Raw genomic sequence first — 57,671 nt, forward strand, 5'->3', positions numbered from 1 at the left:
CTGCCTGCCCGCCCGCAATGTCAAACGAGAAGGTCGATCCCGCACCGGTGCATTGATCTGCAAACACCTTGCCAACCGGGGACGCCGGATCGTGAAACGGCAGATAATGGATTTTCTCGACCTTGGGATGCGCCTTCAGGAACTCGGCCACCACCTTGGCATTACTGTTTGCCCGCTCCATGCGGATTTGTAGCGTCTCAAGCGAGCGCCCGAGCATCCAGCACGAATGCGGGTCGAGCTGGGTGCCGATCGCTCCGCGTAATGCCTTCACCTGCTTCATGACATCCTTGCGACCGAGCGCTGCTCCGGCAATGAGGTCGGAGTGCCCGCCAACGTATTTTGTCAGTGAATAGAGCGAGATATCGGCACCGTGCTCGATAGGCCGCTGGAACACCGGACCGAGGAGTGTGTTGTCGCACGCGATGATTGGCCTGTGCCCCTGCTTCTGGCCGATCACGTCTGCAACGCGGCTGATCATGGGGATATCGACAATACTGTTTGTCGGGTTGGCGGGGGTCTCGATGAGGATGACGGACACCCTGCCTTTCGCCATCGCAGCCTCTGCGGCGGATATCACCGAGGCCTCGCTGACACCATCGGCGAAACCCACCGCCGAAACGCCGAAATTGTGGAAGGTCTTTGCCAGCAGCGTCTCAGTGCCGCCGTACAAAGGCTGGGAATGGAGTACGGTGTCGCCAGGCCGGACGAAGGCGAAAAGCGTCGTCGAAATGGCGGACATGCCGGACGAGAAGAGCGCACAACTCTCGGTGCGTTCGTAAACGGCAAGGCGGTCCTCGACGATCTCGCTATTGGGATGGTTGAAACGCGAATAGACGAGGCCTGCACCTCTGCCTGCGGGCGGCTCCTTGCGGCCGGAGACATAGTCGAAGAAGTCGCGACCGTCTTCCGCCGACTTGAAGACGAAGGTTGAGGTCAGAAACACAGGCGGCTTCACCGCTCCTTCCGACAATTCCGGATCGTAGCCGTAATTGAGCATCTGGGTTTCAGGATGGAGAGCGTGGTTGCCGATATGGGTTTTAGACGGATGCGGTGCGGTCATTTGCGGAAGGTCCTCCTCAACAGACGTTGAACTGTCCGCAGCTTACATCCAATCAAGCCAAAATACCTTGCATTCTGAAGCGTGGATATGTCTGATGAAGCAATATATTGCGGAGAATTGTGCTTTATGTCGCAAAAAATTGCAGATCCAATCGACCGGCGGATCGTAAAGGAGCTGTCTGCCGACGCAAGGATCACCAACAACGAACTTGCCGAGCGAGTCGGCTTGTCGGCATCTGCATGTCTGCGGAGGCTGCGACGGCTGGAAGAGACGGGGGTGATCAAAGGTTATTCCGCGATCGTCGATCCGGCAATCGAGGGATGGACGATGACCGCGCTTGCATCCATCCGCCTCAGTCGCCAGCACGATGACGAAATCCAGATGTTCGAGGCGGCCGTTCTGGACTGGGACGAGGTTCTGGAATGTCACCTCGTCACGGGTTCGAGGGACTACATGCTCAAGGTCATGTGCGGTGGGCTCGAGGACTACGAGCGCTTCATCAAAGAGAAGATCGCGAAGCTGAAATGCGTCGACACCATCGAGACCAGCTTTGTCATGAACACGATCAAGGCGCGGCGCATCTAAGCTTTGCTAGAAGCTCCGCGCCCGGTGCGTTCAAGCTCCGAGAACCGGAGCTTGAACCGTTTGGGGGTGCGATCGGACGACTTACTCGGCCGTCGCCTGGATATCGACCTTGTCGAGAAGAAGCATCGGGTTTTCAGACGCTGCAACCAGATCAAAAAGACCAAGGCCATTTGGTCCAGTGGAGCGGGCGGTAACCGTAAGAGTACCTGGGTTGTTGATGAAGCGAAGCAACGCGTCCACCGCACTCTTGAGTTTGGGCTGTTCAGCTGCGATCTGCTGCAACCCCGCGCTTGCCACGAGTGTCAGAACACCGCGCACTTGATCCTCGGTCATGTCGTTTTGCAGAGCGTAAAGCTTGATAGCCTTGGCCATCATACCTTCGTCCTTGATCGTCAGCTTTACCTCGCGGCCCGCGAGCCCCAGGAGGGCGGCCTGAGTACGATTGGTATCGAAGGAGAAGAACTCCTCGGTGAACCCGCTCGCCAGACCGGAAAAATTGACGCTGCCAATATCCTTGCCGCGCATGGAGATTTCCCGGATCACCAGGTTCTTGTTCGGTTCATCCCAGCCGGCGGCAAGGGCATAAGACAGGGCGAGTGCCTCGAAACCCAGTTTGCGGGCTTCGACAAAAACTTCCTCGGTCGAATCTTCCGGGATCGGAAGAGAAAGGTCATCCTGCCTGATCACGATATCCGTGGGTATGCCGTTGAAGGGCTTTGTCAGACCCATCTCGAAATTCCTGAGCGTGAACTTGATGCGCTCAGGCACGCCCTCCGTCTTTTCACCAGTCTCGTCGTCTGTCTGTTCCGGGGCGGCGACATCAACGTTGATGCCTCCGACGCGGACGGTGCCCAGTTCCGGTATCAGGTGATTAAACGGGAAAGTCTCGATCTGCTTGTCGTCAAGCCCGACGATTTTGGAGAGACTCTCGATTGTGGAACTCCAGTCAAAGCCCTTGAGGCTTGCCTCGGCGACTTCGATCGTGTCGACGCCATTTCCGATCGACATGCCACTCAGGCCGAAGTCGAGCTTACGGCTGTCCATCTGCATATCGATACGATCAATGCCGACCTTGACCCTTTTGCCAGCAGCCCCTTCGCTTTCATCAGGCGCGTCGGCCTTGAACCCGAGCAACTGCATGTTGCTCTTGCCAATCATATCGAGAATGGACAGGGCCTTGGCGAAAATTGCCTGGCGTTCCTGAGGTGAAAGCTCGTCGGTATTTTTGGTCGCCGAAAGCGCGTTCATCGTTTCCAGAAGCGGCTCGGCCGGCATGCGGGCGCTGAAGCCGTCGCTGCGTATTTCATCGTAAGTGAAATGACCGTCTCCGTCTGAGAACGAGATTTTGCTGACGGAGAGCGGGCCATAGAGAAGCTTTGCGTCCTTATCTTCGGGACCCGCTTTTTCCGTGTAGAGCCTTGCGAGGTAAGCGGCATCGAAGTCCTGCCCGGCTATGGCGCCGGTCGATACGACCAAGTGCTTCTTTTTCATCGCGCCAGTGCTGTCCGGTAGATCCATCTGAATGTCGTAGCTGGCATTGTCGATGGAATATCGGGCGATCCGGCCTTTGGCGATGTCCGAGAAGGCTACGTTCTTATAAACAGTCTTCTGCTCGGTGGTGGCGATGGACTGCGTGAATGTCATCTCAGGCGTGGAAATACGCTCTGCTGCAAAGCGCTCTATGCGCTTAGGCAGAGAGTTGGCATTTCCGTCTCCGGATACTTCAGCCGCATCCGGTTTTATGAACGCGGCATTCTCGACACGCGCATGCGCCATCGAGATCTTGCCGGTTGGCACGTCAACATTGATGTCGTTCAGCTCCAGTGCGCCATCCAGGAAAGGAAATTTTGGACGTCCATCGATAGCTGCAATCCGGATGTTCTTGCCATCGGCAAGTGGCAAGGCCAGTTCGCGAATATGAATCTGCCCGAGGAAATCAACCTCAACGGAACGGGCAGTTGCGCCAGTGCGGGCAACGAGTTCGCTGACCTTTGCTTCGTAGAAGGCCTTACCCCCGATGACGCCTGCAGCAGCAACAGCAATAATCGCAACCGCCGCCCATAAAGCTTTGGTCCGGCCCTTGCCGGTTTGGGTATTTACCTGTTCCACGAAATTGGTCCTCTCCGACGCGATTTGAAACTGCACGCCTTTTAAGCACGCGAAAGTTGCTCCGCAAGTGGGCGCTAGCGGGACAGTTGGAGAACTTGTCCCAAAACGCAAAACGCCGGGTCCGCTCCTGACCAACATCAAACGGGACAGCCTGGCATTTTGCAGATCATAAATGTCAAGAATGCTGGACAGCGCCAACGCGGTGCCGGTTCGACCGTCTCAGCTACCGCCACTCACTGGACAATATAGTAGACATAGTCCACCATATTGTTTCCGACGTATGAAGCGTCGGCCAAAGCGAACAAAGTTACAAAAAAACAAGGGGAACTTATGTCGCATCCAACCACGTCAGCCGACGTGGTGCTGTCCGTTCGCAATCTCACGGTGGATCTTCCGCCGGGAATGGAGCGCACCCACGCGGTCAAGAATATCTCTTTCGACCTCCACGCAGGTGAAATCCTGTGCATTATCGGTGAATCCGGGTCCGGCAAATCCGTCACTGCCAGCACGATCATGGGGCTGTTGTCGCCCGTGATAAAAGTCAGCTCCGGCGAAATCCATTTCAAGGGAATGGACATACTTGCGGCCAGGGAAGATAAAATCCGGCCGCTGCGTGGTCAGGCGGTCTCAATCATTTTCCAGGATCCGCTCTCCGCGCTCAATCCGTTGATGACAATCGGGGATCAGATTGCCGAAGTGCTTGAAGCGCATGGCTATGGAACGCCTGAAACCCGCAAGACCAAGGTTCTGGATCTACTTGAAGAAGTCGGTCTTCCCGACCCGCCTCTGATGCGGCTGCAATATCCATTCCGTCTGTCTGGCGGACAACGCCAGCGGGTCATGATCGCCATGGCACTGGCACTCGATCCGGATGTCCTGATTGCCGATGAGCCAACAACCGCTCTCGACGTTACCACCCAGGCGCAGATCCTTGAGCTCATCCGCAAGATACAGAAGCGCAAGAACATGAGCGTCATGTTCATCACCCATGATTTCGGCGTCGTTGCCGAAATTGCCGATCGCGTCGTGGTGATGGAGAAGGGATATCTTGTGGAGCAGGGAAGGGCGGACCAGGTTCTGGTCAATCCCGTTCACCCCTATACCCAGCGACTTGTCGCTGCGGTTCCGCGGATGCGAAGCACTGAGCGTTCAGTCAGCGAAGAAGCCCCCGTCGTTCTCAAGGTGGAAAATCTTGAGAAGGAGTATCGCAGCTCCGGCTCGTTTTTCCGCAAGGCCCGTATCGTCAAGGCGGTCAATGGTGTCAGCTTCAAGCTTCACAAGGGCCAGACCCTTGGTATCGTTGGCGAAAGCGGGTCGGGCAAGTCCTCGCTCGGGCGTGTCCTGCTGAAATTGCTGGAGGCGGATGGCGGTTCAATATGCTTCGATGGCCGTGACATAGCAGCGATGGACGAAACGACGTTTCGATCGTTGCGACCCTATATCCAGATGATTTTTCAGGATCCTTTCGCGTCGCTTAATCCCCGCCATACGATCGGCAGGATCTTGACGGTCGGCCCCGTTGCCCACGGAATGGCTGTGCATGAGGCGAGAATAAAGGCTCTCGGAATTCTGAAGCTCGTGGGGCTGGATGAACAGGCCTATGACCGTTACCCGCACGAATTCTCCGGCGGCCAACGCCAGCGCATCGGCATTGCCCGTGCACTGATGTTTGATCCGGTCGTCCTTGTGGCCGACGAAGCCGTGTCTGCTCTCGACGTTTCCATACAGGCGCAGGTTCTGGAGCTTCTGGCGCGGGTGCAGGCTGAAATGAAGGTGGCGATGATCTTCATCACCCATGACTTGAGAGTCGCAAGCCAGATTTGCGACGATGTGCTTGTCATGCACAAGGGAACGGTTGTCGAACAGGGGCCGCCGACAAAAATCTTCCGGTCGCCGGCCCATCCCTATACCCGGAAACTCGTTGCTGCGATCCCCGGTGCGGATTGGGAACCTGCGGCAACTGCCGTCGGCACATAACATCGAAGTCTGACGAGCCGGACACCTCGTCAGACTTTGCATCGCGCGACATCGAAGACTGATTGCACCGCCGGATTATCATGGATCAGGCGGCGCGAGAGGTTTTCCTTTTAAAGGTCTGATTTAAATAATAAAAATATGATTTCAGGAATAAAAAGTAGTTGCGTTTGTCTACTAATTATCCTTTCATTCAGTCACGAAACTGACATACGACATGGCCGAAAACCTGCACTGCGGCACGCCGGGAAAGCGTGTGCGCCAATGTCGATCTTTGACCATTCGAACGGAAACTCCATGTCCAAACCAACTGAAAACCCGCCGACATCGCCAACTGATATCAATCTCGACGTGCTTGAAGACACGCTGAGCTTTTACATCCGCACGATCAACCTTGCCGTATCGCGCGATCTCGATGCCCGGCTGGACGGGCTGGATGTGGCGAAGGGAACTGGAAAGATCACGACCCTGCTGCTCGTCGATGACTACCCCGGTATCCGTCCTTCAGTGATAGCTCATCTGACGATGCGGGACCGGTCTGCAATGGGCAGGATCATCGACCAGATGGTGTCGCACGATCTGATACGCCGGGAAGTGTCGCAGGAGGACAGCCGCGCCCAGGAGCTTTACATCACCGAAGCCGGAGCGGCGCTTGCAACGAAAATCCGGGAGATCGTTCCGCAGCAATCGCGCGATTTCTTCAGCTTCATCCCGGAAGACGAGCAGAAGCAGGTTATCGACATTTTGCGTCGCGCCTACCGCCATATTGTGGGGCTAGCATGATGGAACGAACGACAAAACGCGTTGCTCTCATATCCGGTGCAAGCCGGGGTATAGGCGACCATATCGCTGCTACTCTTCTTGGCGAAGGCTGGTCGGTATCGCTTGGTATGCGCAGCCCGTCGCTGCCGCAATGGGCTGTGGGTCACGAGGGACAGGTCCATCTTGCCCATTATGACGCAAATGATGCGAGTGCGGAGAAGCGCTGGACCGATGATGCGCTTCAGCATTTCGGTCGTATCGATGCTGTCGTGGCCAATGCCGGCATCATGATACCGAAGACAGTGATCGAAGCAGACGACGAAGACATCGACGCCATGCTTGCGGTCAACGTCAAGGCACCGAGAAGGCTGGTTAAAGCCGCCTGGGAGGCGTTGAGCGAGAGCGGTCGTGGCCGGGTCATCATCCTCGCTTCCCTCTCCGGCAAGCGGGTGAAGTCCGCATCTGCCGGTAGCTATTCTCTCTCCAAATTCGCGGCGGTCGCGCTTGCGCATGCCATCCGACAGGCGGGCTTCGAAAGCGGCGTGCGCGCGACAGCCGTATGCCCCGGTTTCGTTGCGACCGATATGGCGACCGCCTTATCCGAACGGCCGGCGGATCAAATGACCCAGCCCGCCGATCTTGCCCGCATCATTGCCATGCTGCTGTCCTTACCGAATGAGGCTTCCGTCGCTGAATTCGCCATCAATTGCCAGCTTGAGGAGTTTTTCTGACATGCCCGGTCCTTATGTCGTTCCCGTCCATGGCGATGCGGAATTGCCGAAAGAAGTCGATGTCGTCGTCATTGGCGGCGGCATTATCGGCACCTCCACCGCGCTTGAACTCGTCGATCAGGGGCTGCGTGTTGCGCTTTGCGAAAAGGGCGGTATCGGCCACGAGCAGTCGAGCCGCAACTGGGGCTGGGTGCGCATTTCCCGCCGTGACCCACGCGAGGTGCCATTGATGGCAGAATCGCTGCGCATCTGGGCGGATCTCAATCGTCGTACAGGGCGAGAGACTGGTTTCAAGCGTTCCGGCATCGTCTTTACATGCGCAAACGAAAAGGAATTTTCCGAGCACGAACGCTGGAACCGCAATCTGGAAGGCTACCAGATTGAAAGCCGCATGCTGAGTGCAAAGGAATTCAAGGCGAAATATCCTCATTCCAACATGGATGTCGCCGGTGCCCTCTATACCGCCGGTGATTGCCGGGCCGAGCCGCAGCGCGCCGCCCCGGCCATCGCCGAAGCTGCCCGCGACCGCGGCGCCTTCATCCTGACAGAATGCGCCGTGCGTGGTCTGCAGCTTTCCGGCGGCAAGGTGTCGGGTGTCGTGACAGAGCGCGGTGAAATTGCCTGCAAGGCGGCGGTCATGGCGGGTGGCGCGTGGTCCAGCCTGTTTCTCGGCAACAACGGTCTCGATCTGCCGCAGCTCAAGGTCATGAATTCCGTGCTGCGCACAAAGCCGCTGGAAGGCGGCCCGGAAGAGGCAATCTGGTCGAACGGTTTTGCGATCCGCAAGCGTCTCGACGGCGGATATACGATCGCTAACGGCTTCCAGAACATCGTCGACATCGTGCCCGCATCTTTCCGTTATGCACTGAAATTCCTGCCGGCTCTGCGGCATGAGTGGCGCTCGCTCGACCTGCGCCTGACTGGCCGCTTTTACGATGAATGGCGCATTCCGCGCCGCTGGGCGCTCGATGAGGCTTCACCCTTCGAATATAACCGCGTGCTCGATCCCGTTCCGGCCATGGACATGACGGACGGCGCCTTTGCCAAGCTGAAGAAGGCCTTCCCGGTCTTCGAAAAGGCCGAAATTTCGCAGCGCTGGGCGGGCATGATCGATGTGACGCCTGACGCTATTCCGGTCATCGACAATATCGACGCCATTCCGGGCTTTCATGTTGCAACCGGCTTTTCCGGCCATGGCTTCGGCATCGGCCCGGCGGCTGGAAAACTCATGGCTGATATCGTCACAGGCCGCAATCCGATTGTCGATCGTCGCGATTTCCGTTTCAGCCGCTTCAGCGACGGTTCGAAGATCGAACTGGTCAGCGGCTTTTGAAATGAGAAGCCCGGCGGTCAGGTGCCGCCGATCCTTTTGACGCATGAGGCAGGCAACTGCTGATGGGAGTAGTACCGCCCAAAGAGGCGGAAGCAAAAATAATCGTCGTGTTCAACCATCGGATCAAGGGGAACTAAAAAATGTCCGACCAGAACAAGCCGCTTATCAATACCACCCGCCGCCAGGCACTCGGCCTTTTGGCGCTCGGCGCATCCGGCGTCGTCCTTTCCGGTCTTCCGGGTTTTTCCCGCGCCATGGCGCAGGACAAGGCCGCCAAAGGCCAGCTCACGGTCGGCTTCTCGCAGGAGCCTACCGTGTTCAATCCACATATGCCACATATTGAGGTAGACGAAGGCATCCATTTCAGCATCTTCGACCCGCTGTTTTATGTCGACGAGAAAGGTGCCTTCGTGGCAGCTCTCGCCGCCGAAGTGCCGACGGTCGAAAACGGCGGCATTTCCGCCGATGGTCTCAACTGGAAGGTCAAGCTGCGTGACGACGTCAAATGGCACGACGGCAAGCCGTTCACCGCTGAAGACGTGAAGTTCACGCTTGAACTTCTGGTCGATCCCAACTTCCGTTCATGGCGCAAGACCGGGCACGAATTCGTACGGGATTTGACCGTGGTTTCGCCAACGGAAATCACCTGGAAGATGGAAAAACCATTCGCGCCCTATCCCTCGATCCTTGCTTCCACATTTATTACGCCGAAGCACCTCCTAGGTGCGGAAGCTGACCGCAATACCGCCGCCTATAACAACGCGCCGGTCGGAACGGGCGCATTCAAATGGAAGGAGCGGGTTGCGGGTGACTACATTCTGCTCGACGCCAATACCGAGTATTTTGGTGATGGCCCGCATATAGAGCGTCTGGTCTACAAATACGTACCCGACCTGAATGTGATGTACACCCAGTTCAAGACCGGCGACATAGACGTGGTGGGCCTGCAATGGATCACACCCGACCATTATGACGAGGCCAAGGATCTCGCCGGCAAGGTGGTCAACGTCGTGCCGGGCTCGACGATTGAATCCCTCTCGTTCAACATGGAACGTCCACAGTTCAAGGAGCCGGCGGTAAGAGAGGCGCTTTATGCGGCGATCGACAAACAATCGATCATCGAGGCACTTTATTACGGTTTGCCCACACCCACCGAAAGCTACGTTCCGCAGCAGTCTTTCTATTACAATCCAGATCTTCCCAAGCATGAATATTCCATCGAGAAAGCTAAAAAGCTGCTCGACGATGCGGGCTGGGCGCCCGGGGCGGACGGCATTCGCGCCAAGGATGGCGTGAAGCTCGCCTTCACCTGCTCCACGACAGCGGGCAATCACATCCGCGAACAGGTTCAGCAATACATGCAGCAATCCTTCAAGGATATCGGCGTGGAGATGACCATTTCGAACCTGCCGCCAGCTGTCATGTGGGGTGACTACTGGATGCTGTCGAAGTTCGATTCGGTTATCGTCGGGCTCGACTTCCTGACCGGCCCGGATCCCGATACCTCCGACTTCTTCCGCTCGACGTCGAGTGCTGCAAAAGGCGGCTCGGGCCAGAATACCTGGCAGTTCGTCAACAAGGACGTCGATGATCTTCTGGCCAAGGGCGGCAGTCTCTTCGTGCCGGAGGAACGCAAGGCCGTCTACCTGAAGATTCAGGAGATCATGCGCAAGGAGCTGCCGCTGTTGCCGCTGTTCCAGTACGCAACGGTGCGTGGTCACAAGCAGGGCGTCGAAAACGTGAAGCCAAACGTCAATAACCGTATCGATACCTGGAACGTTGCGACCTGGCGTCTGGCGTAAAGCCTGCCGCAGACAGGGCTTTATGCCCGATCCATGTGAAGTGCCGGCTTTGAAGCAGCCGGCACTCTGACGGCTATTCGTGGATGGTTGCTAGCCAGTTCCACGATGCGACCTGGAGTCTCATCATGCTGACCTTTCTTCTCCATCGGATATGGCAGAGCCTCGTACTTCTGCTGCTTGTCTCGATCATCGGTTTTGCCATCCTCAACCTCGCGCCTGGCGGGCCATTGTCGCAATTTGCCCTGACGCCCGGCATGACGCGGGAGGCGCTTGATCGCATCGCCCACCAGATGGGTCTCGATCGACCCTTGCCGGTGCAATATCTCGAATGGGCCTGGCGCCTGCTGCAAGGCGATTGGGGGAAATCCTATCGCGACCAACGTCCGGTTCTCGATATCATCTCCGGCCATTTGTTTGCGACCCTGCTGTTGATGGTCTCATCAACCGTCGTATCCATCCTTGTCGGCACCTGGATCGGTATCAAGGGGGCGACCAAACGTTACACGCTGTTCGATTACACCGCCACGGTCGGGGCCATGGTCGCGCTTTCAATTCCCACCTTCTGGTTCGGGCTGGTGGCCATCTATGTTTTCGCGCTCAGGCTAAAATGGCTGCCGGCGGGCAACATGTATACGATCGGCGATCAGTCTTTTTATGACTATGCAATTCACCTGATCATGCCGAGTCTGGTACTTGCCCTCGTCAACATCGCCGTCTGGAGCCGCTACATGCGGACTGCGACGCTTGATGTCATCAATCAGGATTTCGTCCGTACCGCCCGCGCCAAGGGGCTGACCCCGCGCCGGGTTCTGATGAAACACGTCGTCGGCAACGCACTTCTGCCAATGATCACCCTTGCCGGTCTGCAGCTTCCGACGATTCTCGGCGGCGCCCTCGTAACGGAGACGGTCTTTACCTGGCCCGGCATGGGCCGCCTGTTCCTCGATAGCCTTGGTTATCACGACTACCCCGTCGTGATGGGGCTTCTGATGTTTTCCGCAATCCTCGTGCTCATCGGAAGTCTGCTCGCTGACCTCATGGTTGCTCTCGTCGATCCCCGCATCCGGCTCGGATAGAGCCGGATCGACGAAACGCCGCACTCAATCGAAGGAAAGACCATGTCCGCTGCAACCCTCCATCCCTCGCAGGCCGCACCGCGGTTTCACTGGTGGCAGAACCGCACGCTGCGCCGTTTCGCCCGCCACAAGCTTGCTGTGCTCGGCCTCATCATGATCACCGTCATGATTTTCGCCTGCGTGGTTGGGCCCTATCTCTTGCCTTACGACGAATTGTTCATCGATCTGCGCGCCCGTTTTGCCCCGCCGATGACCGGTTACCATATTTTTGGCACCGATCCGCTCGGACGCGACATAGCCGCGCGCCTTTTCAATGCCGGCCGCATTTCACTGCTGGTCGGGTTTTTCGCCATGGTGCTGTCGACACTGATCGGCACCATCATCGGTGTCGTTGCCGGTTATTATGGCGGGCGCATCGGCGCGATACTGATGCGTTTCGTCGATGCCTTTCTGTCTTTCCCGAGTATTTTCCTGCTTCTCGCTCTGGCTGCTTTCGTCAAGCCGAGCCCGTTCATGATCACGGTTATCATTGCCGTCACAAGCTGGATGGAAATTGCCCGTCTGGTTGAAGCGGAAGTGCGGTCTCTGCGCGAACGCGACTTCGTCATGGCAGCCCGTATGCTGGGCCTGCCCAATGGCTGGATCATGTTCCGGGAACTGCTGCCGAATGCTGTCGGCCCCATCATCGTTGCCGCGACCCTGACGGTCGCGCGTGCCATCCTTCTGGAAGCCTATATCAGCTTTCTCGGTTATGGCATTCAGCCGCCGCTGCCGAGCTGGGGCAATATGCTGAACGGAGCCCAGCAATATCTCGACAAGGCGCCCTGGCTCGCCATCGTGCCGGGCGTCGCCATCACGCTTGCCGTCACCAGCTTCAATTTCATCGGTGATGGGCTTCGTGATGCGCTCGATGCGCGCAGCGACCTGAACTGAAGGTTTCGGTAGATGGTTTCGTTCTCACCCTTTGACGTGACACTGTGGTATGCGACCGCAGCTTCAGCACCGCATACGGAGCCTCTTTCGGGTCGCGTGCAGGCCGATGTCTGCATCGTCGGCGCGGGTTATACCGGTCTGACGACCGCATTGGAGCTGGCGAAAACCGGCATCAATGTCGTGCTTCTGGAGCGGCAGGAAATCGGCTTCGGCGGTTCGGGCCGTAATGCCGGACATTGCACCCCGACCTTTACCCATTATAGCCTGCCCGAGCTGCGCAGGATGCTGGGTGAGCCCTGGGCGGAACGGCTGATCGAACGGCAGACGCGGGCGAATGACCGCGTCTCGAGCATGATCCGCGACTATCAGATCGACTGCGAATGGGTACAGAACGGTTATGTGATGGGCGCACCGCATAAGGGCGCCATGGATGAGATCAGGCGCAAGGTCGAGACCTATAATGCTGTGGGCGCGAAAACCCGGCTGCTCGACCGTGACGAGGTGGAAGCGGTCACCGGCAGTCCGCGTTTCGACGGCGGCTGGCTGCACGAAGAGGCAGGTCACCTCAATCCGCTCGGTTACGCCCGCGGTCTCGGCCGTGCTGTCATCCAGGAGCGCGGAAAGATATTTACCGGCTCGGCGGTGACGGGTTGCGAACGCGACATAACCGGAGGCTGGAAGGTCAAGACCGATCGCGGAGAAGTGGTCGCGTCGAAAGTGATCTTTACCACTGGCGCCTATACGGTGGGTGGTTGGCCCAAGCTGGATCGAACCTTCAAGATTCAACGCGTGTTCGTTGCCGCTACGCAAATTTTGTCCGAAGAGACACGCCGGACCGTCCTGCCGCAGAACACGACCATTCATGATGGTCGCGGCGATATCTACGTCTACAAATACAATGCCGAAGGCCGGATCGTCGCATCGATGTTTCCCATGGGACGCCGCGGCCGCGACAGGGCCTATACGAGACAGGTCATGAGCGAACGGCTCAAATGGCTGCATCCAAAGCTCCGGGAAGAGATCCGCTGGGAGTATTTCTGGTTCGGCGAACTCGATATGCAATATCGCACCGTACCGCGGTTTTATGGTCTCGCGCCGGGCGTTGTGGCTTTGACCGGTCTTTCGGGCCGTGGTGTGCCAACCGGCTCGATGCTCGGTTCCATTCTTTCGGAATGGGCGCTTGGTAAGCCGGAGAACGAGCTTGCCCTGAAGCTGGAACCACTGAAGGCAGCTCCCTTCTTTATGGGTTTCGCACCCGCAATGGCGCTGCGTTACTACCGGCTGCGCGACAACATATCCACGAAACTAGCTGGGGCGGAACTGCCGCCCCATGCCTGAACCGGCGCGGCCCCAAGGTCCGTGCCAACATTGACAAAGCAAGGAGAATTCCCGTGACCATGCCGATTTTCAACATTTCCGATGACGTGGATCTTGTTCCGGCCATGCCCGCCGAAGGCCGTGAAGGCGGTTCGTATCGTCGCCAGATATGGCAGGACCAGGTCGAAAATGGCACGATCGTCGCAGTCTGGAAGGCCGAGCCCGGCATCTACAACTATCCGGGTCGTGACCTCGAGGAAACTTTTGTCGTCGTTGAGGGTGAGGCAATGTATTCGCAGGCCGAAGCCGAACCTGTGAAGATCGGTCCCGGATCGATTATCAGCATCGCCAAGGGCGTGCCAAGCCGCCTCGAAATCCTGTCGCCGTTCCGCAAGCTCGCAACTGTCATCCCGAAGCCGTGAGGTTTGGGGGAGGGGTGCCTGCAGACTTAAGGCGGGCTGTGTCCTGTATTCGCGGCACGAGGATTTAGGTCTCGCCGATCTGTCTTTCGTTACAGCAATCCGGTGCAACGCTGATGGCCCGACAATCAAAGATCTAAAGAAACAGGGCTCCGAGGAGACGCAGAGCCCTGTTTGCGTTCAATGGTTTGGGAAGCAGCTGGTGCAAAACAGGCCACTCGTTTGAAACATCCTTGTGACCGTCATCCCTTTTCCCAGCGCCAGCCGGTGCGGAAAAGCGGTGCCAGGGCCAGGGCGTTGATCCCTTGCTTATGGGGGCGTGCATCGGACATACTTACACACGAACCACAAAGGGCCAAGGGCAAGACGAGCCAGCGACGTTAGTGCCGGCTCGCGGAGCCATGCGGGAAGATTTTACCTCATGAATACGCGATTTCTCGAAACTTTCCTCTGGGCTGCACGACTGAACAGCTTTTCGGCGGCCGCGGAACGGTTGAATACCACCCAGGCGTCGGTGTCCAACCGAATTGCCGCCCTCGAAAGGGAGCTTGGCGTCGTGCTTTTCACGCGCGATGTGCGCTGCGTCAACTTGACACCTGCTGGTCGTCTGGCACTGCAGCATGCCGAAAAGATCGTCAATCTGACCGGTGAGTTCCGACAGATCGTGAGTAGCCGGGAGGCGCTGAGAGGCACCGTGCGCATCGGTGCTGCCGACACGATCGTCTATGCCTGGTTACCGCTGCTCATTCGCCGCATGAACGAACGTTACCCCGGCGTCAGCTTGGATCTGACCATCGACACCAGCCTGAAACTATCCCAGCGCATTCAAAACGGTGAGGTGGATGTCGGTTTCATCATGGGGCCGATCATGGCTGCAAATATCTACAATTCACCGCTCTGTACGTTCGAGTCCTGTTGGGTTGGCGCGGTTGAATTGCCGCTGCCGGAAACGGGCGTTACACTCGAAGATATCGCGCATTTTCCGTTACTTACCTTCTCGACAGGCTCCCAGCCACATCAGGCGTTGCGCGCGTTGCTCGATTCTCACGGGTTGTCCGACAGCCGCATCTATAATTCCAATTCGCTGTCGATCATGACCCGCCTTGTGGCCGCGGCCGTTGGGGTTGGCGCTTTGCCGCGTGTGCTGGTGGACGGCATCATCAAATCCGGTGAGGCGCGTATTCTCGACATTAGTCCGTCAGTACCGCCCCTCACATTTCACACCGTTTATCAGGAGCGTGGCGACAACGCGATTGCCCGGGCCATTGCCGATATGGCGACGGAAATCGTCAGTGAAACCACCACGCAATGGATGACGGCTGCCGCCTAAATTTTGCGCTGCAGCGCAAAATGATTAATCTATAAGCTTACCTTATGGGTTTCGATAGAGTTTTTCCGTTTGTAATGAAAACAGTTCCCGTTCTTAATTCTCATCGCAACATGAGAGGAGAGCAACGTGAAAGTCTCACTTGTTCAAATGAATACCCAGAATGACAAGGCAGAAAACCTTAAGGTTGCTGCCGATCTTATTGAGAAGGCAGTCAAGGCGGATAATCCTGACCTTGTTGTTCTTCCGGAATACTTCGCATTTCTTGGAGATAATCCCCAGGAGATGCATGAGAGCGGGGAGGAATTCCCTGACGGCGAGATTTACACGCTGCTCTCGGGGCTGGCCAAGAAGCACGCGATCACGCTGCATGCCGGCTCCATCGTCGAGAAGGAAGGCAATCGCTTTTACAATTCGACGCTCGTTTTCGGGCCGGATGGCAAACAGATCGCGCGTTACCGCAAGATGCACCTGTTCGACGTCGATACGCCGAACGGCATCAGCTACCGCGAATCCGACTCCGTTGCCCGTGGCGAAGAAGTGGTGACCTACAAGGTTGGCGACAAGACGGTCGGTTGTGGCATCTGCTACGATATTCGCTTCCCTGAACTGTTTCGCGCCCTGCGGGACAAGGGTGCAGACGTCATCGTTCTGCCAGCGGCCTTCACCCTGATGACAGGCAAGGACCATTGGGAAGTTCTGGCGCGCGCCCGTGCCGTCGAAACCCAGACCTACTTTCTGGCCGTCGGCCAGATCGGCACCCATGCGGGTGGCAAGAAGGCATGCTGGGGGCATTCCATGGTCATCGATCCGTGGGGCCACATCGTCGCCCAATGCTCCGACAGCGTTGGAACGGCCGGTGCCGTCCTTGACTTCGACTATTCGGCCAAGGTGCGCGCCAACGTACCGGTGGCGAACCACCACGTTCTCTGATCGGAGAAAGACTCAATGTTTATCGCCAACCCCATGCCCGAACAGATCGGTGCCGACATCATCGAGCTTCTTGAGAAGGTCGAAGTCGCAACGATCGGTCACGTGCTTCACTCCGGCTTCGTCGATCCTGAAATCCGCGCCGTCCTTCCGGGCAAACGTGTGGCAGGCACTGCCGTCACGCTGCGCATCCCCAATGCGGATTCGACCATGCTCCACTATCTGTCGCAGTTCGTGCGTCCCGGGGATATCGTCCTCATCGACCGTTGCGGCGATACCCGTCACGCCTGCTGGGGCGGTGTCATCACCAACACCATGAAGATGGCCGGCGTTAAGGCCGGTGTCGTTGATGGCCCGGCGACCGACTTCTCGGAGTTCGCCAAGGTCGACATGCCGATGTGGTGCCGTGGTCCTTCGCCCATCACCACCAAGATCCTCGGCCTCGAAGGCGCGATCAACGTTCCGATCAGCGTCGGCGGCCAGGTGATCAATCCGGGCGATGCGATCCTGTGCGATGAAAGCGGTGTTGTCGCTCTTCATCCAAGCCAGGCTAGAGCCATGGCTGAACGCGCCATCGGCATGCAGGAAGCCGAACTCGTGCTTCTGGAGCGTCTGCGCAACGGTGAGAAATTGCCGGACATTTCTGGCGCCAACAAGCTCGTTCAGGCCAAGCTGAGCGCCTGACATCGTCTTATGGGTGGCGGATCAGTCCGCCACTCCAAATAACAATAGAGGAGAACAGGACAATGAAGAAAACAATACTTCTGAGTGGGATTCTCATGCTCGGCGCGGCCGCTCTTCCGGCGCACGCCCAGCAGACCGTGACGTTCCTCGGCTATAGCGGCCTTTTCCAGGAGCGTTACACCAAGGCCGTCATCGAACCTTTCATGGCGGCTAACCCTGATATCAAGATCGAATATTTCCCGCAGCAGGGCTCTGCTGCAATGCTCGGCTCGCTGCGCGCCCAGAAGGCTGCGCCGCAGTCCGATATCGCTCTGATGGATGTCTCCGTCGCCAAAACAGGTACGGACGAAGGTCTGTTTGACAAGATCGACGAAAGCGTAACCAAGAATGTCGCCGACCTCTATCCTAATGCCCGCTTCGAAGGCGTGGCCGGGGTTGGCGTAACGTTCGACAATCTCGTGCTCATCTACAATACCGATGCCATCAAGACGGCTCCCGACAGCTGGAACGCTCTGAAGGATAGCGCCCTCAAGGGCAAAGTCGCCATGCTGAGCGCCCCCGATATCGTCGGTATCGGTACCACCATCATCATGGACCATATGAATGGCGGCACTGATTTCATCAAGAACATCGATGCCGGCATCAATGCGATGGCTGAAGTTGCTCCGAATGTGCAGACCTGGGAGCCGAAGCCGGAAGTCTATCCGAACGTTGTCAACGGCCAGGTTTCGCTGGGCGTGGGCTGGAACGCCCGTAGCCAGGTGAATGCTGACGGCTCCAAAGGCAAGATGAAGGTGGTTCTTCCGAAGGAAGGCACGATCCTCCAGATCAACACGCTCAACCTCGTCAAGGGTGGTCCGTCGTCCGAGGCTGCGCGCAAGTTCGTTGATTATGCGCTGAGCCCGGAAGCCCAGGCTGCCTTTACAGCCGCCATGTATTATGCGCCGACCAATTCCAAGTCCTCTGTCTCTGCCGATGTGAGTGAGCGCACGGTCGTCAAGGCGATGGACAAGGTCATCCCGGTGGATTGGATTGGCCTCTCGAAGGTCCGTGACCAGATTACGCAGGACTGGCGCCGCAAGGTCATTCCCCTCAGCCGTTGAGACTTCTGCGCAGAGCGCAAAAAAAGAAAGGACTTCCGCGGCTCCCATGGCAGTCGCGGAAGCAGCATACCAAAACCCTCGGTTCATCTCCTCTGTCGGCGCTAGGGCGGAAGAGGTTGGAGCCGACGCGGACATGCATTCCGAGCGGCCCACAAGGCGTGCACCAGGGGAGGCACCGCGAAACGGCGCAGCGAATTTTCGCCGCGCTTGCGTAGATCAAGGGCCAAGGCATTTCCGATTCCCTGTGGGTCGGAGATGTCCTGGAGAAAGGCAAGAAGCCAGAATGGGAACTTCAGATACCATGCAGCCAGGATTCCTCTCGATTCGTTCACTGACCAAGCGCTACGAGACAATCGTCGCCGTGGATAATCTCAATCTCGAGATTCCCAAGGGCGAACTGGTTGCCTTCCTCGGTCCTTCCGGCTGCGGCAAGTCGACGTCGCTGCGCATGATTGCAGGCCTCTCTCCTGTCTCCTCGGGGTCTATCCTGATCGACGGCAAGGACGTGACGAAACTTGCGCCTTATAAGCGTGACATTGGCCTCGTTTTCCAGAGCTACGCGCTCTTCCCCCACATGACGGTCCTCAAGAATGTCATGTTCGGTCTTGAAATGCGCAAAGTGCCTGCTGCCGAGGCGGAACGCCGTGCCCGTGAGGCCATTGCCATGGTGCGTCTGGAAGGGCGCGAGGACCGTCGCCCTGCCCAGCTTTCCGGAGGCCAGCAGCAGCGCGTCGCACTGGCGCGCGCCCTCGTCATCCAGCCGTCCATTCTCTTGTTTGACGAACCTCTTTCCAATCTCGACGCAAAGCTGCGCGACGAGATGCGCGCCGAGATTCGCCGTATCCAGAAACAGCTTGGCATCACTTCCATCTTCGTCACGCATGATCAGGTTGAGGCGCTCAGCATGTGCGACAAGGTCGCTGTGCTCAATGGCGGGCACCTGGAACAGCTTGGCACGCCGCACGATCTCTATGAGCGCCCGGCCACTGCATTCGTCGCCTCTTTCGTCGGTCGCACCAACAGGCTGGTCGGCAACGCCGCCGGTGACCGCATCACGGTCGGCGATGCGGTGCTGCGAGCGCCCGGCGCGCACAGCGGTGAGATCGACCTGATGGTACGGCCGCATCGCATGGCCATGACCGTCGCTGGCGACGCCGTCCCCGATTTCGACGGAGCGCCCGTCAATCGCATCGCCGGCGAAGTCCGCGATGTCTATTATGCCGGCGACATCCTCCACTACGAAATCGCCGCTGGCGGGCAGACCCTGTCCGTGGAGCGCGCGACGTCCGGCGGTGAAACGCCGGTCGCAGCAGGCAGCGCGGTCAGTCTCGTCTGGCGCGTGGAGGATACTCTGGTCTTCGGAGCAAACCGATGACGGCGGCGGTCATGATCACGGCTCCCGGTGGCCGTACCTCTTCCATCGTGTTTCTCGCAACCCTTCTTCTTGGACCCATCATTGCGGTCAACGGTCTGGCCTTCGTGTTGCCCGTCTTCAACCTGCTGCTGCTTTCCTTCCGCGAAAGCCTCGGCGGCGGCGGTCTCGGGGAAGCCCATACGCTCGACAACTGGTCGTCGACACTGACCGACGGTTTTTATATCGAGCTGATTGGTCAGAGCATCCTGACCAGCCTTATGATCACCGTTCTCACGCTGCTCGCCTCCTATCCCATCGCCCTCTACCTTCACCGGGCGCAGGGTCGCTGGAAAACGCTTTTGCTGGTGCTGGTCATTTCGCCGCTGCTCACCTCGGCGGTGGTGCGCACTTATGGCTGGATCGCAATCCTGGCGGATGACGGCCTCATCAACAACATCCTCTTCGCACTGGGCGCGCAAGGCGGGGTGCGTCTGCTGTTCAACAAGATCGGCGTCGTCATCGGGCTTACCGAAATCCTGATGCCCTATATGATCCTGGCGCTCCTCGCTGGCTTCGGCAGGCTTGATCCTCGCGTCGAGGAAGCTGCGGAAACGCTCGGCGCATCGCCCTGGAAAGTGTTCTGGCGGATCATCGTGCCGCTCACCATGCCCGGCGTGGCCCTGGGTTGCCTGCTCTCCTTCGTGCTGGCCGTCAGTTCGTTCATCACTCCCAAGCTGCTCGGCGGTGGCCGCGTCTTCCTTCTGGCAACGGAAATCTATGATCAGGCCATCGTGACGCTCAACTGGCCACTCGCCGCTACGCTTTCGATGATCATCCTCGTGATTTTCGGTGCCGCCCTGGTGCTCTATTCCCGGCTTCTGCGGGCCATTCTGTAAAGGAGATCGAAGATGGAAGAACGTCCCGCTCCGCTGGCGCTGAAAATTGTCGCCTTCATCATGTTCCTTTTCCTCCTTGCGCCTGTGGTGCTCGTCGTGCCGATCTCGTTTTCGGCCGACAGCTACATGACCTTCCCACCCTCCGGCTGGAGCCTGCGCTGGTATGTGGATCTCATGCACAATTCAAAGATGATCGGCGCCCTGGGCACCAGCACGCTCCTTGCGGTCATCGTTACCGTTCTGTCCATGCTGATTGCGCTGCCCGCCTCCTATGCCATCGTGCGGATGCGGGTGATTGGCGCGGATACATTGCTCGCCTTCTTCACCGCGCCGCTTCTTCTGCCGACTATCGTTCTTGGCCTTGCGATCCTGATCGTCTTTGCCGGTGCGGGTCTGCTCGGTACATTCACGGGTCTGGTGATCGCGCATCTGATCATCGTGTTGCCCTATGCGCTGCGTGTACTCACCACGTCGCTTGCGGGCCTGCCGCTGATCTACGAGGAGGCCGCCTCCACGCTCGGGGCGTCACCTCTTACCGTCTTTCGCCGCGTCACCATGCCGATGATCGCGCCTGGCATCGTTGCAACGGCAGCGCTTTCCTTTCTCGTCTCGTTCGATGAAGCCGTGATTTCGCTGTTCCTCACCGGTCCGCGCATCACGACGCTTCCCGTTGCCATGTATCAGCATGTCGAAACCCAGGCTGATCCGCTTGTTGCCGCCATCTCCGTTCTTCTGATCGTGCTCACGCTTGCCGTCGTCCTGATCGTGGACCGCACGGTGGGCCTGACGAAGACTTTCGTGAAGTAAGGGGCCGGAAAAATGGCTTATCGACAGATCGCAGCCGGCACGACCTATCGTTTCGACGATCTGAAAACCCTGATGGCAAAGGCGACGCCGGAAAGGTCCGGTGACCAATTGGCCGGGATCGCGGCGGAAGGGCCGGTGGAGAGACTGGCGGCGCAGATGGCGCTGGCCGATCTGCCGCTTTCCACCTTTGTTGCACAGGAATTGATCGCCTCGGACGAGGACGAGATTTCGGCCCTGATAGCGCGCCAGCACGACGCACTGGCCTTCGCGCCGGTGTCTTCTCTGACGGTTGGTGAATTTCGCGAGTGGCTGCTCAATTCCAAGGTCGGGCACGCGGAACTTGAAGCGGTAAGCTGGGGTCTGACACCGGAAATGGTGGCGGCAGTCTCCAAGATCATGCGTCTGCAGGATCTCGTGACGGTATCGGCCAAACGGGAAGTCGTGACCCGTTTTCGCAACACTATTGGTCTTTCCGGCCGCCTTTCCACCCGCAACCAGCCAAATCATCCGACTGACAGTTCCCGTGGCATCGCCATCTCGGCCATTGACGGGTTGCTGCTGGGGAGCGGCGATGCGGTGATCGGTGTTAACCCGGCCACCAGCGCTGTGACGGACTATATCCGCGTCGTGCAGTTGCTCGACGATCTGCGGCAATGGCTGGACATTCCAACCCAGACCTGCTGCCTTGGCCATGTGACGACGGCTATCAAGGCGATGGAGCGCGCTGCACCCGTCGATCTGGTTTTTCAGTCGATTGCGGGTTCCCAGAAGGCCAATGCGGGCTTCGGCATTGATCTTGCCGTTCTGCGAGAGGCTCATGAGGCTGGTCAGTCGCTGAAGCGCGGAACTATCGGCAGCGACCTCATGTATTTCGAGACGGGGCAGGGGGCTGCCCTGTCGGCCGATGCGCATTTTGGTGTCGATCAGCAAACGATGGAGGCGCGTGCCTATGCCGTGGCGCGCGAATTCTCGCCGCTTCTGGTGAATACCGTCGTTGGCTTCATCGGTCCGGAATATCTCTATAATGGCAAGCAGATCATTCGCGCCGGGCTTGAAGATCATTTCTGCGGAAAGCTGCTTGGCCTGCCGATGGGTGTCGACGTCTGCTACACCAACCACGCCGATGCCGACCAGGAAGACATGGACGTGCTGCTGACCATGCTGTGCGCCGCTGATGTGAACTTCGTCATTACCGTGCCAGGCTCGGACGACGTCATGCTGAACTACCAGACGCTTTCCCATCACGATTCAATCTATGCCCGCGAAACGCTGAAGCGTCGGCCTGCGCCGGAGTTTGAGGAGTGGCTGGTGAATATGGGCGTCACGGATGCCGCCGGTCATATGATCGAGAACCCTGCGCTGATGAACCGCGGGCTTCGCGAACTTGATTTTCTTGGAAGGGACGCCGCCTGATGCGTGACCGCCGGCCCTCCCTCATCTCCAGCCCGCCGGAACGTCTCAAGGCCCTGCGTGTGGCAACCGATGCACGCGTGGCGCTCGGCCGCACGGGTGCAAGCCCGCCCACGCGCGCGGTACAGACATTTCTGTTGGATCATGCGCAGGCGCGCCAGACAGTGTGGCGTCCGCTGGACATTGAAAAAATGGAGCGTGACTTGCGCGCTTCGGGTGCGGATGTCGTGCATGTCGCAAGCCGCGCGCAGGACCGTGCGGATTACCTGCGCCGACCCGATCTCGGCCGTGCTCTTTCAGACGAGGGCCGTCTGGCGCTCGACGGGCAGGCCAAGGGAGCCGATGTCGCATTGGTAATCGCCGACGGGCTTTCCGCAACGGCTGTGGAGATGAATGCAGTGCCGGTGGCAACGGCGTTGCTTAATTCACTCGCAAGCAACGGATTGACGGTTGCGCCGCTCACACTTGCCACGCAGGCACGGGTTGCGCTGGCGGATGATGTGGGAGCCGTCCTCGGCGCAAAGGTGGCGGTGATCCTGATTGGCGAGCGGCCGGGCCTTTCGGCAGCCGACAGTCTTGGCGCCTATGTCACCTTCAGGCCGGAGACCGGGCTGCCGGACTCCCGACGCAACTGCATTTCCAATATTCGTGATGGTGGCGTGCCGCCCGTCGAAGCGGCGGGGAAGATCATGACCCTGATCAGCGCCATGTGCCAGCAGGAGACAAGTGGCGTGACGCTGGTTGAATTCGAAAAGCCGCTGACGGCTTTGTCCGACTAGAAACAAAGCAGATCTCATTCATAGCCACGATCCGGCAAGGTGCATCGGCTCGATCCGTTGCGCCTGTTGATTTCGCTTTCGAACCACGAAAATAAAGGCAAGCCCATGGTCCAGAGCCTCTCCACAGCATTCGACGTCGCCGTCATCGGTGCCGGGGTGGTCGGTTGCGCAGTTGCCCGTCGTTTCGCACTGGCTGGTGCGAAGGTCGTGATCATCGAGAAGGGGTCCGATATTCTTTCCGGGGCATCGAAGGCCAACAGCGCTATCCTCCACACCGGCTTCGATGCGCCTGAAGGCAGTCTGGAGCTGGAATTGGTGAAGGCAGGTCGGGCAAAATATCTGTCCATCCACAGGCAGATGGGCCTTAGCCTCGTTGAAACCGGCGCGTTGGTCTGTGCGTGGAATCCCGACGAGGCGCAAAGCCTGGAGGCGATCGCCGAGCAGGGGCGACGCAACGGCATTGCCGAGCTCGGTCTGCTTACGGCCCGGCAAGCCAGGGAATCCATGCCCGGCTTGTCCGACCGTCTTGTCGCAGCACTCGAAGTTCCGGGTGAACATGTCATCGATCCCTGGTCCGCGCCGCTGGGCTATCTTACGCAAGCGGTGGCGCTTGGCGCGCAGCTGGTGCGCAACGCCGAAGTCCTGTCCGGTGCGTTTGATGGCGCGTGGCAGATAGAGACGACGGCGGGTCCGATCCTTGCGGCGAGCGTTGTCAATGCGGCCGGATTGTTCGGCGATATCGTCGATGCGCGGCTGGGGCTTGTCCCAGACTTCACCATCAAGCCTCGCAAGGGACAATTCGTCGTTCTCGACAAGGCCGCCCGCCGGCACGTGCCGCGCATCGTCCTGCCCGTTCCCACCGAAATCACCAAGGGCATCGTTGTGTGTCCAACCGCCTTCGGCAACGTTCTCGTCGGCCCGACGGCGGAAGAACAGGATGACCGCGAGCGTGCGACGGTAGAAACGGCGGCGCTGGAAGCGCTGCTGACGCGCGGCAGGGAGATCGTTCCGGCACTCGCCTCCATTCCCGTGACCGCTATCTATGCCGGCTTGCGCCCGGCCTCCGAGAAGAAACATTACCGGATTTCCGCACGGCCAGACCTGCGCGCGATCACGCTTGGCGGCGTGCGATCCACCGGTCTCAGTGCGGCACTTGGTCTGGCGCAGCACGCTCTGGCGCTTCACGAAAGTTTCGGCACGCGCTTCATGCCCCCGCCCACAGTGCCTCATGTGACGATGCCGAACCTGAGCGAAACCTGCGAGCGGGACTGGCAGCGCGCTGATCATGGCGAAATCGTCTGCCATTGCGAGCTTGTCACCCGCCGTGAGATCGAGGCGACATTTTCCAGCGCGGTGCCGCCGGGTGATTTCGGAGGTCTGCGGCGGCGCACCCGCGCCGGCATGGGGCGCTGTCAGGGATTTTACTGCAACGCCCGGCTGGCCGCGATGACGGGCGACCGTCTGGCTGTACCGCTTGCGGTCCGTCCGGGAGACGATCGATGAACTCCCGGAAGCCTTTTCAGCAGACGCAAGAAAACGTTCCGGATGCAGATGTAATCGTGGTCGGCGGCGGCCCGGCGGGCGTGGCGGCAGCGCTGGAGCTAAAAGCACGCGGCGTCGCGCGTGTGACGATCCTCGAGCGTGAGCCAGCCCTTGGCGGCGCACCCCGTCATTGCACACATTCGCCTTTCGGCATGCGCGAATTCGGACGCGTTTATTTCGGCCCGGCCTATGCGCGACGTCTGCAGCGGCAGGCGCAGGATGCGGGCGTTGATGTCCTCACCGGTCATTCCGTGGTGGAACTCGGACAGGACGGTACCCTGCTGGTTACGTCTGCGTGCGGCGTGGAGACGTTGAAGGCCCGGCGCATTGTGCTGGCGACCGGCGCGCGGGAAAAACCACGCTCAGCGCGGCTCCTGCCGGGCGACCGGCCGGTGGGAGTGATCACCACCGGCACGCTGCAATCCTATGTCGCCTTTCACGGCATCATGCCCTTTCGCCGGCCGCTTATCCTTGGTTCGGAACTGGTTTCCTTTTCCGCGCTTCTCACTTGCCTGACGCATGGCGCGCGGCCGGTGGCGATGATCGAGCCTGAGCCGGAACCGCTGGCGCGGTCGCTTTTCCGGTGGTTTCCCCGATTGGTCGGAGTGCCCTTTCATTGCCGCGCAACACTCGTGGACATTCGTGGGAGCGGTCGTGTCGAGGAGGCCGACATCCGGCTGGCAGATGGCCGTATCCTCACCGTCAAGTGCGATGGTGTTCTCCTCACCGGGCGGTTCACGCCGGAGGCAACGCTTCTGAACGCATCCCCTGTTGATGTGGCGGGAGGCAGCGATGGCCCTACGATCGATCAGGACGGCCGGATGGCCAACCCGATGTTCTTCGCCACGGGGAACGTATTGCGGGCCGTGGAAACGGGTGGCTGGTCGTTTCGCGAAGGCCGCCGCGTGGGTGCTGCCGTTGCCGACGATCTCACCCGCGAACTCTGCAACGCAAAGGCAGTCCGTATCGCTTTCGCCGACCCGCTCAAACTCGCGGTACCCACCATGGTGCGATCGGGGGGACTTGACCGGCCGGCTTTTCTCGATTTTCAGCTGCGCTTCATCAGACGTGTTCAAGGCAGGCTTTCGCTTCATCTTGATGGAACCGAAGTGTGGAGCAAGTCCGGCCGGTGGCTGCCGGAACGCCGTGTGCTTGTGCCCATTCCCCGCGCCGCAGTTGAGGCGACCCAGATTGCCTTTCACTTTCAGGAGACGAATTGATGCGCATAGCGGCGATCGATCAGGGAACGACGTCGACCCGATGCCTTGTGATAAGCGACGATGGCACGGCGCAACTCGTCTCAAGCCTGCGTCATGCACAGTTCTATCCAAACCCCGGCCATGTGGAGCATGATCCGGAAGAGCTGTTGCGCAACATCCGCGCGGTACTGGCCGATGCCGGACCGGTAGATGCGATCGCGATCGCCAACCAGGGCGAGAGTTGCCTGGCGTGGGATGCCGAGAGTGGGGAAGCGCTGTCGCCGGTCATCGTCTGGCAGGATGCCCGCACCGCCGAAGCCTTGGCCGCTCTGCCCCAATCGGCTGCGGAACGATCGAAAGAGATTTGCGGATTGCCGCTCGATCCCTATTTTTCGGCGAGCAAACTGTCGTGGTTGCTAAGGCACAATCCGGCGGTGGCACGGGCGAGAGCCGAAGGGCGGTTGCGCCTGGGCACCACCGACGCATTCTTTCTGGATCGGCTTACAAGCTGTTTCCGCACCGACCTTGCAACGGCCTCGCGGACGGGACTGCTTGATCTGGCAACCGGTGCCTGGAGCCCGGAACTCTGCGCTCTTCATGGGGTGCCGCTGGATTGCCTGCCCGCAATCGGTCCTGTTAATGGCGGCTTCGGTTCCATCGAGGGAACGCCCATTCGCGTTTCCATCGTCGATCAGCAGGCGGCGCTTTATGGGCACGGTTGCCGCAAACCGGGCGATTGTAAGATAACCTTCGGCACGGGCGCCTTCCTGTTGGCCATCGCTGGTCACGAACGCCCGTTGGCGGGGGAGCTTCTGCCCACCATTGGCTGGCAGAAGCAAGGCGGCGCGGCCATTTTCGCCATAGAAGGCGGGGTTTATGACGCCGGTGCCGCGCTGGAATGGGCGCGAAAGATCGGCCTTTATGTTGACAATACTGAACTTGACGGTTTTGAGGGTTCATCGGCCGTTCGTCGTGGACTGGTGTTCGTGCCTGCATTTTCGGGCCTTGCCGCGCCATATTGGGATAGACAGGCCGTACCGCTTTTCATCGGCATGGACCACGCAACGGCGCGGAGTGACATGGTTCGCGCCCTGCTTGAGGGCATTGCCTTGCTGACGGTTCGGTTGATCGAAGCCGCGCAGACTTTCGTTCCCATCGGCGATACGATTTCGATAGATGGCGGCCTGTCGAACAGTCGCTATTTCGCCCGTTTCCTGGCCGCTGCCAGTGGTCGGACCATCTGCGTTCCGGCCATGCGCGAGTTGACGGCGCTTGGTCTCGCGGAACTGTGCGATATCGATGTCACCGCCATGCGAAAAAATGCCGAGATATTCAAACCCGACGGATCGGTCGAAGAAGCGGATCACGCTCGCTTTGCACGCGCCATAGGCAATGCGAGGGGCTGGTCGGGCGGTTGATGTCCACTTGGAATAGCCGGTTCATCGGCAATATCGGTGTGATCCACAACGGCCGCCCGCTCTAGCGGCGGCTTGGTGGCTTAGCGTGTTGGTCCTGCAACCCAAAACCTCCAACGCGCGGCGCGGCTTAAATTACCAAATCTTTAGTTGTGTACCAGTTCGCCAATACCTAGCTTTATGGCGAGGCTGCATCCGTTGTGGATATGAGCAAGGAACCGGTAAGCCCGTTTCCTGTTGTTATCCAGGAACAGAGCCTTGGTTCAAGGTCGAGATACCCCGTCATGACTGTTCAGGACTGCAATTCGCGCCACTTTCGCCTGCCTCATCAGCGTAACCGAGACATCTCATGATGCGCACCGGACTGGATTTTGCACCGGGCGCGCCTGGCATAGAAGCGCGCTGGACGTCGAGCGCCAAAAACGGGGTCGGCACTGCGCTGTCGGAAGCATCGCCTATCTGGTTCACGCTCAGCCACGGCATTCTGAACGAGGTCTATTATCCGAGGATAGACAGTGCCTGCACCCGCGATCTCGGTTTTGTTGTCACTGGGCCTGAGGGTTACTTTTCGGAAGAAAAACGCGACTGCGTATCCGTCACCCGCCCTTTTAAAAGTGGAATTCCGGCATTTCACATTACCAATACGGCGACGGATGGCTCGTTCAGAATTGAGAAACAGGTGATCAGCGATCCCGCGCGGGCCAGTGTTCTTCAGCAGCTTTCGTTCATTCCCCTGAAGGGACAAATTTCGGATTATCGCGTGACTGCGCTGCTGGCACCTCATCTCGTCAATGCAGGCAATCTTAACTCGGCTTGGATTGGCGACTATGAGGGACATCAGGTCCTCTTCGCGACCGGCCGTTCACGATATCTTGCGCTTGTCTGCGATCTGCCTTGGCGGGCAGTCAGCGCCGGTTTCGTGGGTGTTTCCGATGGTTGGCAGCAGTTGCATCGGCACGGACGCATCGTTGAAGAGTACCAGCGAGCCGATGACGGAAATGTCTCGCTGGCAGGTGAGATCGACTTCAGTGATGTCAATGGCGCGGCAACATTGGCGCTCGGCTTTGGCGAGACGGAATATGCAGCGGCTGCGGCGGCCGTTTACAGTCTGAAGCATGGCTTTGAACGGGCGCACGAGGCCTACGTTGCCAACTGGCGCAACTGGCAAGACCGGCTGGAAACGCTCGACCGCGATACGCATCACGGCATCAATTCCTATCGGGTGTCGACAGCAGTGCTCGCCGCACATCGTGCCGCCGACCGGCCGGGCGCTGTTGTTGCAAGCCTGTCGATCCCATGGGGAGCATCGAAGAGCGATGACGATCTCGGTGGTTATCATCTGGTCTGGCCGCGCGATCTGGTGGAAGCGGCCGGCGGATTTCTGGCGGCCGGCGATCACCACGAGGCGCTGGCGATCCTCAATTATCTTCGTCAGGTGCAGCAGCCATCGGGCCGCTGGCCGCAAAATCTCTGGCTGGATGGCAAACCCTATTGGCCGGGCGTCCAGATGGATGAATGCGCCTTTCCGATCCTGCTGGCGGATATGCTGCATCGACATGGTCACCTGGATCATGCCACGCGGGCGGATTTTATGCCGATGATCCACCGCGCCGCAGCCTATATTCTGGCAAACGGCCCGACGACCGGTGAGGACAGGTGGGAAGAGGATGCCGGCTACAGTCCCTTCACCCTTGCCGTCGAGATCGCTGCGCTGCTTGCCGCTGCCGACCTTATCGATATGAACGGTGATGCTGCCGAAGCCGTGCATCTACGGGAAACGGCTGATTGCTGGAACGAGCAGATCGAACAATGGACCTTTGCCGGTGACGAGACATTCTGCGCCGCGCTTGGCATTTCCGGCCACTATGTTCGCATCGCTTCGCCTGACGCGACCGACGTAGCTCGACCATTCGGCGATACGCCCATCCGCAACCAGACGCCGGACCGTTCCACGCTGCCGACCAGCGACGTCATCAGCCCCGATGCGCTTGCCCTTGTTCGCTTCGGCCTGCGCGCGCCTGACGATCCGCATATTCTCGCGACGATCAAAGCCATCGACCATTGCCTGCGTGCCGATCTGCCGCAGGGGCCTGTATGGTATAGATATACGGGCGATGGATATGGTGAGCACGCCGATGGAGCAGCATTCGACGGCACCGGGCAGGGGCGGCCATGGCCGCTTTTGACCGGCGAACGCGCCCATTACGAGCTTTCTGCGGGAAGGCGGGAGGTGGCCGAAGCGCTGCTGGTAACGCTGGAGAAATCGGCCGGTGGGAACGGCCTTTTCCCCGAGCAGCTCTGGGACCAGCCCGACCTTCCCGAATACGAGCTTTTCTACGGCCAGCCCTCAGGAAGTGCGATGCCGCTGGTCTGGGCGCATGCTGAACATATCAAACTTCTGCGGTCGCTTGCCGATGGTTCCGTTTTCGACATGCCGCCGCAGGGTGTGGAGCGCTACATCCTCAACAAGACACCGTCGCACCTTCGGATCTGGTGTTTCAATAACAAGATTGCCGGGATACCGGCCGGCAAGATGTTGCGCCTCGAACTGACGGATGATGCTGTCGTGCACTGGAGTGCGGATGGCTGGGTGACGACCAGCGACACCAGAACGATTGCTTCCGGCCTTGGCACATATTTCGTCGACTTGCCCGTTCAGGATATGGCGGCGGGCGACGCAATCGTTTTTACTTTCTTTTGGCCAAACACAGGGAATTGGGAAAACCAGGATTTCACCGTTCGCCTCGGCGAATGAAGTACATATCGCGCATTGGACAAATGGAGTGTCAGCATGCAGATCGGAATGGTTGGGCTTGGACGAATGGGCGCAAACATGGTGCGCCGTCTTCTGAAACAGGGTCATGATTGCGTCGTCTTCGACGTCAATCTCGACAATGTCGCAGCATTGGTGAAGGAAGGCGCAGTTGGCGCGAGCTCGCCAGACGACCTGGTCGCGAAGCTGTCACCGCCACGCGCCGTCTGGCTAATGCTGCCGGCGGCAATAACGCCGAAAATTGCTCGTGACTTTGCCGCCAGACTGCAGGCGGGCGATGCCATCATCGATGGCGGCAACTCCTTCTACCGGGATGCCATCGATTTGGCGGCGGAATTTGCGCCCCGTAGCATCGACTTCATCGACACCGGTACATCCGGTGGCGTCTGGGGTCTGGAGCGCGGCTATTCTCTGATGATCGGTGGCCCGTTGGGTGCCGTGCAGCGGCTCGATCCGATTTTTGCTTCGCTCGCTCCCGGTGCGGGCCAGGGCATCCCGGCCGATCCCGTCACCGGCACGGCGCCAATGGGATATTTGCATTGCGGACCGTCAGGCGCAGGGCATTTCGTCAAGATGGTTCACAATGGCATCGAATACGGTGTTATGGCCGCCTATGCGGAAGGCCTGAATATCTTGAAGGCCGCGAATGCCGGCACGCAGCACCGGGAGGCCGATGCGGAAACGGCGCCGCTCGCCCACCCGCAATACTACCAGTTCGACATCGATCTTCCTGCCGTGACGGAGGTCTGGCGGCATGGGTCTGTCATCGGCTCGTGGTTGCTCGATCTGACGGCGGAGGCGCTGAAGCAGGACCCTCATCTCGACCAGTATGGCGGGCGGGTGTCAGATTCAGGCGAAGGGCGCTGGACCCTTCAGGCGGCCGTCGAAACGGGTGTTCCTGCGCCTGTTTTGGCTTCCGCCCTGTTCGAGCGCTTCTCCTCACGCGGTGAGGCGGAGTTTGCCGGCAAGGTACTCTCGGCCATGCGCAATGCCTTTGGTGGCCATCTGGAAAAAGCAAAATGAGGGCGCCGGCCATGGACAAGCAGCGATCGGACGTGCTCGTGGTGTTCGGTGCCACCGGCGACCTTGCCTACAAAATGATCTTTCCTTCCCTTTACGCCATGGTGAAACGCGGCGCGCTTCAAACGCCAGTCATCGGTGTCGCCTTCGATGACTGGTCGCGCGATCAGCTGATCGCAAGGGCGCGCGACGCGGTTACCAGCCACGTCGACAAGATCGATGAAGCCGTCTTCGAAAAATTCGCTTCTCAACTGCATTACGTGTCCGGCGACTACCGTAACGAGGCGACATTCGAAAAGCTGCGCGCTGCACTCGGTGACCACGGTCATCCGCTTTATTACCTCGCCATTCCGCCGTCACTGTTTGAAACCGTCGTGACCGGGCTTGATAAGGCCGCGATAGCCGCTTCGGCACGATTGATGGTGGAAAAACCGTTTGGCCGCGATCTCGCCACGGCGGAGGCGCTGAACCAGTCGCTGCACGCGGTTTTCGAAGAGGACGCCATTTTTCGCATCGACCATTTTCTCGGCAAGGAGGCGATTCAGAACCTTCTTTATTTCCGGTTCGCCAATGCCTTTCTTGAACCGGTCTGGAACCGCGATCATGTTGAAAGCGTGCAGATCACCATGGCCGAGGATTTTGGCATCAAGGGACGCGGAAAGTTTTATGACGAGGTTGGATGCATCCGGGATGTGATCCAGAACCATCTCATCAACGTGCTGTTGCTACTGGCCATGGAGCCACCGGCAACAAGCGCTTCGGATGATCTTGTCGATGAGAAAGTGCAGATCCTCAAAGCCATGCCACCACTCAGCCGCGAGGATGTGGTGCGTGGCCAGTTCGACGGTTATCTCGACGAACCCGGCGTTGCGCCCGGCTCCAGCCGCGAGACCTTTGCCGCCGTGCGGTTTCGCGTGGCCACATGGCGCTGGAACGGCGTGCCCTTCTTCATCCGCGCGGGAAAGAACCTCCCTGCCCATGCAACCGAAGTTGTGGTGCGTTTCAAGCGGCCGCCGATAGCGCTTTTCGGCGATGTTGAGGCGGCGGCCGCAAATTATGTGCGCTTCCGGCTCGGGCCAGATATCGCCATCGGCATTGGCGCGCGCCGCAAGGCTGCCGGGGACGGTATGCTCGGCGAGGCGGTGGAGCTGGGCGCTGTCGATGACGGCATCGGCGACATGGCGCCTTATGAACGGCTGATCGGCGATGCGATGGCAGGCGAACGCCAGCTTTTCACCCGTCAGGATGCGGCAGAACTTGCATGGAAAATCGTCGAGCCCATTCTCGACGACCCGGCCGTGCCGCCACGCTATGCCGTAGGAAGCTGGGGTCCGGTCGAGATGGAGAGTTTCGCGCCGCCCGGCGGTTGGGTCGATCCGGAGTGACGCCCATGCCAGCAAATACCACGGACGGTAGTTCAATGACACAGGATCGGATCGTTCTAGCGATCGATATCGGCGGCAGCCACGTCAAGATCCGCTCAAGTGCCGGTGGCGACGAGCGCAAGGTCGAAAGCGGCAAGGCGATGACCGGGCCGGAAATGGTCATCGCCGTAACCGCCATGGCGAAAGACATGACCTATGACGTCATCGCCATGGGATATCCCGGTCCGGTCGTCCACAACAAACCGCTTCGCGAACCGGTCAATCTGGGTACAGGCTGGGTCGGTTATGATTACGCCGGCGCTTTCCGCTGCCCCGTTCGTATCGTTAACGATGCGCTGATGCAGGCAATCGGCTCCTATCAGGGCGGGCGCATGTTGTTTCTCGGTCTCGGAACAGGCCTGGGAGCTGCGATGATTGTCGAAAACGTGGCCCAGCCCATGGAGATCGCTCATCTTCCCTATCGGAAGGGCAAAACGTACGAGCACTATCTCCGAGAGGCGTATCGCGAAGAGAAGGGCAATGCCAAATGGCAAAAGCGCGTCACTGATGTCGTAGAGCGTCTGACTGCCGCCCTTGAACCGGATGAGGTGGTCATCGGCGGCGGTAATGTCGAAAAACTCGATACGCTGCCGCCCGGATGCCGCCGCGGAGACAATGCGCTTGCTTTCGAAGGCGGATTCCAGCTGTGGAAGAACCCGAACCTCATCGTCTAGCCGGTCAAATATGCCAGGTCGACTGCTGCTTCGATAACTACGCAATCGGTGCGGCGTAGCCTCTACCTAATCGGTTGGAGGCTTCTCGGCCGACACCCACTTGTTCCGGCCTGTCTGCTTGGCGCTCAAAAGCGCAGCGTCCGCGCGTTCCAGGACGCTGCTCACGGTTCCAGCACCCGGTGATGTTGCGATACCGATGGATATGGTGATCGAGTCAAGCAGACGGCCCCGGTAGGTGAAAGGTGCGCGCTCGACCGCGTGCCGGAGTTTCTCCGCAACCTTGATGGCATCTTCAATGCCCCCAGCCGGCAGGAGCACGGTGAATTCCTCGCCGCCGAAACGGAATAGTTCACCCAGATCGCCGACAGCTTCCGACAGCACCTGGGCGACATATTGCATCACTGCATCTCCGGCATCATGGCCAAACCGGTCATTGAAGCGCTTGAAATGGTCGATGTCGAGCATCAGACATGCAAGCGAATTGGTTGGCTTTTCAATATGCCTGTTCAGCGTCTCATCAAGCGATCGACGGTTCAAAAGACCAGTCAGTGCGTCTTGCCGTGCCATGCCAACCAGCCGCTGCCGAAGCTGGAGGTTTGCAACGGCAAGGCCTATATTTTCGGCGAGGAGTTCGAGATATAGCCGCTCCAACTCCAGCGTCTCGCTACTCTGCGGAATCTCAAGATATAATAAGCCGACGGTGTCTCCCAATGCGGTGAGTGGTATGCACAGGCCTGTTGCGAAACTGCCATGTAGGTGATGGCAGACAACATCGTCTCCGCCCGGGTTGCTGGCGTGGGGACGTCCGCGACGGAGAGCCCAGCAATCGTCTATCGAAAATTCCGGGGCGGAAAACGAAGGATCGGACCATTGTCCGGTCGATTGGAGAACCGAACTGTTTTCCTTGAGAACAAGCAGGCGGCCGGCAATGGCCGGGAAAATTTGCGGCATGAATTTCGAAACGACGTCGGACAATTCTTCCTGATTCTGGCAGGCCTGAATCCGATGCATCATCTGCAGGATCAGGTCCTTGATGCGTTGATTCCTGCGGTGCTCCGCGTCAAGCCGTTCCCGTTCCAGCCCGTTGCTGCGGAAGATCCTGATAGCCTGGTTCATTTCACCGATTTCGTCACGCCGGCCTTCGTCGGGCAGGTCGATACTGTAATCCTGCCGGGCAAGGCGCGTGACGATGTTGCTCATTTTGATAAGCGGCAAGGCAACGCGTCTGCTGAGGACAAAATAGAGTACGGCCACAAACATCAGGGCGGTGAGCGCAAGCATCACCTTCGCGATCGATCCGTAGAAATCGCTTCGGTCTTTAGCCTGGTCAACCATCGCCTGCGAGCGGGCCGCAATGGCTTCTCTCAGCGTCGCGACGGTTGTCAGCAGGTCCGTATGCAGTCGATAGTGCTCATCGCCGAACAGGACCTGCTGTGCATCGTTCTGGCGGCCGGATCGATAGAAACCGATTGCATCACGCTCCATCTTGTCCAGTGCGTCGGCGCTCTTTCGTATGTCCTGAAATGAGCCTGCCTCTTGCGGCGAAACACCAAGAGCTGCGAGTTTGTCCAGGGTGTTTTCAAGGTGCTTTTCCTGATCTTCGTCGACGTAGAATTTTGCGAGATGCTGTTCGTCGCCTCGCATGACGTAAAGACGCGCCTCCTCGGTGCGCTCGTCCGCAATGATCGCCAGTTCTTCGGCGAGATCGGTCAGTTCGAGATGATTCTGGATTGCCACCCGCTCTTGAGAAGCGCTTCTGGCCGATAGAATGAATGTGGTCGCCGATACTGTCGTGAGCACGAGGGTGACAGCATAAGCCAGGTTCGTGATGGTACTAAGTCGCATGATGGCGCCGTATGCTTGCCGCACGGCATGAAAACCGGGTGCGGCGGGGTCCAATTTCAGATTCTGCTTATGTTAGGCCATCTCGTCAAACGGGAAGTCAACACGCGGTTAACCGTCAATATGATCTGTCGCACCGCGGGCCAAGTCAGGCACCCCATCGCGATGCACCTGGACCGTCTCCACCAACGGTCACAATATCCGCCAGCACGATTCCGGTATGTCGGCAGCTGGCCAGAAAGCCGTGTATTTAGAGGCTTTTGAAAAGCCCCGCGCAGCAACGGAATTATATTTCACGACGCATCACAAAGCCGTGAAACCTTTCGACGCATCGTTCGTTTAGCGCCCATGATCGATAATGACGCAGGACCGAAGCCGGTCGTTGGTGCCGACGAGACTGGCACCCAAACCGCATCCGAAAACGATGCCCATGAAAACGATGATCCGCTCCCGCCAGAGGAGATGGAACCTGCTTTGGGCTTGACGCCGGAGGAGGCCGAGGAGGCTCGCAGAAAATATCTGCTGAAGCGTTTCTGGATCAGCGCGCGAGGGTTCTGGAGCCGTCGCGGCGATCGGCTGGCCTGGCTGTTTTCGCTCGGGCTTCTGGCTATGATCGGCATAAATGTCGGCTTCCAGTATGGCATCAACGTCTGGAATCGCGGGATTTTTGACGCGATTGAGAAACGCGACGCGTCGACGGTCTATTTTCTCGGATCCGTCTTTCCGCTGCTCGTCCTGGGAAGTGTCTTTATCGTGACCTCGCAGGTCTATGTCAGGATGCGCATTCAGCGGCGCTGGCGTTCCTGGCTGACAAAGTCGCTCGTTGGAAGATGGATTGCGAATGGCCGCTATTATCAGCTCAATTTGATCGATGGTGACCATCAAAACCCCGAGGCAAGGCTCTCGGAGGATATGCGTATTGCCACCGAGGCGCCCGTGGATTTTGTTTCAGGTGTCATCGCTGCATTCGTGTCTGCCTCTACCTTTATCGTTGTCTTGTGGACGATTGGTGGCGCTCTCACGGTCTCTATCGCGGGTGTCTGGATCACGATCCCCGGCTTTCTCGTGATTGCGGCTGTTATCTATGCAATCATCACATCCAGTTCCATCGCCTTCATTGCCCGGAACTTCGTCAAGGTTTCCGAAGTCAAGAACCAGGTTGAAGCGGAGTTTCGCTACACGCTTACGCGCGTCAGGGAGAATGGTGAGAGCATCGCCCTGCTTGGCGGCGAAGACGAGGAGCGCAGCGATCTGGACAAGCGCTTCGGCAATGTCCGGCGGCAGTGGCGTCTCATGGCGCAGCAATACATGCGCACCACGGTCGTATCGAATGGATCGATGTTGATTGCCCCCGTCGTACCGGTTCTGTTGTGCGCGCCGAAGTTTCTCGATGGAAGCATGTCTCTTGGCGAGGTAATGCAGGCTGCTTCCGCTTTCACCATTGTTCAATCCGCATTTGGATGGCTGGTCGACAACTATCCCCGTCTGGCCGACTGGAATGCCTGCGCGCGACGTGTGGCCTCCCTGATGATGTCGCTCGATGGCCTGGAGCGGGCCGAAAAGAGCGACACTCTCGGTCGGATCGTGCGAGGCGAAACGGAAGGCGAGACAATACTCAGCCTCAAGGATGTGTCCGTTTCTCTCGGTGACGGAACGGCCGTCGTCAAGGAGACGGATGTCGAGATCGGCGCGGGTGAGAGAGTGCTTGTCGCGGGGGAATCGGGCTCGGGCAAAAGCACACTGGTTCGGGCCATTTCCGGTCTCTGGCCATGGGGTGGAGGCAGCGTCAATTTTCGCGCCGGCAGCCGATTGTTCATGCTGCCGCAGCGGCCATATATTCCGGCCGGCACGCTACGTCGGGCGGTCTGCTATCCGCAACCGGCCGAGAGCTGGACGCCGGAAGAGATTGGGGCCGCTCTCGACAAGGTCGGTCTGGGTCAACTCAAGGACAAGATTGAAGACGAGGCGCCGTGGGACCAGACGTTATCAGGTGGCGAAAAACAACGGCTGACCTTCGCACGTCTGTTGCTGAACGCCCCCGACATCATCGTCATGGACGAGGCGACGGCGGCTCTGGACGAGAAAAGTCAGGACAAGATGATGCAGACGGTAATTGATGAGCTACCCGATGCGACGATCGTAAGCGTAGCGCATCGTGCCGAACTGGAAGCGTTTCATAGCCGGAAGATCACATTGGAACGGCGGGAGGGGGGCGCAAAGCTTGTCAGCGATATCGATCTCATTCCTCGCAAGGCGAGAGGCTCCATGCTGCGGAGAATAGTCAAGCGGAGGTGATGGCACCGACGCTTGTGCTGACCTGCTTGAATGCCGGGGTAGGAGAGTTGGTGGCCGCTCATTGTCGTTGGGGAGAATTCATTGACCAGTTTGGCGCAAACGAACAGAATGAGGGCTTGCCGCGGATCGAAGTGCAAATCGAAACTTCTGCTGTCACGGCACCCCGGAACAATCGTGCATTTTGTTTGTTGGTTGGCACCCCTAAAATGGCAACAAGGGGCAGCGTGTTATGAATAAATTCTTCACTCGCTTCGCAAGCGCTATAGCTTCATTTTCCGGCTCTCCAACGGCTTTCATGGTGGCTCTCGGAACCGTGCTCGTCTGGGGGATAAGCGGACCGCTGTTTGGGTTTTCGGAGGTCTGGCAACTGGTCATCAATACGGGTACGACCATTGTCACCTTCCTGATGATTTTCCTCGTGCAGAATTCACAGAACAGGGATTCCGCAGCGATGGAAGCAAAACTGGACGAGCTGCTGCGGGCGGTGGAGCAGGCGCGCGGTGACTTCATTGGGATCGAGCACCTCACGGAAGAGGAAATCGAAAAGATTCGTGCACGTCTCGAAAGGGAAAGCGGACCGGATAGCGATAAGCCCGCACCCCATCATGCCATGGCCCGCTTGCTTTCCCGACGTTAGTGGCATTTACCGTTGGCAGGCGCGTGTCAGGCGCGCTCTATGCGCAGAAAGAACTCGCCTCGGGTGAAAAGTGGCTCGAAGCCGTCATCGAAACGTCCGAGGCGGATCAGCCCTTTCGAGTATCGGTAGCTGTCGTAATAGAAGACTAGATTACCCCATGGCGCGTAATAAGCGATGTCGCCGGGACGTGCGTTATCGAAAGGCGTGTCAGTCACCTGCGTCAACTTTCGAGGCAGATATGCGATTTTCTCGTTGGTCGAATAGTCTTCGATCGTGAGATCGAGCGGCAGCATTTTCATGAGCTCGCGTGCCGACGGGTTGTCAAACAAGGTCGCGGTCATGCTGTGACCACCAAAGGCCATTCGGAAACTCATCAAGGATACCTCCGTTTTTGTTACCTGACCGAACAATGCGGACGGTAAAGCTGTGGCCGCGGTAGCCAGCCCAAGAAATAGACGCCGGTCGATCATTGGAATGCTCCCATGCCGAACTGCTTTACGAGGATATTCTCGATGATCTGAATGCCAGCGCTGACGCGGCCACGAGCAAACCTGCGCTTGCCAGGAAAGTCATGCGGTAGCCGGATGCGTCGTAAAGAAATCCGCCCACTATCGCACCGGCTGATATCGCAAGCTGGATGACCGCAACCATGAGACCACCTCCGGCTTCCGCATCCTGCGGCAGTGAGCGGGCGAGCCACGCCCACCAACCCACTGGCGCTGCGGTGGCGATCATTCCCCAGACCGCAAGCGCTATCGCCGCGACAGGGAGACTGTTGCCGAAGGCAACAAGTATCACGGCCGTCACCGCCATCAGAGCCGGGATGACGATCAGAACGCGATACAGGCGGTTGGCGAGAAAATAACCGATAAGGCTGGTGCCAACGATGCCGGCAACTCCGATGCCCAGAAGAATGAAGGTGAGTACCGAGATATCTACTCGTGTCACAGTTTCGAGAAACGGGCGGACATAGGTGAACAGCGTGAACTGGCCCATGAAGAAAACCGAGACCGATGCCATGCCGATAGCGATCAAAGGACGGTTCAGTAGCCTGAATGCATTCTTTGACGTTTTCCCGGGGAGGGGCTTCATGGAAGGGAGGCTTGCCAGCTGCCACAGGAATGCGATCGCCGCGACGGGGACGACAGTGAAGAAGGCACCTCGCCAACCGATGATCGATCCTAGAAACGCGCCGAGCGGAGGAGCAACGACAGTTGCCAGCGCGTTACCGCTGTTAAAGATTGCAAGCGCTCGGGGAACGAGATGCTCCGGTACAAGACGCATGGCTGTCGCCACCGATATGGACCAGAACCCACCGATCACTATCCCGATGAGCGCGCGCCCGACCATGAATATTTCATAGTTCGGTGCGATCGCCACGGTCACGCCAGAAAGGGCCATCAGTGCCGTCAGAGCAAGCAACAGCAGCTTACGGTCCCACTCTCCCGCGAGATACGAGACAAAGAGGCTCGTGACGACGGCGAAAGCGCCGGAGATCGCGATCGAATGTCCGGCGGATCCTTCGCTGATGCGCAGTTCATCCGCGATCGGCGTCAGCAGGCTGAGAGGCATGAATTCAGACGCGATCAGGGCGAAAACGCAGAGCGTCATCGCCAACACACCGCCCCAGTTTGCGGATCGGGATCTGGCTTCCCCTGTGGAAATTGTAGTTTCTATGGACATGGTACGGCAGCTTTTCTTGGCTATTTCTTCAACGGTCTTCCGCTGCTGATGGGAGGCAGCGAGGTGAACATAAGTCATGAAGCATCTTGCAATAAGCCGCCTGTCACGGGATGCAGTCATGAACGACGCTCATCAAAAGGTCTTGTTTAGCCGCGCCCGGCCTGCTTGCGTATTATCCACGTCGATGCAGGGGCTCGGTTCATTCATGAATATCGCTCATGACGGCATGCCTTCGCCGCGCTCTAATCTCGCGACAATCTCCGATCTATCTTTTGAACGACGCTGCTGCATCACCCCTCAAAGCAGCCCACCGGCCGCTCGTCACGGCAACGACAATGGAGAGTGAAGTGAGCAATCAGAACGAAAACGCTTCTACGGGAGAGGGCCTGGACATGGGCCGCCGTGGCCTTCTCAAGATTACAGGTGTCGGCATCGCCGCGATTGGCGCGGTGTCAGTGATGGCGGTATCGAAGGCAGAGGCGCAAACATTGAAGATGACGCAGGACTGGGACAAGGTTTTTCCGAAGAGCGAGAAGGTTGATCACCAGAAGGTCTCGTTCAAAAACCGTTATGGCATCACCCTGGCGGCCGACCTCTACATGCCCAAAACCCGCAACAGCGTCGGAAACCCCGCAATCGTGGTGAGCGGACCGTTTGGCGCGGTCAAGGAACAATCGTCCGGCCTTTACGCACAGACGATGGCCGAACGCGGTTTCGTCACTCTGGCATTCGATCCTTCCTATACAGGTGAGAGCGGCGGCGAACCGCGCAATATCGCGTCTCCCGACATCAACACCGAGGATTTCAGCGCGGCTGTGGACTACATCGGCCTGCATCCCGAAGTCGATCGCGAACGGATCGGCGTCATCGGTGTCTGCGGCTGGGGTGGCATGGCGCTCAATGCTGTAGCCTCGGACAAGCGTGTGAAGGCCGTGGTTGCCAGCACCATGTACGATATGACCCGCGTCATGTCCAAGGGCTACAACGACAGCGTCACGCTGGAGCAGCGCACGGCGACCCTGGAACAGTTGAGCCGCCAGCGGTGGGTCGATGCGGAAAAGGGTACACCTGCCTATCAGGCGGCCTACAACGCGGAAGTCGGACCCGACGCGCCGCAGTTCATGGTCGATTATCACGACTACTACTCGACACCACGCGGTTATCATAAGCGGGCGGTCAACTCCCGTAACGCCTGGTCGCAAACAACGCCAATTTCGTTTATGAACATGCCGATCCTGAGCTACATCGCGGAAATTTCGCCGCGCCCGGTTCTATTCATTCATGGCGAGAAGGCCCATTCTCTTTATTTCGCAGAGACCGCGTATGCGGCGGCGGCCGAACCGAAGGAACTTCATGTCATTCCCGGCGCCAGCCACACGGACCTCTACGACAAGATGGATGTGATCCCCTTCACCAAGCTCGCCAGCTTCTTTGAGCAGCACCTGTCGGCTTGATGCGTCCGGCAGTGACGTAACAGTTCAGGAGCCCGCCCAAAGCGGGCTCTTTTTCTGTTAGTGCGGCATGAGCATTATGCCATAATCAACAGGTCTGGATGCAGGAGGCTCATGAATGGCACGCGATACCGTCAACGATCTTGCAGCTTTCATTGCTGTTGCCCGAGAACAGAGCTTTACCCGGGCGGCGGCGAAGCTGGGCGTATCGCAGTCAGCATTGAGCCACACACTTCGCCAGCTTGAAGCCAGGTTGGGCGTGCGTCTCCTGATGCGGACGACCAGAGCGGTTTCGCCGACGGAGGCGGGCGAGCGGCTGCTAAACGGGATCGGTCCACATTTCGACGAGATCGAAGCGCATGTCGATGCGTTGAACGAACTGAGGGAAAAGCCGGCGGGAACGATCCGTATCGTCGCCGCCGAGTACGCGATCACCTATGTCCTCTGGCCCAAACTCAGGAAATTTTTGCCTCAATATCCCGACATCAAGGTCGAGCTGATCCTCGACAACGGACTGACCGACATCGTGACGGAGCGTTATGATGCGGGGGTGCGTATGGGTGAACATCTCGCGAAAGACATGATCTCCGCAAGGATCGGTCCCGACTTTTGTCTCGCTGTCGTCGGATCGCCCGCCTACTTCAAGAACCGACCACACCCGAGGCATCCCAAGGACCTGGTCGGCCATGATTGCATCAACTTCCGGCTGCCGAGTGCCGGCGGCTTTTATGTATGGGAGTTCGAGGACAAGGGCCGCGAGATCAAGATCAAGGTCGATGGCCAACTCGCCTTCAACAACAGTTTCAATTCGCTGGAAGCCGCGCTTGACGGCTTCGGGCTTGCCTACATCCCGGAGGAAATGATCCTTCCTTATGTCGCAGACGGCCGGCTGGTTCGCGTGTTGCAGAAATATTCCCCGCCCTGGGACGGATATTACCTCTATTACCCCAGCCGTCGCCAGGCATCACCGGCGTTCGTCAGGGTTTTGGAGGCCCTGCGATATCGGGTTTGACGGGAGTTGTCGGCCCCCCTGTGGATGTCCGTAACCCGGAACGATCCATGTCCGACTTTCGTCTTCTCTGCGCTCGCTGCGGCTGACAAGTCCTTATCCTAGATCAGCAGATAGCTGGCTTCAGAAATGCGTTGAACAATGGCTTGCCCCGCAAGGACGATAATGTCGCCCTCCATCGGTTGATGAGGCCGCAGCAAGTGTTTGTCGATCGTCAGCAGGAAATGCGATGAATGCAGTTCGCCTGGGGAAATGGAAATGTAAGACCAGCGATGCCAGGCAAATGGCATGGTGGCGAGGGCCATTCCCAGCAATCCCTTGAGGCGCATCGACCATGTTGACGAGGACTTGGCGTGGCGCGCAGCATCGGTTGCAACTGCACCGTCGACAATATGCTGTTGGTTCCAGGTTGTCTGGCCATGGTTGATCTTCCATGCTTCGGGGTCATCGTTTGCCAGATCGATCCTCGATTTTACCGGCTCGGCGATCAGCGCGACGTTCGGACTGAGCAAGCGTGGAACAAAAGAAAACGGCAGGCTGCGGATTTCGCGCAGGGGCGCGTTGACGCGGATAAGCTGCGCCAGACACCGCCAGTCGAAACCCTGATGTGACGTATGGTGCGCGGGCACCCGGTCCAGCCGGTATAAGCCTGCCCAAAAAGTCTCTTTCAGATTGCCGGATTGCCGGTTGTAGCCCATGAGGGCTGAACCCCAGTTCTTGATCCATACGGCTGGCCCGACTTCGACGGGAACCGTAACCAGGAAAATGCGGGGACGAACGATTGCGCAGACGTGCTCGATGACACGGACGGTGCGGTTGAGGTGGATATGTTCAAGCGTTTCCAGCGCGATGACGATGTCGGCCTCGATCGTTTTGTAAAGGTTCTCGTCGGTGGCGTCGCCGACGATGAAACGGCAGTTTTCGTAGTTGCTGTAGCGATTGCGCGCGGCCTCGATGAAGATTGGATCGTAGTCGATACCGACGTAATCAACGTCGAATTTTTCCAGAATATGTCCGACCGCGGTTCCGGGGCCGCAGCCGATATCCAGTATTCTGACCTTCCGATTGCCGACGTCCTTCTGCACTGTTTCGAGGACCTCGAGCAGCTTTCGATAGCGGCCTGCATGCAGAAAGCGCGTCAGCCAGTTGAAGTTCTGCATTTTTTCGTAAGTCGTCGCGAACGTACCCATCCAATCCGCCTCCATGAACCGTAGATGATGTCGTCTCGCGCTCCCTGTTATCGTAAAGATCGTGCGCGACCCGGCGTTGTATTTTTGAAGTCTGGCACGGCCTGCGTGACCTGCAACTCGACCAAAAGGCTTAAGTCGGAAGCGGGGATACCCACCCTGCCTCCTCTTAAAGGCAGATGTCGACGTGGTGGACGGTGAATCAGCCGGTTCTGACCGGCCGTCCTCTCCCTTTTGGTATGCTGCCGATGCGCAGGGCCTCGTTATACCTTTCAAGGAGGCGCCATCCGGGGCCGGAACCGCTGGGAGATGTGGTGGATGGTAGACAAGAGAGCCTTGATTATCGGCGTAACCGGGCAGGACGGCGCTTATCTCAGTGAATTGCTGCTTGCCAAGGGATATATCGTGCACGGCCTGAAAAGGCGGTCTTCCTCATTCAACACCGGCCGGATCGATCATCTTTATCAAGATCCTTTCGAGGAAAACCTTCGCTTTCGTCTTCACTTCGGTGACCTGACGGACGCAACGAACCTGTGCCGGGTCATTCAGGAGGTCCAGCCCGACGAGATCTATAATCTCGGCGCCCAGAGCCATGTCCAGGTCAGCTTCGAGACGCCGGAATATACGGCAAATGCGGATGCGCTTGGCACGCTGAGGCTGCTGGAAGCCATGCGCATTCTGAACCTCGGCGACCGTTGCCGGTTTTATCAGGCATCCACATCGGAGCTGTTCGGAGGGATGGGCACTGTTGCTCAGCACGAGGGTACGCCGTTCTATCCGAGAAGCCCCTATGCTGCGGCAAAACTCTACGCATACTGGATGACGGTCAATTACCGGGAAAGTTACGGCTTTCACGCATCCAACGGCATTCTCTTCAACCATGAGAGCCCCATTCGCGGGGAGACATTCGTCACGCGGAAAATCACGCGCGGCGTTGCCGCCATCGAACGCGGTCTCATGAGCAAGCTGCGTCTTGGCAATCTCGACGCAAAGAGGGACTGGGGGCATGCGCGCGATTATGTTGAAGGCATGTGGCGCATCGTGCAGCAGGAAATACCCGAGGACTATGTGCTCGCAACCGGCGAGGCACATACGGTGCGGGAATTCGTTGAGCTTGCTTTCGGCGTGGTCGGCAAGACCATCGAGTGGAACGGCGATGGCAGTGACGAAGTGGGATACGACGCCAAAACCGGCAATACGATCATCGAAATCGATCCCAGATATTTTCGTCCGGCGGAAGTGGATTTTCTTCTCGGCGACCCCAGCAAGGCGCGCAGGAAACTCAACTGGAGCCACTCGACTTCCTTTTGCGACCTCGTTCAGGAAATGGTCGAAGCGGATCTTCGCCTCGTGATGTTGGAAGAGGGAAGAAATGAATTCGTCGCATAAATCGCAAGAAATCCCGTTCAGCTTGAATGGCAAGCGGGTCTGGGTTGCCGGCCATACCGGAATGGTCGGCTCGGCACTCGTGCGACGTCTCCAGCGCGAAAATTGCGAAATTCTCAAAGTCTCTCGCAGCGAGCTCGATCTGACCCGACAGTACGAGACGGAGCAATGGATGGCGGCGGCAAGACCTGAGGTCATTTTTGTCGCTGCCGCCAAGGTTGGAGGCATCGCAGCAAATGCGGCCTATCCGGCGGACTTTCTTTACACCAATACGCTAATTTCGATGAATATCATGAAATCGGCTGCCGATATCGGTGTTGAAAAGCTTCTCTGGATGGGATCTAGCTGCATCTACCCGAAATTCGCAGCGCAGCCGATCACGGAAAATTCCCTTTTGACAGGCCCTTTGGAGCCAACCAACGAGGCCTACGCGATTGCGAAGATCGCGGCGCTCAAGCTTTCTCAATTCTACTCCAGTCAGTACGGCCTGAATTGCGTCTCCGTCATGCCGACAAATATTTACGGGCTGAACGACAATTTCGATCCGCAAAGCTCACACGTCATTCCTGCGATGATCAGGAGAATGCATGAAGCGAAAATCAGCGGCCAGAACAAGATTGTACTATGGGGCACGGGCAGTCCTCTGCGTGAGTTTCTCCATGTGGACGATCTGGCGGATGCCTGTTGCTTCCTCATGAAATCATCGGCGCATTTTCCGCTGATCAACATCGGCTCGGGGCGGGAGATATCCATCCGCAATCTCGCCCACCTGATTGCAGGCATCGTCGGCTACGATGGGCAGATCGTTTTTGACACCAGCAAACCGGATGGAGCCCCCAGAAAGCTGCTAGACTGCTCGCGGCTCAACGCGCTTGGCTGGAACTCGACGGTCGAACTCAGATACGGAATTCAGGATTTGTATGAGTGGTGGCGACAACCGAAGTCGCTGCAATCGGATATGTTACGACAAGCGGCAAGATGAGATCGCCAAATGCCCTGATATTATCGATTTTGCTTGCCGCCCTTGTGCTCGCATTTTCGGGTCTCTCGTCTGCCGGGCAGCCTGCGGTGTGGGGAGGGCAGGAGCAAGCCAGCCAACCTGATCCACGGCAGTTCGGTTTCCCGATACCTGCTCCAGAACCTCGATTGCCGGATGATGCGGATGCCTTCAATCCACCTTGGACAGAGGTAGGCGGCAAGGGGCCGGCAATCGCGGAAATTTCGAGAACGGCGGGCCCTGGCGAGGTTGTCTCGATGACCGGTGTCGATCTCGATGGACGAACGGGTTTCGAAGTCTTTTCGCAACACCCCGGTGCCGCGGAGGGCGTGGTGACCCCGTTGGCGTCGCTGACGGCTGACGCGACGGCGGCGACGCTGCTGCTGCCAGCCACGCTTCCTTCATGGTCCACCTACCTGATCAGGCCCCAGGGTAGCACTGTTCAAGGGCGCAGCTTCGCAATCAATCGCACGGAAAGCTGGTGGATCGGGCCCGATGCCGCAGCGCCGGGAGCCATCGTCTCGGTCTATGGTCGCAACCTTTCGCGGTCCAACGGGGCCAGCCAATCCTATCTCTATATCAAGCCGGTCGCTGTTGCCGGCTCGTATGTTCCGGCAATCTCCGTCAACCCCTTTAAGGTCGATTTCGAGGTGCCGGCTCTGCCACCGGGTAACTATGAAGTTTGGGTTCACAATACCCATGGCGGCCGCTTCGGCTGGAGCGGTCCGCTGACGCTTGAGGTCCTGTCGCAATCGCCATGGGCGGCGCAGGATAAAAAGCGCATCGATGCCAGGCAGTTCGGGGCAACGGGCGATGGCATGACCGACGACACCGCAGCCATTTTGCGCGCGCTCGACGCCGCGGCCGCAACGGCGCCATCGGTTTTGTATTTCCCCGCCGGGATTTATCTCGTGACAAAGCCTTTGGTTGCGCCCGCCAATGTGGCGTGGTTCGGGGAAGGGGTGAACAAAACGGAGATCAGGCTGAACCACGGGATTGATCAGAGCATGGTTGTCGTTAACGGCGACGACACCCGGTTCGGAAACCTGACCCTCAATGCCAACCGCAACATTGCGGGTAAACCTCTTCTTGCTTTGCGCAACGCCAAAAACACACGGCTGGATTCCGTACGTATCGACGCCTGGGGCGTGCCGGCGTTTGATGCCCAGGACACCGTAGGTCTTTTTGTGCATGCGTCCGAGTTGATCGAGAACGGATCCTTTTACGGCGCGAGCCGGCAGGTGTTTTTCTCCAACAATAGGTTTCGGATGACGGGTTACGGCGAATCCGTCGTCGCGCTATGGGGTGGGCGCGATTTCGCCATGACGGGCAACGAGCTGACAAATGCGGATGAAAGCCGCGACGACGGTCATGGCATCGGACGTTTTTTTGTTGGCCAGGCGCATTTCGGGAGCATGCGAAACCTCTATTTTGAGAAAAACATCTCGCGAAACGCCGCGCCCCACGACTGCACCAAGGTCGATTGCAACAAGGGCGAACAGATCTGCTTCGAGATCGTCGGGAGCAAGCTTAAAAACGATTTCGTCCGCGCTTCCTCGAACTCGGTTACCTTCAAGTCACTGTCGGATCTGGGGGATGCCAAGCCGGGCGGCTTCGATCTCGTCATCGTTGGCGGGCGAGGGGCCGGGCAACACCGTCACATCGCGTCGACGGATGGTTCTATTGTTCTGCTCGAGCAACCCTGGAATGTCGTGCCGGATCGAACGAGCCGTTTTGCTCTGGCAGCGACCGCATCGAGAGCCGTGATATACGATAATGTGTTCGATGGCAGGGCAAGCTATGCCGAGCACGATTCCGATTCCACCGGTGTTCTTCTGTACGGTAACGTATATGACGTGGTGGTCGACAGCAACCGCATCTCTCAGATGCGACACGGCATGATGACGGTTGCACTGGACTCGACGCGGGGACTCAGCCCGTATTTCCTGCAATATTCCAACAACAGTGTGACACGCAGCAACAGCGGCCTCTATGTCGGCACGACATTCGCGGATTCCGGGGTTGCCGGCATCTGGGGCGGTCTGGGGAATATTTATCGCAGGAACAGGTTCACGGATATCGCCTATATCGGCGTCGAATATGAAACCTGGAACCACTCCGGCGCCGACTATAATGGGACGGTCTTCGATGGAAATACCATCGCCAACGTCCGTTACGGCTTCGTAGATGCCTACAAACTCATGTGGACGCACGACGGCAGCTTCAAGGCCGGACCGGCCGAACGCTCAAGGCGGATCAACACGGTGCTCTACGACAATCATTTTACCCGAGGAACGCCAGGGCCCGTTCAAAGTGCGGGCTTCGTGACGATGCATCCGCAGAACAGCTGGGTAAATGTCGGCTCTACATGGAGCGGTTTTGCAGTGGGAAACGAGGGGCCTAAGGCCGTCACCGTTAAATCGTCCTCCAATGCTGCAAGGCTGACACCTGATTGAACCGGAGTCTATTCCCCGAAAATCCCGGCAAGGTACCTCTAATGACGTATCTGCGGTGAATTGACGAGCTGCCGGAAAGTGGCGAATATGGCTCAATCAATCAAGGCAATGCGATGCCACGGGCCCTTGAGATCAAGGCTCGACGGTTTTCATTTCAGGCGAGGGGACCGACGGATCGTTCGTTACTCCATGAGTGGCGAGCGATCTGTGGTTCCAGTTTGACGAGGTAATATTCTTGCAAATTTCAATCTCAACCCGTCGGCGCAACAAGATTTGCGCGGCGCTGGTGGCGGTTTGTGCCGAACGCAAATAGGCTCGCCCGGTTGAACGAGCGAGCCCTCCCAGTTACCGGGTAACCCCGGTTGCCAGGGACCCGCCAAAGTATCAGGGGGCGACGGGTTACTCTTACAAACCGCTTTTATCGTTTCGGTTCAATCTAGCTATAAGCGGTAGGGTTCGCATCCATCCATGTGCTGTGCGCCGAATTTTCGCGCTTGGGGTAAAAGTATAGGGACAAAAGCGTTAGAGTTTGAAAGACGTTACTTGGCGGCCCCGTTTTCCGCCGCCAAATTGAGCCAGGCATGCACGTCGGTCGCTGTGATCCAAATCCGTCCATCGAACGCGAACATTCCCTTCTCGATTTTGGATGCCGCTATCGTTGCAAACACGTCGACGAATTGCGCCAGACGTTGCGCATCGCACCGCGGTGGGGACTGGATGTCGTTCAGGGCATCCTGTGTCACATTGACGGGCTGCAGCCCTTTCTCGCCGTTCACGATGATGACGGCACGCTGCCTGACCATATGATAACCAACCGGAACGTTCGCAGATTCCATCTCCGTCTCCCTGGCAGTGGTACCGGTCGTTTCTATTCTGTGGAGGAAATCGAGATCCTACCGATCGGAACGCCGGCAAACTCTTTTGATTGGTGCTGGTCCTACGAGACTGCTGGAGGGCACTATTGAGGATAGCAAATTGCGACATGGCGCTATAGCTCTCCAAAAGCGGTAGCTGCTTTCAGGGCCGCTCAAGCAGGGGCGTCGGAGACGCTCGTCTCTCTTAGTTGACGCTTCCTGTGACGACTGCCGCTGAAACAGGGTCTCTGCCGGATACCGACAGGCGGACGCGCACAACGTCTCCCGCCCGGACCTGCGTATGCTCGTCCGCAGCTGTTTCGCGGTATGTACCTGCAACCTGACGCACGATGAAGAATTTGGTCTGGATCATGTCCTCGAGGCTGGAAACCCGCCGCGCCGTCGAGCCGATCTCGGCCATGGATTGAAGACTGAAGGCCAGCTTTTTCTTCAGACGCATGATGTCGAGGGAGGTGTCCCGCAATTCGGTCGCGGCGTCATTGTGCCTTTTGCTTTTCAGCTCCAGAATACGCCGCTCTACTTCGCTTTTGTTTTGTTGTGCGCGCGCCAGAAACGATGTCGATTCCAGCACCTGCTGGTTCATGGATAGGAGTTCGCGCTTACGCTCTCTCAGTGCTGATTCTGAGGCTGCACCGCGCGTGACAAGTTCCTTCGACGCGTTGACGTCCATGTCGAGCAACTCTAGTTGCTGGGTGCGCATGACGTTGCTTTTCTGGAGCGTGTCTATTTCCTGAATGAAGTTCTGTCGTTGGACCTCGAGGTTGGTCTTTTCGTCTTGCTGCGCCGAGAGGCGAAGGCGAAACAGACTTTTTTCAGATTCTACGATCTTCTCCAGTGCGGTGCGATCCCGGACGAGTCCGATTTCGTCGCCCTTATATTCAAATTCGGTGTCGTTGAGTTCCGCTTCCAGTCGGACGCGCCGGATATCCTGCGACAGGAGTTGCATCGACATGTCTTCATATTCCTGCTGGGCCGAGATCAACTGTATGCCCGAGGTATCCCTCTGTGCATTCGACTCGCGCAATCCGCCGCCGAGTGCGAAGAGTTCAAGCACGATCATGCCGGGACGGTATTCATATTTTCCCGGCTTCTGAACGTCGCCGACAACGAAGATCGGAGCATATTCCTTGACCGCAACGGCAACGGAGCGGTTTGCCACATGGCTTGCCAGATCGCGGCTGATCCGCGCACCGATTTCGTTCACTGTCTGGTCGACCACGTTGACGTTGCCAAGAAGCGGATAACCGATCGTTCCATCTGCACTGACGGGGAAGAGGCCGGTCAGGCCCGGGTCGCCGTAGACGGAGATCGTCAAGACGTCGCCGGTAGCGACCTTGTAGTTCGTGCCATCTGCTGCGGCCGGTAATTGGCAAACGGCGAGAGACAGAAAGGTGGTGCTGGCCATCATCAGGGAAAAGCCCCTGGACCTTGTCACGAAGCGCATGTTTCACCTCTCGCTATGGACGACAGCCGGGGGGCGCAGACTGGTCGCCCGTTTCCGCAGCTTGAAATGAGTATTCCAGTCCCGGAAAATCCTCGGCCAGACCGGGGGGTGGCGCTTTCTCGGGCGTCGGATTCCGTTGAGGATGATGCCTGTGATCGGCCGTCCCGCGACCCGCAGCTTGATGACGGCATTTTTCATGCCCGTGCCATCTGCGACGTCCTGCCGGACCACGAATGATACGGCATCCGACAGGGTGGCGATCCGCAACAGGTCCAGGTCATGGGAAGCGGATGGGGCCTCGATCAATACCAGTTCGTATCGCTGTCTCGCCTCTGCAATCAGGCCGGCGAAGCGCTTGCTTCCAAGAACAAGATTTGGCGGCAGGTCGCTTTTCTCGGCGACGATGATATCGACCCCGGAGGCCTGATCGCGTTGGATGATGTCGTCCAGAGACACCTCACGGCTGACCGCCTGGCCAACATGCGACGTCGATCCCACATCGAATTCCCTCCCGAGAGCCGGGTTCCGCAGATTGGCATCGATCAGCAGCAGATTAACGCCGCTCATCGCAAGAGATCTGGCAAGATTGGCGATCACGAACGTCTTGCCTTCCCCATCGGCCGAAGAGGTGAAGGCTATCACTTTCGCCTTGCTCTCGGCCAACTGTATGTGGGTCTGAAGGTCGGCAAACGCGCTGTAGAAATCCGCCGCGCCGCTGCTGAATTTTCCGGGCGTGTTCTGGAGCTCTCTAAAGGAAATGCGTGGAATGCTCCCGATGACGTTCAGTCCGGTTTTCTGTTGAAGAGACGTGATGGAGCCAACGGACCGGTCCGTAAAGTTCAGGATAAAAGCTGCCGCCAAACCGGTGCTGCAACCGAGAAGAAGCGCGACCAGTGCCCACAGACGCTCGTCAGGACTGGTCGGTTTACGGGAAGGCATGGCGCTCGATATGATCCGCGCCTCGGCAGTTGCGATACCGTCCTGTTCGATGGTCTGCTTGTAGCGTGCGAGGTATGTCTCGTAGATCGAGCGGTTCGCTGCTGCTTCCCGGTCAAGTTGCCCGGATTGAACCATTGCCATATCCGTCGTGGAAATGGCGCGTTGCACATCATTGAGGCTGGCCTCTACTTCCTGCCGCTGTTTTTCGTTGACCTCGATCTCGTTGCGCAATGCAGCGATGATCTGGGCGATCTCTGAATCGATCTGCTTGTTGAGTGAACTGAGCTGGGAGGATAACTGCGGCCGCTCTGGACTCATGACGGCGCCGCTTTCATCGATCTGGGCAATGGCCCTGATGACCCTTGCCTGCTCGGCCCTTAAAAGCTGGATTGATGGTGAGGACAGAACTTCCGTAATCCCGAGCCCGTCACCGCTTTTCTGTAGTTCGAGCGCTGTGGCCAGGCGCGCCCTTGACCCCGCCAACTTGGCCTGTAGCGTTGTCAGCTCGACATTTAGACTTGAAAGACGCTGCGACTGCAACGGAAGACCACCAGTGTCTATCAGTCCGGATTTTTCGCGAAATTGCGACGCCTGGCGTTCGGACTCCTCGAGTTCCGTGCGAAGACTGACCAGCCGCTCCCCGAGCCATGCGCTGACACGCCGGGTTGCCGTTGTCTGGAGGTCGATCTGGTAGTCGATATAGGCTGCTCCGAAAGCATTGGCGACTTTCGCGGCAAGCGCCGGATCGTTGGCGTAATAGGATATGTAGATTGTATACGACCGGCCATCATTCATCACACGAACATTGGTCATGAGGTTATCGATCATTTTCGATGTCTCGGCGTCGTTGCTAAGCACGATCGCGTCGGCATCCGCCCGGTCGGAGTTTGGTTGCCGCCCTTCGAGCAGTCGATCTTTTTGCAGGATGACGAGAACCCGTTCCGCCATGGACCTCGACCCGATGATGTCGAGTTCGGTTCGAAGCACCGGGCTTTCCTGAGGCAGCGGAGAGACCACGGATTCAGTGGGGAGCGCCTGAAGTTTGCGGACATCAAGCGCAAGGGTTGCCTCGGCCTTGTAACGGATGGGGGTTCTCGCATAGCCGATTGCCGCGATTGCGAAACTGGCGAGAAAGCAGATGAAGACGGCTCTGCGCCGCTCCCGCAGTATGGATATGAAGCGGGAAATACCTTCCTGCTCAACCGGAGATGATGACGACTGGATCATGACGGTTCCTGCTGTAAGCGGGGCGTTCGGTAGCGGTCAGTGGATGTCGTGTGCTTAGCGGTCGTACGCCATGTCGCCGATCTTGCAGGCAACTTCCGTGCGGTTCGTTGCTCCAAGCTTCTTCATGATATTGCGGATATGCACCTTGATGGTGCTTTCACAAAGGTTCAGCTCCAGAGCGATATCCTTGTTCGCCTTTCCGCACCGCAAGGCCTCCGCAATAGCCGATTGACGGCTTGTAAATTTCGTCGGAGGAACGGATGCGTGTGCAGTCAGGCCGAACAGACTTTTCATGTTCATGACGCTGCTGGCTGGTATGAAACGGCCGCCCGCGATTGCAAGACTGATCGCCTGGACGCAGACGTCGATGCTGACGGAACTCGATATGTACCCGCGCACGCCAAGAGCGATCGTATCCAGAATGGTATTGATATCCTGATCGTCAGAGAGCACGACGACGGCGGCCGGAGACACGGCAGCCACAATCTCCGCAAGATCGCGGTTTGTCTCTGCAGACGGACCGGGCCAGGCGCTGACCAGAACTGCCGCAGGCATGCCGATTTCCGCGCGTGCCTGTTGCCATTCGCCGAGATTGGAGAAGGTCAGGATGCGCCTGTCCGCATATTGATAGTTGAGACTATGGGCGAGGCATTCCCGCTCCAGCATGCGACGATCTATGATGCCGATATAGCCAGCCGCAGTTGCTGCGGCCTGCGGATGCAGTGTGCCTTCCGGCGGGTTCTCGGAGATGTGGTTCTGGATCATGACGACAATGCCCCCTGTATTGTTTTTGGTTTCTTTTAATTTCCGCAAAACGTCGATTTTGTACCGTAAACGGGCCTCTGCCTGTTCAGGCGAACGTCAGCTTCCTGACGGTAAAGGCTTCCGCAAAACGTGTAGGCGCACGGCATTCCATTCCCCGCAGCCGCGCCAGACCGCGAAAGGTATCTGCATCGAACCAGTCCTTGGATCTCTGTGTTCCAAAATGCTGCAAGAGAAGCTCGACCTTCATGTTCATCGCGTCTTCGCTCAACGGCACGTAGGCGTTTCTTCTGCCGAAATCGCCGTCCCATTTCGGGATTTCGTATTCCATGATCAGGTGATTTCTGAAGATGTTGGATGTGAGCCTGTTGATTTCGCGGTGATCCTGGTGCGCGTCCTCGCGGCTATGCGTGAATATGACGTCGGGACTGACTTTGTCGCGCAATGTCAGCAGCCATGACTTGATCTCGCGGCTCTGCGAGGGAAAGTAGCTGTCCTGAAACGATGCCAGTTCAATTGAGTAGGACGCTGCTTTTGCGAGAAAAGCTTCGGCGGAACTGCGTGCCTCCAGGGCGCGCTCGTTACCGGCACTGAGGACGCACCAATAGACATCGAGCAACACGCCCTTTGAAAGCAGGCTGAGTACCGTGCCTCCGACGCCGATCTCAATGTCGTCGGAGTGAGCTCCGAGACAAAGGATCGACAGACGATCACCGGCGGAAGCGAGGGACATGTTTTTCATGGCAGCAGCTTCGTGTTTGACGACTTGCGTGCCATCGAGGCATCGTCTCCAATCCATGGCATGTCACCACGCTCTACCATTGCCTCCAACGTCTGCCAGTCGCGCAGCGTATCCATTGACCGCCAGAAACCCTCATGTTTGTAGGCCATCAATTTATCTTCAGAAATCAACCTCGAGAACGGTTCCAGCACGAGTTCCTCACCCTCGCGCATGTAGTCGAAAATTTCGGGTCGCATCAGGAAGTAGCCGCCGTTTATCCACATGTCGGATGTTTCCGACGACCGAAATTCCCGGACCCTTCCGCTCTCGTCGATCTCCGCCAGGTGGTAAGTGAGGGGCGGTCTGACAGCCAGAAAACAGGCGAGCTTGTCGCTCTTTTCGAATTGGTCAATCATGTCGTCGAGATCGACGTCGGTCAGGCCGTCGCTATAATTCGCAAGGAACATCTTCTCGCCCTTGAGATGATGACGTACGGCCCAGAGGCGCTCGCCTATATTGCGCCATATCCCCGTATCGATCAGGGATACGCGCCAGTCCCTTGGCAGTTCCTCGAGCAATTCCACGCGTCCGGGGCTCGATATGACGCAGTCGGCATAGCTTTCCGGCCGGCTGTTGAGGAAGAATTCTTTTATGACGTGCGCCTTGTAGCCAAGGCAGAGGATGAAGTCCTCATGCCCGAAACGGGCGTAATATTGCATGACATGCCGCATGATCGGTTGAGACCCGAGCGGGATCAGCGGTTTCGGGACGCTTTCGGAATATTCCCTGATGCGAGTACCCCTGCCGCCACAGAACAAGACGACCTTCATTGTACCAACTCCTTCGGATCAATGATGGATATGTCGGGAATTGGAACGACGAATTTCCCGCCCCAGTTTCTGATGTCGTTCATTTGTGCAACGATCTCATTCTTCAGGTTCCAGGGGAGAATGAGAACGTAATCCGGCTTCATGCGCTGGATTTCGCTCACGGGCCGGATCGGAATATGCATTCCCGGCGTGAGGCGACCATGTTTGTAAGGATTGCGATCGACTGCAAAATCGATGAAATCGGTGCCGATACCGCAATAATTTAGCAGCGTGTTGCCCTTTCCCGGTGCGCCATAGGCGCAGATCGATTTGCGCATCTCCTTGAGGCGGATGAGGAAAGACAGGAGGTTTCGCTTTGTCTGGCGCACGGCTTCGGAGAAGGCCGTATAGGTCTCTATTCTGTCGAGCCCGGCATTCAGCTCCCGTTCCAGGAGGCTATCCACGCGGGCTTCACGCGGGAACTTGCTGTCCTCGTGCGAGAAAAAGACCCGCAGCGAACCGCCATGTGTGGGGATCTCTTCGACATCGAAAACCTTTAGCCCATGACGGCGGGCCATTTTTTCTATGGTCAGCAATGAGAAGTAGGAAAAGTGCTCGTGATAGATGGTGTCGAACTGGTTTTCCGCGATTAGCTTTTCGATATGCGGGAACTCAAGGGTGATGACGCCTTCAGGCTTGAGCAGCACTTTCATACCGGCGACGAAATCGTTGATATCAGGCACCTGGGCAAGGACATTGTTGCCGATGATGAGATCGGCTTTTTGGCCTCTGGCCGCCATATCGGTTGCTAGGGCCTCGTTGAAAAATTCAGTCAGTGTCGGAATACCTTTGCCGATCGCCACCTTTGCGACGTTGACCGCCGGTTCAATTCCCAGCATCGGGATGTTGCTGGTCAGGAAATGTTGCAGCAGGTAACCGTCGTTGCTGGCAAGCTCGACAACGAAACTGGATTCGCCAAGCGCAAAGCGCTCGATGACCATGTCGCAGTACCGCTTTGCGTGAGCGACCCAACTGTCCGAGAACGAGGAGAAATACGCGTACTCCGTGAAAATATTCTCGGGCGCTACATATTCCTGAAGCTGGACGAGGAAGCATTCGTCGCAAACGAATGCGTGGAGCGGATAAAACGGCTCGACGTCGTTGGCTGCGTCAGCTGCGACGAAGCTTTCGCAGGGCGGAGACATTCCAAGATCGACGAAGGTATGCACCAATGGCGAGCTGCAAAGACGGCAAAGCCCGACGTGATGCGTCGAGCTCAGTCTTGCAGAAAAAACTGCCTCATTATTCATCTGACGCCCCCTGATTTCATCGCATTGTCTTCGAGTGAATTTCAGAAAATTCTTTTATTAACTGGAAAAAATACTATGGATCGGGGTGGGTGACGATACTGCATTCGGCTCGAAAACGTCATCCATAAGCCGTAGGGTTATATTGGAATCCGCTAAAATTCGCTTCCGGCGGCTGGTTTCCGCAACCGAAAGGGTGACTTATTTGCCAGCCCGCCTTCAAGGTATGGTGCTGCCTATGGGTGTATTCCGGAGCCGCTGAAATGGCGGAGAATTCTTCTTGAATACGGGATTGCATCAGGAGCGCCGAATGCTGTTTGAGAAGACGAAAATCGAGGGGCTCTGGGTCGTCAATACGGTGCCTGTGCGGGACAGTCGCGGCTCTTTTGCCAGGACGTTCTGCAAACGCGAATTTGAGAGCAACGCGCTGGTATCGGACTTCAGTCAGCACAGCCTTTCTCTATCGAAGCTGAAACACACGGTACGAGGGCTGCATTTCCAGCGACCGCCGCATCAGGAGACAAAGCTGGTTTCCTGCGTCAAAGGATCGATCTGGGATGTCGCCGTCGATCTGCGCCGGGGCTCGCCCACCTATCTGCAATGGGTTGGCACGGTGTTGTCGGTCGACAATGGCGCGCAGTTCTACATTCCCGAGGGTTTTGCACACGGCTTCCAGTCGCTCAGCGACGACGTTGCTGTGTCCTATTTGATTTCGGTGCCCTATGCCGAGGCAAGTGCGGCAGGGATCCGGTATGACGAGCCCGCGATAGGTGTAGAATGGCCTGCGCCGCCCTCGGTCATATCGGAAAAGGACCTCGGTTGGCCCGCTTTGCAATGAAGGTCTAGCGCGTCAGGAAACCGAGGTTCGAGACAAGGCCCGCCTCGAGCAGCCTGCCGGCAGCGCTCGCAATATCGACAAACGGCATTTTTGACCTTTCGGCGATATCCAGTAGTGAGTTGGTTCCATCGGCGAGGTTGAGTATCCATAGAAAGGCCATGGTGCGGTCGTCATTCGTCTTATGGCCGCCTATCGCAGGAAAAAGCCCGTATTTTCCGAGCTGTGGCTCACCCTTGGGCCGAAGGTTCAACGGCGTCCAGTTGTCTTCGAGAGCATCGATCATGTCCATGATCATCCAAAAGGATGACCCGAGATGTTCGGGCCGGATGAAGTCGAGATTGTCGGCCGAGGTGTGATATTCGGGAAAG

Annotated in this window: 49 protein-coding genes (2 of these 49 only partly in view); 35 read left to right on the forward strand and 14 right to left on the reverse strand. The window is 58.0% G+C overall.

Annotation, left to right across the window (positions count from 1 at the left end):
• Window positions 1–1,060 carry the 5' portion of a cystathionine gamma-synthase family protein gene (locus ACQZ63_RS10820; protein WP_025596012.1) on the reverse strand. Its footprint begins 224 nt before the window's first position, so 1,060 of the gene's 1,284 nt are visible here — the first part of the coding sequence; its start codon is at window positions 1,058–1,060; its stop codon lies off the left edge, out of view.
• Between the two features lie 126 nt (window positions 1,061–1,186).
• Between ACQZ63_RS10820 and ACQZ63_RS10825 the strand changes: the two genes are divergently transcribed.
• The gene (locus ACQZ63_RS10825; protein ID WP_013761333.1) at window positions 1,187–1,645 is read left to right on the forward strand and encodes an Lrp/AsnC family transcriptional regulator; all 459 of its coding nucleotides are present in this window, start codon (window positions 1,187–1,189) and stop codon (window positions 1,643–1,645) included.
• Window positions 1,646–1,726: 81 nt separating this feature from the next.
• On the opposite strand, the gene ACQZ63_RS10830 is transcribed toward ACQZ63_RS10825, so the two are convergent.
• The gene (locus ACQZ63_RS10830) at window positions 1,727–3,754 is read right to left on the reverse strand and encodes a hypothetical protein (protein WP_113556242.1); all 2,028 of its coding nucleotides are present in this window, start codon (window positions 3,752–3,754) and stop codon (window positions 1,727–1,729) included.
• A gap of 330 nt (window positions 3,755–4,084) precedes the next feature.
• On the opposite strand from ACQZ63_RS10830, the gene ACQZ63_RS10835 reads away from it, so the two are divergent.
• From ACQZ63_RS10835 to ACQZ63_RS10955, 25 genes are all read left to right on the forward strand, one after another.
• Entirely contained in the window at window positions 4,085–5,731 is a 1,647-nt protein-coding gene (locus tag ACQZ63_RS10835) for an ABC transporter ATP-binding protein (RefSeq protein ID WP_038493662.1), read from the forward strand.
• A gap of 294 nt (window positions 5,732–6,025) precedes the next feature.
• On the forward strand, window positions 6,026–6,511 hold the full coding sequence (locus ACQZ63_RS10840; RefSeq protein WP_026330963.1) for a MarR family winged helix-turn-helix transcriptional regulator: 486 nt from the start codon (window positions 6,026–6,028) through the stop codon (window positions 6,509–6,511).
• Window positions 6,511–7,221 (forward strand): SDR family NAD(P)-dependent oxidoreductase, encoded by a 711-nt coding sequence (locus tag ACQZ63_RS10845; protein ID WP_162632375.1) that lies wholly within the window; start codon window positions 6,511–6,513, stop codon window positions 7,219–7,221. The genes ACQZ63_RS10840 and ACQZ63_RS10845 overlap by 1 nt, the downstream gene beginning before the upstream one ends.
• Window position 7,222: 1 nt before the next feature.
• A complete protein-coding gene (locus ACQZ63_RS10850) occupies window positions 7,223–8,554 on the forward strand; it encodes an NAD(P)/FAD-dependent oxidoreductase (protein ID WP_035199278.1) in 1,332 nt (443 codons plus the stop codon).
• 140 nt (window positions 8,555–8,694) lie between these two features.
• On the forward strand, window positions 8,695–10,356 hold the full coding sequence (locus ACQZ63_RS10855) for a peptide ABC transporter substrate-binding protein (RefSeq protein WP_003517694.1): 1,662 nt from the start codon (window positions 8,695–8,697) through the stop codon (window positions 10,354–10,356).
• 125 nt (window positions 10,357–10,481) lie between these two features.
• Window positions 10,482–11,432 (forward strand): ABC transporter permease, encoded by a 951-nt coding sequence (locus ACQZ63_RS10860; protein ID WP_013761327.1) that lies wholly within the window; start codon window positions 10,482–10,484, stop codon window positions 11,430–11,432.
• 42 nt (window positions 11,433–11,474) lie between these two features.
• Window positions 11,475–12,365, forward strand: coding sequence for an ABC transporter permease (locus ACQZ63_RS10865; protein WP_003517690.1), 891 nt, complete (start codon window positions 11,475–11,477; stop codon window positions 12,363–12,365).
• Between the two features lie 12 nt (window positions 12,366–12,377).
• Window positions 12,378–13,703, forward strand: a complete 1,326-nt coding sequence (locus ACQZ63_RS10870) for an NAD(P)/FAD-dependent oxidoreductase (RefSeq protein WP_112681968.1) — start codon at window positions 12,378–12,380, stop codon at window positions 13,701–13,703.
• A gap of 59 nt (window positions 13,704–13,762) precedes the next feature.
• A complete protein-coding gene (locus ACQZ63_RS10875) occupies window positions 13,763–14,104 on the forward strand; it encodes a cupin domain-containing protein (protein WP_236761863.1) in 342 nt (113 codons plus the stop codon).
• A 418-nt stretch (window positions 14,105–14,522) separates the two neighbouring features.
• Window positions 14,523–15,431: a LysR family transcriptional regulator gene (locus ACQZ63_RS10880; RefSeq protein ID WP_003517687.1), complete on the forward strand. Its 909-nt coding sequence runs from the start codon at window positions 14,523–14,525 to the stop codon at window positions 15,429–15,431.
• Window positions 15,432–15,578: 147 nt separating this feature from the next.
• On the forward strand, window positions 15,579–16,361 hold the full coding sequence (locus ACQZ63_RS10885; RefSeq protein WP_003517686.1) for a carbon-nitrogen hydrolase family protein: 783 nt from the start codon (window positions 15,579–15,581) through the stop codon (window positions 16,359–16,361).
• Between the two features lie 15 nt (window positions 16,362–16,376).
• The gene (locus ACQZ63_RS10890) at window positions 16,377–17,042 is read left to right on the forward strand and encodes an RraA family protein (protein ID WP_038493653.1); all 666 of its coding nucleotides are present in this window, start codon (window positions 16,377–16,379) and stop codon (window positions 17,040–17,042) included.
• 62 nt (window positions 17,043–17,104) lie between these two features.
• The gene (locus tag ACQZ63_RS10895; RefSeq protein ID WP_003517684.1) at window positions 17,105–18,145 is read left to right on the forward strand and encodes an ABC transporter substrate-binding protein; all 1,041 of its coding nucleotides are present in this window, start codon (window positions 17,105–17,107) and stop codon (window positions 18,143–18,145) included.
• A gap of 301 nt (window positions 18,146–18,446) precedes the next feature.
• Entirely contained in the window at window positions 18,447–19,520 is a 1,074-nt protein-coding gene (locus ACQZ63_RS10900) for an ABC transporter ATP-binding protein (protein ID WP_013761322.1), read from the forward strand.
• Window positions 19,517–20,395 (forward strand): ABC transporter permease, encoded by an 879-nt coding sequence (locus ACQZ63_RS10905; protein WP_003517681.1) that lies wholly within the window; start codon window positions 19,517–19,519, stop codon window positions 20,393–20,395. Before ACQZ63_RS10900 ends, ACQZ63_RS10905 begins: the two co-directional genes overlap by 4 nt.
• A 12-nt stretch (window positions 20,396–20,407) precedes the next feature.
• Window positions 20,408–21,202 carry an ABC transporter permease gene (locus ACQZ63_RS10910; RefSeq protein WP_013761321.1) on the forward strand — a complete coding sequence of 265 codons (795 nt, stop codon included), beginning with the start codon at window positions 20,408–20,410 and terminating at the stop codon, window positions 21,200–21,202.
• A 12-nt stretch (window positions 21,203–21,214) separates the two neighbouring features.
• Complete coding sequence (locus ACQZ63_RS10915) at window positions 21,215–22,615, forward strand: ethanolamine ammonia-lyase subunit EutB (protein WP_019566395.1); 1,401 nt, start codon at window positions 21,215–21,217, stop codon at window positions 22,613–22,615.
• Window positions 22,615–23,391 (forward strand): ethanolamine ammonia-lyase subunit EutC, encoded by a 777-nt coding sequence (gene eutC / locus ACQZ63_RS10920; RefSeq protein WP_113556240.1) that lies wholly within the window; start codon window positions 22,615–22,617, stop codon window positions 23,389–23,391. Before ACQZ63_RS10915 ends, eutC begins: the two co-directional genes overlap by 1 nt.
• Before the next feature lie 105 nt (window positions 23,392–23,496).
• Entirely contained in the window at window positions 23,497–24,894 is a 1,398-nt protein-coding gene (locus ACQZ63_RS10925; RefSeq protein ID WP_448799136.1) for an FAD-dependent oxidoreductase, read from the forward strand.
• Window positions 24,891–26,153 (forward strand): NAD(P)/FAD-dependent oxidoreductase, encoded by a 1,263-nt coding sequence (locus ACQZ63_RS10930; RefSeq protein ID WP_113556239.1) that lies wholly within the window; start codon window positions 24,891–24,893, stop codon window positions 26,151–26,153. Before ACQZ63_RS10925 ends, ACQZ63_RS10930 begins: the two co-directional genes overlap by 4 nt.
• Window positions 26,153–27,550, forward strand: coding sequence for an FGGY family carbohydrate kinase (locus ACQZ63_RS10935; RefSeq protein ID WP_113556238.1), 1,398 nt, complete (start codon window positions 26,153–26,155; stop codon window positions 27,548–27,550). The genes ACQZ63_RS10930 and ACQZ63_RS10935 overlap by 1 nt, the downstream gene beginning before the upstream one ends.
• Window positions 27,551–27,896: 346 nt before the next feature.
• A complete protein-coding gene (locus ACQZ63_RS10940; protein ID WP_162763661.1) occupies window positions 27,897–30,302 on the forward strand; it encodes a glucan 1,4-alpha-glucosidase in 2,406 nt (801 codons plus the stop codon).
• A gap of 36 nt (window positions 30,303–30,338) precedes the next feature.
• Complete coding sequence (gnd, locus tag ACQZ63_RS10945) at window positions 30,339–31,343, forward strand: phosphogluconate dehydrogenase (NAD(+)-dependent, decarboxylating) (RefSeq protein ID WP_080801003.1); 1,005 nt, start codon at window positions 30,339–30,341, stop codon at window positions 31,341–31,343.
• Entirely contained in the window at window positions 31,340–32,725 is a 1,386-nt protein-coding gene (gene zwf / locus ACQZ63_RS10950) for a glucose-6-phosphate dehydrogenase (RefSeq protein ID WP_003517662.1), read from the forward strand. The genes gnd and zwf overlap by 4 nt, the downstream gene beginning before the upstream one ends.
• 35 nt (window positions 32,726–32,760) lie before the next feature.
• On the forward strand, window positions 32,761–33,438 hold the full coding sequence (locus tag ACQZ63_RS10955; protein ID WP_003517660.1) for an ROK family protein: 678 nt from the start codon (window positions 32,761–32,763) through the stop codon (window positions 33,436–33,438).
• A 66-nt stretch (window positions 33,439–33,504) separates the two neighbouring features.
• Here ACQZ63_RS10955 and ACQZ63_RS10960 read toward each other — a convergent pair whose 3' ends face one another.
• The gene (locus ACQZ63_RS10960) at window positions 33,505–35,283 is read right to left on the reverse strand and encodes a diguanylate cyclase (protein ID WP_113556276.1); all 1,779 of its coding nucleotides are present in this window, start codon (window positions 35,281–35,283) and stop codon (window positions 33,505–33,507) included.
• A 345-nt stretch (window positions 35,284–35,628) separates the two neighbouring features.
• On the opposite strand from ACQZ63_RS10960, the gene ACQZ63_RS10965 reads away from it, so the two are divergent.
• The gene (locus ACQZ63_RS10965; RefSeq protein ID WP_038493635.1) at window positions 35,629–37,575 is read left to right on the forward strand and encodes an ABC transporter ATP-binding protein/permease; all 1,947 of its coding nucleotides are present in this window, start codon (window positions 35,629–35,631) and stop codon (window positions 37,573–37,575) included.
• Between the two features lie 229 nt (window positions 37,576–37,804).
• A complete protein-coding gene (locus ACQZ63_RS10970) occupies window positions 37,805–38,212 on the forward strand; it encodes a low affinity iron permease family protein (RefSeq protein WP_013761309.1) in 408 nt (135 codons plus the stop codon).
• 26 nt (window positions 38,213–38,238) lie between these two features.
• On the opposite strand, the gene ACQZ63_RS10975 is transcribed toward ACQZ63_RS10970, so the two are convergent.
• Together ACQZ63_RS10975 and ACQZ63_RS10980 are read right to left on the reverse strand one after the other, a co-directional pair.
• Window positions 38,239–38,682 (reverse strand): cyclophilin-like fold protein, encoded by a 444-nt coding sequence (locus ACQZ63_RS10975; RefSeq protein ID WP_113556236.1) that lies wholly within the window; start codon window positions 38,680–38,682, stop codon window positions 38,239–38,241.
• 25 nt (window positions 38,683–38,707) lie between these two features.
• Window positions 38,708–39,895, reverse strand: coding sequence for an MFS transporter (locus tag ACQZ63_RS10980; RefSeq protein ID WP_448799148.1), 1,188 nt, complete (start codon window positions 39,893–39,895; stop codon window positions 38,708–38,710).
• 118 nt (window positions 39,896–40,013) lie between these two features.
• Between ACQZ63_RS10980 and ACQZ63_RS10985 the strand changes: the two genes are divergently transcribed.
• The 3 genes from ACQZ63_RS10985 to ACQZ63_RS10995 all read left to right on the forward strand — a co-directional run bounded on the left by ACQZ63_RS10985 (window position 40,014) and on the right by ACQZ63_RS10995 (window position 42,358).
• Window positions 40,014–40,241, forward strand: a complete 228-nt coding sequence (locus tag ACQZ63_RS10985; protein WP_141682332.1) for a hypothetical protein — start codon at window positions 40,014–40,016, stop codon at window positions 40,239–40,241.
• A gap of 46 nt (window positions 40,242–40,287) precedes the next feature.
• Entirely contained in the window at window positions 40,288–41,349 is a 1,062-nt protein-coding gene (locus ACQZ63_RS10990) for an alpha/beta hydrolase (protein ID WP_113556235.1), read from the forward strand.
• A gap of 115 nt (window positions 41,350–41,464) precedes the next feature.
• A complete protein-coding gene (locus ACQZ63_RS10995) occupies window positions 41,465–42,358 on the forward strand; it encodes a LysR family transcriptional regulator (RefSeq protein ID WP_038493626.1) in 894 nt (297 codons plus the stop codon).
• A gap of 98 nt (window positions 42,359–42,456) precedes the next feature.
• On the opposite strand, the gene ACQZ63_RS11000 is transcribed toward ACQZ63_RS10995, so the two are convergent.
• On the reverse strand, window positions 42,457–43,818 hold the full coding sequence (locus ACQZ63_RS11000; protein WP_448799137.1) for a class I SAM-dependent methyltransferase: 1,362 nt from the start codon (window positions 43,816–43,818) through the stop codon (window positions 42,457–42,459).
• Window positions 43,819–43,860: 42 nt separating this feature from the next.
• Between ACQZ63_RS11000 and gmd the strand changes: the two genes are divergently transcribed.
• From gmd to ACQZ63_RS11015, 3 genes are read left to right on the forward strand one after another with little or no spacing between them, the layout of a single operon-like run.
• Window positions 43,861–44,931 carry a GDP-mannose 4,6-dehydratase gene (gene gmd / locus ACQZ63_RS11005; protein WP_019566379.1) on the forward strand — a complete coding sequence of 357 codons (1,071 nt, stop codon included), beginning with the start codon at window positions 43,861–43,863 and terminating at the stop codon, window positions 44,929–44,931.
• Entirely contained in the window at window positions 44,915–45,910 is a 996-nt protein-coding gene (locus ACQZ63_RS11010; protein WP_019566378.1) for a GDP-L-fucose synthase family protein, read from the forward strand. Before gmd ends, ACQZ63_RS11010 begins: the two co-directional genes overlap by 17 nt.
• A complete protein-coding gene (locus ACQZ63_RS11015; RefSeq protein ID WP_448799138.1) occupies window positions 45,853–48,381 on the forward strand; it encodes a glycosyl hydrolase family 28-related protein in 2,529 nt (842 codons plus the stop codon). The genes ACQZ63_RS11010 and ACQZ63_RS11015 overlap by 58 nt, the downstream gene beginning before the upstream one ends.
• A 539-nt stretch (window positions 48,382–48,920) precedes the next feature.
• Here the strand turns inward: ACQZ63_RS11015 and ACQZ63_RS11020 are convergent.
• From ACQZ63_RS11020 to ACQZ63_RS11050, 7 genes are all read right to left on the reverse strand, one after another.
• Window positions 48,921–49,217 (reverse strand): hypothetical protein, encoded by a 297-nt coding sequence (locus ACQZ63_RS11020; RefSeq protein ID WP_065663102.1) that lies wholly within the window; start codon window positions 49,215–49,217, stop codon window positions 48,921–48,923.
• 223 nt (window positions 49,218–49,440) lie between these two features.
• Complete coding sequence (locus ACQZ63_RS11025; RefSeq protein WP_236776447.1) at window positions 49,441–50,664, reverse strand: polysaccharide biosynthesis/export family protein; 1,224 nt, start codon at window positions 50,662–50,664, stop codon at window positions 49,441–49,443.
• A 39-nt stretch (window positions 50,665–50,703) separates the two neighbouring features.
• Window positions 50,704–52,866: a polysaccharide biosynthesis tyrosine autokinase gene (locus ACQZ63_RS11030; RefSeq protein ID WP_113556231.1), complete on the reverse strand. Its 2,163-nt coding sequence runs from the start codon at window positions 52,864–52,866 to the stop codon at window positions 50,704–50,706.
• Window positions 52,867–52,920: 54 nt separating this feature from the next.
• Window positions 52,921–53,631 (reverse strand): response regulator transcription factor, encoded by a 711-nt coding sequence (locus ACQZ63_RS11035; RefSeq protein ID WP_111851602.1) that lies wholly within the window; start codon window positions 53,629–53,631, stop codon window positions 52,921–52,923.
• An 85-nt stretch (window positions 53,632–53,716) separates the two neighbouring features.
• A complete protein-coding gene (locus tag ACQZ63_RS11040; protein WP_026330955.1) occupies window positions 53,717–54,370 on the reverse strand; it encodes a PIG-L deacetylase family protein in 654 nt (217 codons plus the stop codon).
• Window positions 54,367–55,179: a glucose-1-phosphate cytidylyltransferase gene (locus ACQZ63_RS11045; RefSeq protein ID WP_013761295.1), complete on the reverse strand. Its 813-nt coding sequence runs from the start codon at window positions 55,177–55,179 to the stop codon at window positions 54,367–54,369. The genes ACQZ63_RS11040 and ACQZ63_RS11045 overlap by 4 nt, the downstream gene beginning before the upstream one ends.
• Window positions 55,176–56,468, reverse strand: a complete 1,293-nt coding sequence (locus tag ACQZ63_RS11050) for a class I SAM-dependent methyltransferase (protein ID WP_013761294.1) — start codon at window positions 56,466–56,468, stop codon at window positions 55,176–55,178. The genes ACQZ63_RS11045 and ACQZ63_RS11050 overlap by 4 nt, the downstream gene beginning before the upstream one ends.
• Window positions 56,469–56,775: 307 nt before the next feature.
• Between ACQZ63_RS11050 and rfbC the strand changes: the two genes are divergently transcribed.
• Window positions 56,776–57,303 (forward strand): dTDP-4-dehydrorhamnose 3,5-epimerase, encoded by a 528-nt coding sequence (gene rfbC / locus ACQZ63_RS11055; RefSeq protein WP_113556230.1) that lies wholly within the window; start codon window positions 56,776–56,778, stop codon window positions 57,301–57,303.
• A gap of 4 nt (window positions 57,304–57,307) precedes the next feature.
• On the opposite strand, the gene ACQZ63_RS11060 is transcribed toward rfbC, so the two are convergent.
• Window positions 57,308–57,671 carry the 3' portion of a DUF4910 domain-containing protein gene (locus ACQZ63_RS11060; protein ID WP_113556229.1) on the reverse strand. Its footprint extends 980 nt past the window's final position, so the window shows 364 of its 1,344 coding nt (coding positions 981–1,344); its start codon lies off the right edge, out of view — the gene reads right to left on this strand; its stop codon occupies window positions 57,308–57,310.

It is taken from the genome of Agrobacterium sp. CG160-95, from assembly GCF_053521725.1.

Bases quoted from the DNA above. Each gene is read 5' to 3' on its own strand.
- ACQZ63_RS10825 (WP_013761333.1), top strand. From the start codon at position 1,187: ATGTCGCAAAAAATTGCAGATCCAATCGACCGGCGGATCGTAAAGGAG.
- ACQZ63_RS10835 (WP_038493662.1), top strand. From the start codon at position 4,085: ATGTCGCATCCAACCACGTCAGCCGACGTGGTGCTGTCCGTTCGCAAT.
- ACQZ63_RS10840 (WP_026330963.1), top strand. From the start codon at position 6,026: ATGTCCAAACCAACTGAAAACCCGCCGACATCGCCAACTGATATCAAT.
- ACQZ63_RS10845 (WP_162632375.1), top strand. From the start codon at position 6,511: ATGGAACGAACGACAAAACGCGTTGCTCTCATATCCGGTGCAAGCCGG.
- ACQZ63_RS10850 (WP_035199278.1), top strand. From the start codon at position 7,223: ATGCCCGGTCCTTATGTCGTTCCCGTCCATGGCGATGCGGAATTGCCG.
- ACQZ63_RS10855 (WP_003517694.1), top strand. From the start codon at position 8,695: ATGTCCGACCAGAACAAGCCGCTTATCAATACCACCCGCCGCCAGGCA.
- ACQZ63_RS10860 (WP_013761327.1), top strand. From the start codon at position 10,482: ATGCTGACCTTTCTTCTCCATCGGATATGGCAGAGCCTCGTACTTCTG.
- ACQZ63_RS10865 (WP_003517690.1), top strand. From the start codon at position 11,475: ATGTCCGCTGCAACCCTCCATCCCTCGCAGGCCGCACCGCGGTTTCAC.
- ACQZ63_RS10870 (WP_112681968.1), top strand. From the start codon at position 12,378: ATGGTTTCGTTCTCACCCTTTGACGTGACACTGTGGTATGCGACCGCA.
- ACQZ63_RS10875 (WP_236761863.1), top strand. From the start codon at position 13,763: ATGCCGATTTTCAACATTTCCGATGACGTGGATCTTGTTCCGGCCATG.
- ACQZ63_RS10880 (WP_003517687.1), top strand. From the start codon at position 14,523: ATGAATACGCGATTTCTCGAAACTTTCCTCTGGGCTGCACGACTGAAC.
- ACQZ63_RS10885 (WP_003517686.1), top strand. From the start codon at position 15,579: ATGAATACCCAGAATGACAAGGCAGAAAACCTTAAGGTTGCTGCCGAT.
- ACQZ63_RS10890 (WP_038493653.1), top strand. From the start codon at position 16,377: ATGTTTATCGCCAACCCCATGCCCGAACAGATCGGTGCCGACATCATC.
- ACQZ63_RS10895 (WP_003517684.1), top strand. From the start codon at position 17,105: ATGAAGAAAACAATACTTCTGAGTGGGATTCTCATGCTCGGCGCGGCC.
- ACQZ63_RS10900 (WP_013761322.1), top strand. From the start codon at position 18,447: ATGCAGCCAGGATTCCTCTCGATTCGTTCACTGACCAAGCGCTACGAG.
- ACQZ63_RS10905 (WP_003517681.1), top strand. From the start codon at position 19,517: ATGACGGCGGCGGTCATGATCACGGCTCCCGGTGGCCGTACCTCTTCC.
- ACQZ63_RS10910 (WP_013761321.1), top strand. From the start codon at position 20,408: ATGGAAGAACGTCCCGCTCCGCTGGCGCTGAAAATTGTCGCCTTCATC.
- ACQZ63_RS10915 (WP_019566395.1), top strand. From the start codon at position 21,215: ATGGCTTATCGACAGATCGCAGCCGGCACGACCTATCGTTTCGACGAT.
- eutC (WP_113556240.1), top strand. From the start codon at position 22,615: ATGCGTGACCGCCGGCCCTCCCTCATCTCCAGCCCGCCGGAACGTCTC.
- ACQZ63_RS10925 (WP_448799136.1), top strand. From the start codon at position 23,497: ATGGTCCAGAGCCTCTCCACAGCATTCGACGTCGCCGTCATCGGTGCC.
- ACQZ63_RS10930 (WP_113556239.1), top strand. From the start codon at position 24,891: ATGAACTCCCGGAAGCCTTTTCAGCAGACGCAAGAAAACGTTCCGGAT.
- ACQZ63_RS10935 (WP_113556238.1), top strand. From the start codon at position 26,153: ATGCGCATAGCGGCGATCGATCAGGGAACGACGTCGACCCGATGCCTT.
- ACQZ63_RS10940 (WP_162763661.1), top strand. From the start codon at position 27,897: ATGATGCGCACCGGACTGGATTTTGCACCGGGCGCGCCTGGCATAGAA.
- gnd (WP_080801003.1), top strand. From the start codon at position 30,339: ATGCAGATCGGAATGGTTGGGCTTGGACGAATGGGCGCAAACATGGTG.
- zwf (WP_003517662.1), top strand. From the start codon at position 31,340: ATGAGGGCGCCGGCCATGGACAAGCAGCGATCGGACGTGCTCGTGGTG.
- ACQZ63_RS10955 (WP_003517660.1), top strand. From the start codon at position 32,761: ATGACACAGGATCGGATCGTTCTAGCGATCGATATCGGCGGCAGCCAC.
- ACQZ63_RS10960 (WP_113556276.1), bottom strand. From the start codon at position 35,283: ATGCGACTTAGTACCATCACGAACCTGGCTTATGCTGTCACCCTCGTG.
- ACQZ63_RS10965 (WP_038493635.1), top strand. From the start codon at position 35,629: ATGATCGATAATGACGCAGGACCGAAGCCGGTCGTTGGTGCCGACGAG.
- ACQZ63_RS10970 (WP_013761309.1), top strand. From the start codon at position 37,805: ATGAATAAATTCTTCACTCGCTTCGCAAGCGCTATAGCTTCATTTTCC.
- ACQZ63_RS10975 (WP_113556236.1), bottom strand. From the start codon at position 38,682: ATGATCGACCGGCGTCTATTTCTTGGGCTGGCTACCGCGGCCACAGCT.
- ACQZ63_RS10980 (WP_448799148.1), bottom strand. From the start codon at position 39,895: ATGTCCATAGAAACTACAATTTCCACAGGGGAAGCCAGATCCCGATCC.
- ACQZ63_RS10985 (WP_141682332.1), top strand. From the start codon at position 40,014: ATGAACGACGCTCATCAAAAGGTCTTGTTTAGCCGCGCCCGGCCTGCT.
- ACQZ63_RS10990 (WP_113556235.1), top strand. From the start codon at position 40,288: ATGGGCCGCCGTGGCCTTCTCAAGATTACAGGTGTCGGCATCGCCGCG.
- ACQZ63_RS10995 (WP_038493626.1), top strand. From the start codon at position 41,465: ATGGCACGCGATACCGTCAACGATCTTGCAGCTTTCATTGCTGTTGCC.
- gmd (WP_019566379.1), top strand. From the start codon at position 43,861: ATGGTAGACAAGAGAGCCTTGATTATCGGCGTAACCGGGCAGGACGGC.
- ACQZ63_RS11010 (WP_019566378.1), top strand. From the start codon at position 44,915: ATGAATTCGTCGCATAAATCGCAAGAAATCCCGTTCAGCTTGAATGGC.
- ACQZ63_RS11020 (WP_065663102.1), bottom strand. From the start codon at position 49,217: ATGGAATCTGCGAACGTTCCGGTTGGTTATCATATGGTCAGGCAGCGT.
- ACQZ63_RS11025 (WP_236776447.1), bottom strand. From the start codon at position 50,664: ATGATGGCCAGCACCACCTTTCTGTCTCTCGCCGTTTGCCAATTACCG.
- ACQZ63_RS11030 (WP_113556231.1), bottom strand. From the start codon at position 52,866: ATGATCCAGTCGTCATCATCTCCGGTTGAGCAGGAAGGTATTTCCCGC.
- ACQZ63_RS11035 (WP_111851602.1), bottom strand. From the start codon at position 53,631: ATGATCCAGAACCACATCTCCGAGAACCCGCCGGAAGGCACACTGCAT.
- ACQZ63_RS11040 (WP_026330955.1), bottom strand. From the start codon at position 54,370: ATGAAAAACATGTCCCTCGCTTCCGCCGGTGATCGTCTGTCGATCCTT.
- ACQZ63_RS11045 (WP_013761295.1), bottom strand. From the start codon at position 55,179: ATGAAGGTCGTCTTGTTCTGTGGCGGCAGGGGTACTCGCATCAGGGAA.
- ACQZ63_RS11050 (WP_013761294.1), bottom strand. From the start codon at position 56,468: ATGAATAATGAGGCAGTTTTTTCTGCAAGACTGAGCTCGACGCATCAC.
- rfbC (WP_113556230.1), top strand. From the start codon at position 56,776: ATGCTGTTTGAGAAGACGAAAATCGAGGGGCTCTGGGTCGTCAATACG.